The following is a 57,671-nucleotide window of genomic DNA, read 5'->3' as shown; positions in this document are numbered from 1 at the left end:
TTCAATTAAAGTCCCTTGGAAAGATGGCTCTGTGTTTGTTGTTGCTTTTTCGTCAAGGAAAGTATCTTTGTCGTAATCATAGACGACAACGGCGTAGTTGATTGCCTTATTGCCAAGAGCATTTTTTCCTCGAAATTCTTCTTGGAGTATGATTTGTCCAAGGTCTGTTTTTTCTTACCCTTTTTGAATTTACAGGTTAATGAAACGTGCTCAAATGAGGCTGGATCGTGAAGGGTAGGTTTAATGAGGGATTCCAGGAGAGGGAAACCTGTAAGTTCCTTCTCCAGACACGATGTTCAGAAACCTTTTTTTAAAAACAAAGAATGCTTGCTCTCTTTGCGAGAACGCGGCAAGGCAACTTTTCTCTGAGCAGGGCTTGTTCTTCTTCAGCCTCAGCTCTTGTTTTGTAGTACAAGTCGGTTTTTTCCCCTGATGCTGCAAATCTGGTCGGTATTCTGATCCTGTAGAGAATTTTGCCCCAACGTTGCATTTTGAAGATGGTAAATCTGAGAGGTTTGCTCATGTGATTTTGTGTCCTTGATACTCTTTATGGATTCAAAATCAATCAGTATGGCACCATTTATTAAACTTAGTGGGCTATATTCACCTTAGTGTAAAATAACAGGAAAATAGGGTTTCTAAGGTGTGAAATTGTTTGAAAAGCAGTATTCAAACAACAAAAAAACCGCCCGAAGGCGGCTTTTAAAAAGTGGTCGAGCTGACAGGATTCGAACCTGCGACCTCTTCGTCCCGAACGAAGCGCGCTACCAGCCTGCGCTACAGCTCGTTGTTTGTGGTGCGGCGAAGTCTACGGTTGAAAGGAGGGTTTGTCCAGTTTTTTTTATTCGCCGCGGCACTTGGTTGTGATACGGTGCCGGGGTTATGATGGATATGCTGGTACGGCTGTATGATTTGCCCGATATTGAAGAAGAGCTGCGGAAGCTGGAGAAGGACGGCATTTTGATCCGGCGGCCGGGGGCTTATGAACGCCATTTGGTGGCTGGATGGGTAGGCCGGAATTTTTCTCCCAAGTGGGTGAGTGAAACGAAGACTGCATTCAGCCGCCAGCCCATTTCCTGTTATATTGCCACACGGGAGAAGAAGATTCTCGGCTTTGCCTGCTATGACGTGACGGCGCGCGGTTTTCTTGGCCCCATGGGGGTTGCGGAGGAGGCGCGCAAGAGCGGCGTGGGCAAGGTTTTGCTGGTTTCCGCATTGAACGCACTCCGTGAGATGGGGCATGCCTACGGCATCATCGGCGGGGTAGGGCCGGCCGATTTTTATGCCCGGACGGTAGGCGCGATGCCCATTGAAGGGAGCTCTCCCGGCATTTACGTGGATATTCTGCCGGAGCCCTGATTCCGCCTGTTGCGGAATTCATTTCCGGTTCCGGATGGCCCCTTTTCCGGCCCATCCAAAGGATGGAACCGGAAGTTGTTATTTTTTATACCCTACCGGATGGCAGAGCATGGGCGTTTGGGGAGAGGCCAGTTTCAGGGCTTTTGCCAGGGCCTCCTTGTTCATGCTGGCCCGTGGGTAGGTAGCCAGTCCCGTTCCGGAGCAGAACAGGGAGATGTTCTGGGAGACGATGCCGGCGTCCATGGCTGCCCAGGGTTCCGCCGTGTCCGTCACAAGAACCAGGCAAACGGGCGCGTCCGCCGGGCGCGCGTCCCCGTCGCTTACGGGGACCATGGCGTGGGCCTTGTGGTCATAGAGGTAGGAGGCGTCTTTCGTGCATACGTAAATTTTGACGTCCTGCCGGTTCATGGCGGACGGGGCGGTACGCTTGCCGGATTCCTGGCGGTTGATTCCGTTGGCGGCCCAGAGCAGGTCTGACAGATCTTTTTGGGAGAGCGTTTTTTCAGAAAAGCTCCGGATGGATTGGCGGTCGGACAGGGCTTTCATAATTGGCGCCCCCCGTTCCAGGTCCGGCTGGTCCAGTTTGACGGGTTCCGCGGCGTGAAGGAGGGCTGTTCCGGACAGCCCCGCAGCGAGGAGGGACAGGATGATTTTTTTCATGGCTTTGCGGCGGGAGTGGTTGATGGATGCGGATGTTCCGCATTTTCCCATTAGCCGGAATTTAACATGGGGAGGGAGGGCTACAAGGTTTTTGTGCGCTTGTTTTTGCCGCCATCCGTCAGGGCGCCGCAGGGCCGGAAAAAAATCGGAAGGAGTTTTTCAAGAAAAGCCTTGAGTTCTTGCGTGAAACTGGTATTGAAGGCAACCGATTTTTCGCCCGGCGGGGGAAGGCGCCCCGATTGCCCGCCGGCCAATAAGGGGCCATGAGAAAAATCGGCAATACTAACTCATCAACCATTTAAATGAGCACAACTGAACTGGCGGAACTTATTGACAGCAAGTTCCGCGAATTGCGTGAAGGTTCCATCGTTACCGGAACCATCCAGGAAATCCGTCCCCAAGTCGTTTTGGTGGACATCGGCTACAAGTCCGAAGGCGCTATTTCCATTTCCGAGTTTGAAGACGAGGAAATCGAAGTGGGGGACCAGATCGAGGTCCTTCTGGAACGCCTCGAAAACGACGAAGGCATCGTCGTCCTTTCCAAGGAAAAGGCCGCCCATAAGCAGAACTGGGATAAGATCGTGGGCGTGTACCGCGATGGCGGCCTGGTCAAGGGTAAAGTGAAGAGCGTCGTCAAGGGTGGCCTCATGGTCAACGTTGGCGTGGAAGCCTTCCTTCCCGGTTCCCAGGTGGATATCATTCCCCCGCGCGACCTGAACGAATACGTGGGCAAGGTTTACGAATTCAAGATCGTCAAGGTGAACGACGACCGCAAGAACATCGTCCTTTCCCGCCGCGAAGTGATCGAAGCCGAACGCGCCGACCAGCGCCAGCGCTTCCTTGAAACCGTCAAGGAAGGCGACAAGGTGGAAGGCCTCGTGAAGAACATCACGGACTTCGGCGCCTTTGTCGACCTCCGCGGCATGGACGGCCTGCTTCATATCACGGATATGAGCTGGGGCCGCGTGAACCACCCGAGCGAAATGCTCCACATCGGCCAGTCCCTGGAAGTCGTGATTCTGGAAGTGGACCGCGAAAAGGAACGCGTTTCCCTGGGCCTGAAGCAGATGACGGACAATCCCTGGGCGGACATCGAACGCAAGTACCCGATCAATTCCCATGTCAAGGGCCGCGTGACCAAGCTTCTGCCTTACGGCGCCTTCGTGGAGCTGGAAAAGGGCGTGGAAGGCCTGGTGCACGTTTCCGAACTGTCCTGGGTCAAGAGAATCACCCGTCCGAGCGACGTGCTGAAGCTGGACCAGGAAATCGAAGCCGTGGTGCTTTCCATTTCCGTGAAGGAACAGAAAATCTCCCTCGGCGTTCGCCAGCTGGAAGACAATCCCTGGGCGGATATCGAATCCCGCTTCCCGATCGGCACCGTTATCAAGGGCCAGGTCCGCAACCTTACTCCCTACGGTGCCTTTGTGGGCCTGGAAGAAGGCATCGACGGCATGATCCACGTGTCCGACATGAGCTGGACCCGCAAAATCAACCACCCCTCCGAAGTCCTCAAGAAGGGCGACGAAGTGGAAGCCATCGTTCTGGAAATCAAGAAGGAAGACCAGCGTGTCTCCCTTGGCATCAAGCAGCTTGAGTCTGATCCGTGGGAATCCATCAACGACCGCTTCAAGGTGGGCGACATGGTGACCGGCCAAGTGGCCAAGATCGCCAGCTTCGGCGCCTTTGTGAACCTGAACGGGGACATCGACGGCCTGATTCACATCTCCCAGCTTAGCGAAGACCACGTGGAACGCGTGAAGGACGTGATCAAGGTGGGTGATGAAATCACCGCCCGCGTGATCAAGGTGGACAGCATCGAACGCCGCATCGGCCTTTCCATCAAGGCCGTCAATTACGACACCGAACAGCTCCGCCGTGAAACCGCCTCCTTTGAAGCTCTCCGCCCGAGCAGCGACATGGTGGGCCTGGAACACGCCTTCAACCTGGCTACCCGTGAAAACGAAGAATGGAGCCCTTCTGAAGAGAAGTAAGCTTATCTACGTAATTCACTGATTGATTTAACCGCCGCGAATAGTGATATTCGCGGTGGTTTTTTTTCTCATTCCAAATAAGGATGGAAAAAGTCTTGAGTTAGTTTCACCTAAGGGATTAACTGTTCTCTTATACCATGTTGGAGCTGACCAAGAGCAATGAGGATTATCTGGAGGCCATCGGGCTGCTGTCTGAAAAGAGCGGAACGGCCCAGGTGCGGGATATTGCAGAGATGCTTAAGGTGAAGATGCCTTCCGTCACGTCTGCCGTCAAGCAGCTGGCGGACATGGGGCTGGTGGAGTACACGCAGTATGCTCCCGTCAAGCTGACGCCCCAGGGCCGCAGAATCGCGGGAAAAATCATTGTCAGCCACGGTATTTTGTTTGATTTCCTGAGGGAGGAACTGGCTCTTCCGGAAGAACGCGCCAATGAGGTTGCCTGCCAGATTGAGCATATCATGACTTTTGAGGAGATTGAAAAGCTCAAGTCCTGCCGGATACGGCCTTTTGAGGGGGCCGGGGAAGATTCTGCCGGATAGGTTTTAGTTCCGGTGGCGGGCGGGATTTGGACCAAGCCTCCATTGCGCTTTGGGTGCCGGCTATCCGGGAAGGACGGGATACCTCCATACACGGCCCTGTGATTCGTTCAGGCTGTGGGATATGTCCTTTCCCCTGCTTTTTCCGATAGCCGCACTGCCGGGAACAAGGATCTTCCGTTCCTTGCCAGAATCTTATGGAGTATCTCCATGAGAAATTTTCCTTGAAAAAAGAATGACCGGGAGAATCGGTATTTTGCCCTTTTCCGTTCAGGTGATTCGTGATAGGTTCCCGCGCATGGATCCCCATATCGCTGCAGATCTCTCGGCGCTCGACACGGCTGTTTTGCACAGCCGTCTTTCCGAGCTCGGGAGCTATCTTTGACCTGGACGGCATTCAACAACGAGTGGCCGAATTGGACGAACGCATGAGCGCTCCGGATTTCTGGGATGACCAGAATGCCGCGCGGGCGCTGATGGCGGAAGTGAATCCCCTGAAACACAGGATGGAGGCGTTTTCCGCATTGAAATCCCGTCTGGAGGATATTGACGCTACCATTGAATTGGCCCAGGAGGCGGATGACGACGACCTGGGCCGGGAGGCCGTGGAGGAGTTTGCCAAATGGCAGAAGTCCCTGGCGGATTTTGAGCTGCTGACCTTGTTGAACGGCCCGCAGGACCAGGCTTCCTGTTATGTGACCATTCACGCCGGGGCAGGCGGCACGGAAGCCTGTGACTGGGCGTCCATGCTGATGCGCATGTATATCCGCTGGTGTGAGCGCCGCGGCTTTTCCGTGACTTATCTGGAAAGCACGGATGGCGATGACGCCGGCATCCGTTCCGTAACCTTGAAGGTGGATGGAGAGTATGCTTACGGTTATTTGAAGAATGAACGCGGCATCCACCGCCTGGTGCGCATTTCTCCCTTTGATTCCGCCGGTAAGCGGCACACTTCCTTCGCCTCCCTGGACGCTACGCCGGAGGTTTCCGATTCCATCAGTATTGAGATTCTGGACAAGGATTTGAAGGTGGATACCTACCGTTCCGGCGGCAAGGGCGGCCAGAACGTGAACAAGGTGGAAACCGCCGTGCGCATCACGCACATTCCCTCCGGAGTGATCGTAGCCTGCCAGAACGAACGCAGCCAGCTTCGCAACAAGGAGGAGGCCATGAACATGCTGCGCGCCAAGCTGTACCAGATTGAGGAAGACAAGAAGCAGGCGGAAGCCGACCGCCAGTACAGTGAAAAGGGGGACATCGGCTGGGGCAACCAGATCCGTTCCTACGTCTTCCAGCCTTACCAGATGGTGAAGGATTTGCGCACGGGCGTGGAATCCGGCAACATTCAGGACGTGATGGACGGCAACCTGGACCCCTTCATTGAGGCCATGCTGCGCGGCCACAAGCGCGAACGCTGACGTTTTCCTTCCCTTCTTATGGCCGCTGGACTGATTATTGACGTTCTCTCCCTGTTCCCGGAGATGGTGGAAGCCCCCCTGGGCGGCAGCATCCTGGGGAAGGCCCGTGAAAAGGGGCTGGTGGAGGTGCGCTGCCATAACATCCGTGACTGGACGGTGGACAAGCACCGCAAGACGGACGACTACCTCTGCGGGGGCGGGCAGGGCATGCTGTTGAAACCGGAACCCATTTTTGCCGCCGTGGAGGAACTCCGCAGGCCGGAAACGCGCGTGGTGCTGATGACCCCGCAGGGCCGCACCTTCAATCAGTCCCTGGCCGGGGAGCTGGCCGCATCCGGCGGCCACCTCATCATTCTCTGCGGGCATTATGAGGGGGTGGACCACCGCGTGGTGGAAGAGCTGGTGGATGTGGAGCTGTCCATCGGGGATTATATTCTCACGAACGGGGCGATTGCCGCCGTGGTGGTGATTGATGCCGTAGCGCGCCTGATTCCCGGTGTGCTGGGGGATGAACGCTCTTCCGTGGAGGAATCTTTTTCCAACGGCCTTCTGGAGGCGCCCGCCTATACCAAGCCGAACGTGTTCCGCGGGATGGCCGTTCCGGACATCCTGCTGGGCGGCAACCATCCCGCCATTGAAAAGTGGAAGCACGGGAAATCTCTGGAGCGTACGCGGCTGAACCGTCCGGATTTATGGAGGGCGTGGCTGAAGGCGCATCCGGAGGATGCCGTGGAATGAGATATTTGAGCGCCGCGTCAAATTTCTCTTGCCAAGACCGGGGCCTTCCGTTATAAGACCTCGCCTGCCACCGTGAGGGTGGTGTGAAGCACCTTTCTGAACCTTTTACAAAACACAAGATCATGTCCAAGCATTCCAGCCTCAAAGCAACCGGTACCGTAGGCGGCAAGCGTTCCGTCCTGAAGCGTTTTGAACGCGTCAAGCTTCTCAAGGAACGCGGCGAATGGAAGAAGGGTCAAAGCCCTCTCGGCCTGCCGAAGACCAAGCATGAAGCTTAAGCCTGCTTTTACCCCCTCCGGAGAGTTTCCCGGCGGAGTCATGCACGGCAAGTCATTTTCCTAATACAGGAAGCCTCTCGGATGTCTATGAACCGAGAGGCTTTTTTCTTCCGGCAAAGAAGGCCATCCCTCTTTTTGGGGCGCGCGAATTGCCGTAATACAAACAATACAAAACCATCCGCTGAGATAGCGGACATTATACCAATATGAGTGAAGAACAACATGGCTCCGAAGAAAACGGAGGTATCCGCATTAATAAATTCCTTGCATCCTGCGGCATTGATTCCCGCCGGGTGGCTGACAGACTGATTGAGGAAGGACGCGTGGAAGTGAACGGGAAGGTTATTGATACGCCCGGAATGAGGGTGACGGAGAAGGATTTCGTGAAAGTGGACGGCCGCCACATGACTCCCATGGAGGAAGTCGTGGTGCTGTTGAACAAGCCGCGCGGGTACGTATGCAGCCGTGAAGCCCAGGGGGCCATAGGCACTGTTTACGACCTGCTGCCGCCGCGCCTGCGCCATCTGAATTACGTGGGACGGCTGGATGCCGATTCCGAAGGCCTCCTGATCATGACGAACAAGGGGGAATTGACCCAAACCCTTTCCCACCCCACCGGCGGGATTGAAAAGGAATACTGGGTGACGGTAGATCAGAATTTTGACAATTCCGTGCTGATGCAGTTCCTGCGCGGAGTCCGCATTCCGGAAGGCAATGCCAAGGCCAAGTACGTCTGCCGCGCTTCCGCGCGCCGCGCCTGTGTTGTTCTGGAACAGGGGCTGAAGCGCCAGGTGCGCCAGATGTTCCAGTGCCTGGGCCTCCGCGTCCGCAAGCTGGTACGCGTGCGCATCGGTTCCCTGTGGGGGGGCGATCTGGAACCCGGAAGCTGGAGATTCCTGGATGATGCGGATGTAGCCCTGCTGCTGAAGAATCCTCCCCGCCAGCGCAAATACCTGGGTGCTTCCCAGCTTGTCGCCGGGACTTCCGCCAAGGGCGAACAGAGCGGGAAGAACGCTGATTCTGATGAAGGTTATGTATTTAATCCGGAAGATTTTGAAGCCGGGGATTCTTATGAACCTACTCCGGAAATGAAAACCCGCTTTGCGGATACAGAGGACGAGGATGAAATCAAGGAGGGTGAAGACCTTCGGGATGATTCCGGATTCCGTTCCCGTGAACGCCGGGAAGATGGTTTCCGTGGACGCCGCGAAGGCGGTTTCCAGCGCCGGGAAGGCGGCTTCGGTGGCAATCGCCGCGAGGGAGGCTTCCAGCGTCGTGAAGGGGGTTTCAGAGGAGACCGCCGCGAAGGAGGCTTCCAGCGCCGTGAAGGCGGATTTGGAGGAGACCGTCGCGAGGGAGGTTTCAGACGCCGCGAAGGTGGCTTCGGTGGAGACCGCCGCGAGGGAGGCTTCCAGCGCCGTGAAGGTGGCTTCGGTGGAGACCGCCGCGAGGGAGGCTTCCAGCGCCGTGAAGGTGGCTTCGGCGGAGACCGCCGCGAGGGAGGCTTCCAGCGCCGTGAAGGTGGCTTCGGCGGAGACCGCCGCGAGGGAGGCTTCCAGCGCCGTGAAGGTGGATTTGGCGGAGATCGCCGTGAAGGAGGTTTCCAGCGCCGTGAAGGTGGATTTGGAGGAGACCGCCGCGAAGGAGGCTTTAAACGCCGCGAAGGCGGTTTCGGAGGAGACCGCCGCGAGGGAGGCTTCCAGCGTCGTGAAGGCGGTTTTCGCAAACCGGGCTTTGGCGGCAGATCTTCCGGCGGTTTCTCCCGCGGAAACAGGGGCCGTTAATGATTGACTTGTTCCGGTATGAAGAAGCAGTGCAAATGGTGGCTCCTTGCCGGATTGTGTGGGCTGTGCCTCGTTCAGCCTCCGCTTCATGCGTCTCAGGATGCTCCCTCCCCGGCTCCTGCCGGTGAGGGGGATTTTGGGACGTACCTGTCCAGTCTTCAGGAGAAAGCCCATAACGGGGATAAAGCTGCCGCCCGGGAGCTGGCAGTGCATTATGATGTGGAGGGGAATGCCCCGGAGACGTCCAAATGGATGTCTGAATACGTTTCCCTGGCGGAGAAGGAGGCCAATGGCGGGGACGTGGATTCCATGCTGGATTTGGGCAAGCTGTTTTATACAGGCAGCCGCCTGTACCCCAGGAATCTTGAAAAGGCCCGGTACTGGTTTGCCCGCGCCGCTGACGGCGGCAATGCCGCGGCACAGTACCAGGTGGCTGTAATGGCTTCCAAGGGAACAGGCGGTCCGAAGAATGAGGAAATGGCGGCCCGCTATTATGAAAAAGCCCTCCAAACATGGAGGAAAGAGGCTGACGCCGGCGATTCCAAGGCGGCGTTGTGGGCGGCCCTTGTTTATGAACGGAAGCTGGTTCCGGACAGCTCTCCGGAAAAGTCGGTTCCGTACCTCCTTCATGCTGCGGAAAGCGGCAACCTGACGGCGCAGGGGCTTCTGGCGTTCAAGTACCGGGATGGTCTGGGCGTCCCGCAGGATGCGGCCAAGGCCGTGGAATGGTTTGAAAAGGCGGCTGGCCGGAAGGATCTGGGCGCCGTAATGGAACTGGGCATGATGTACCGGGACGGTAAGTATATGCCCCCTGACCGGGAAAAAGCCCTCAACTGGTTTGAAAAAGGCGCGGAATGGAAGGATCCGTACAGCATGGCTGCCCTGGCGGACATGCTGATGGAAGGCTCTCCTTCCGGAGAACAGGCAGCGCGTGCGCTGGCCCTGTACCGTGAAGCCGCTGCCATCGGTTACCCCCCTGCCGCCCTGAAGGCCGCGGAATTGCTCCAGAACGGGAAGGGCGGGGAACTGGATGCGGATGAAGCCTACAGGCTGCTGCGGCGCGCGGCAGACGCAACGGGGGACCCCAAGGCCATGTATATGCTGGCCCAGGTGTATTATACGCGGGGCGATGATGCGCAGGGGGATTCCCTGATGAAAGCATCCGCCCAGGCGGCTTATCTGCCGGCCATGAACCGCATGGCGCGCCTCCATCTTCTGCCGGGCAGTTCCATGTCCTGGAATCCGGTGCTGTCCTATTATTATTGGAACCAGGCCGGAGAACTGGGGGACGAAGGGGCGGCTTCCGCCGCGTTCTGGCTGCTGTGGGGCAGCATGGCGGCGCTTTCCCTGGTGATCTTCCTGGTCGTTTGGCGTTTCCACCGTTTTGCCGTCAGAAGGCTTGCGGAGCAGCAAAAACAGGAACAGCAATCCTCTGATGACGCATGAAGCGTATTATGAGGTATCCGGCATGAAAAAAATCTGTTAAAAAGACCGTAGCACTCCATGATGAACACGTTAGCTATTTTTGGACTGGGAACGCCGGAGATTATCGCCATTCTGGTGATTGTCTTCCTGCTGTTCGGCGCTAAGAAACTCCCCGAATTCGCCCGCGGTCTGGGCAAGAGCCTGGGAGAGTTCAAGAAGGCCAAGTCCGAGTTTGAAGAGGAGCTGTTGAAGACGGAGAAGGAAACCATGAGCGATACTCCCGCTTCCAAGCCGGAGTCCCGCCCCTCTCCCGAGCTTTCCCAGCCCATTGACGTGGAAGCGGAGAAGCCGGCGGAAACCAAAAAGGAGAGTAAGTAGGTTTTCATCTGATAAAAAACTTGAGCAGGCGGGGATTTCCCCGCCTTTTTTGTTAACTTTTTCCTGTTACCTTCAATTGGTAGCAGACAGCCTTCTTTTCCGATATTCCGTGGTTGATTCCATGGAATATTCTTTGTCGTAGATTCCACTTGATCAAATTCTTGATGAATCATACGCGGGATTTATTTATTTTACTGATATGCGAAAGAGAAGGGGGATGGATTTTTCTGCTGGAACGTGAACCATGAAGCGGAATAAGAAAAGAATTCCTCTTATAAAATGAGATTGCGAAAATAACGCAATGCGAATTTTATTCTCCTGCCATTGCAGGCATGAATTACCCGGCAACTCTTTCCGTTGATTCTTGAAAAAGAAGTATGCTACAGAGAATACTTATTGAGAATACGCATACTATCGTGATGCAAGTCTCAATATTTTGTTTATCAATATCTAACAAAACAACATCGATGAACGAACAAACATTCGATAACAGCAGGGATAATGGAAATTCCCTATCCCGATCCGATTCCTCCAACATGATTCTTGCTGAGGAATGTCCTGGTTTTAAATATTACATTCCCGCTACCCGTACGCGCACTGGTGAACCTCAAAATATTCATGAATCCATTAAAGAGGGCCCTCCTTCTGAAGGTTTCCACAAGGATTTTTACTGGATAGTTAAAGTTGGTGATCCATCAGGGGAGACCAGGGAACCCATTCAAGTTACAGCAGACTTGAGCGTCGACGATTTAGGCGAATTTTCCATGGGTCCTTTGAAAATCAGCTTGCCTGAGCAGGGGCCGAATGGGGGGAGCTCCGGACAGAGTGATTCTGCTTCCGGGAAACTTCCTCCCGGTTTTTATTGCGCTACGTTAAGTTATGATAATATTGACTATAAAAAGAACGCTAACAAAGCCTTCCTGGAATTTAGCCTGAATGCCAGTCCGGGCAAAGCTGTTCCGGAAGACAATGAAGACAATGCCGGAGATTGTGAGCGAGATGACTGCGATTGCCAGAAAGGAGCTCAGAACGAAAATACAACGCAGCCGGGCGGAGAGGAAGGGGCCCCTGCTTCTCGGAAAATCCGCTCGGCAGAATGGGCCAGTTCTTCCGGCGGTAAAAATATCACAGCTACCATTAGCAAGAACAACATGCTTTGGCAGGCGAATTTCGGTACCTTCCGAGGCATGGGAGGCGTACCGGGAGGCATGCTTGAAATTACGGCCAAAAATTTTTCAGAAACGGCTTGGTCAATCCACTCTCTTGCCTACAATCATCCGATGGCAAGTCGTCTGGAGAAACCATCCGGCTCCAGCTATATCGGCCAGCCCAACACCATGGTGAAAGTTGTCTCCGGAACAAGCAAACATCATTACCTCATCGGAGGAGACGGCAATTCCATCTTCGGCGCCGGAGTTTCTACCGGTACAACCACCTCCGCCCGGGTTCAATACGGAAGTTCGGGAGAAACCTCCCACATAGAATTTAAAACACATACCAAAAGTTCCACTATTTATTCAACTGTTTCAGGAATGCCTTCCAGTTATAACACTTGGTCCGGTAAACAGATTTCTTCTTCCGAATTTGCCCGTTACCTTGATATTGTAAAAGCTGAAGACGGGAGTCTGCGTCAGATATGGAACTTGTGGGATGGGGTGGCAAATATCGAAAATATTAGTGAAAATGGTTACTCCATCGCCCTGTATCTTCCAAACCAGGTAGGAGTTAAAGACAATTCCACCGGTTTGTATCAGCTCACAGGGGAACCTTTCAAATCCTTTGATATTGGCCCCAACGAAGAACGTGACCGCATCATTGTTACAGAGCGGGCGGCTGGTCGTCCCCCTTATGTGGTATCTTGGTGGCAGGCTGGTGGCGCCTGGAGCATGTCAAAAGGCACCGGAGAAGACGAGATTGTCACACTGGTAGAGCGAGAAGAACTTGGAGGCAACCGCTATAGGCTTACTGCAAAAGTCAAGAGAGGAATGGAGGGAGAGGTAGTTTCATGCACTTCAGAAACTTTCTCTAAGACGGATGAAGGAACGCAGAGAAATGACAAAACCATGGCTTACGGCAGTCCCATCTCCCGGAAGACTACCTATTCCTATGACGATGCCGGGCGCGGCAATGTAGTGGATAAGAACGCCTCCACAAAAGACAATATCTGGTCTAGCGGTTATGATACGCACAGCCGCCCCACTGTCTCGTATGAGCCATGGGCCGGAGGCACTCGCAAGGCTATCTATACGTATTATAAGGATGGGGATTTCTATGATTCGGACATTGACCATCAACGCATCGCCCTTGTTAAAGAAGGAAATGCTACCCAGTACCGGCGTATCAATTACAAATACTCCACAGTCAATCATGTGCGCCGCGTAGAAAAACGGACCACGGCTCTTGGGTCTGGTAAAACACAGTTTGAGGCGACAGAAACCTGGCTGGGCACCGCTCCCAATCCCCATGCCCAAGGACGAATTAAATTCCACCGGGATATCAATGGAGTACAGACAGCTTATACCTATGAGCCCAATAACTCTTACGGATCTCTTTACAAAGTTACGAAAGAAACGCAAGTATCGGGGAAAGCTGTTCATGGTCAAAGCACGCGTCAAATTCGTTATGTCTCTGCTCAGGGAAATGACATGCGGATAGAAGATTACGTTCTGCTTTCTAACGGTACTTGGAAGCTGGTTGAAGCCATGGATTACGAATACGACTGTGAAAACCGCTGGATTAAACGCACGCGCGCCAATGGCCGTATTACAGAACGTGAAATGATGTGCTGCGGTCCTCTGTGGGAACGGGATGAAGACGGTATTCTCACTACCTATTCCTACAATACGGCCCGGCAGCTTGTAGAAGTTATCCGCTCCGCAACAGAAACTACTCCGGAAATGATCACCTCCTATACCAGGGATGCGATGGACCGTATTCTTGAAACTCGTGTAGACATCGGTCCAATGACAACCATCACCAGGACGAGCTATGATTTGCTGGGACGTCGTGTTTCCTACACGGATAAACTGGGGCGCGTAACAACCTACTCTTATAGTGAAGACGGATTGACCACAACTGAAACAACTCCCACAGGAGCTACTCTTATCACACGGAAGCACGCGGACGGCACTCTTCTGGAGCAATCAGGAACAGGACAGCGGCACTTGATTTATATGGTGGAGGCTCTCAAGAACGGAGTCCGCACCACCATTTCAACCCCTTCCCCGGAAGGTAGCGCTGGCATCGTACTCTCCCGGGAAACCGTGGACGGATTCGGGCAGACGGTGAAGAAAGAACTTCCCAATACGGAAGGAGGATGGATTGTTACCGACTATGTCTACAATGAAAAGGGGCAAAAAACACAGGAGCAGACGGTTGGTTTGGCCCCCATTCTTTATGACTATGATACGATGGGAAACCTCATCAGAGAAACTGTCAAGCTGGATGATTCCCCTACAAAACTCAACTCCCGCATTACGGAATGGGCTGTCTCTTTTGAGGATGGATCAGATGGAGTCTATCTGAAAGAGACCTCTACCATTTATACGCCGGAAGGGGCCCCTGTCAGGACTTCGGAAATCAGTCTCATTTCATCAACTCATGCCACCCTGGCCGGAAAAACCGTGATTAGGGATACACGGGGTAATGAAGGCGTTACATGGACGGAATATTCAACATCCGCCAAACGAATTATCAAACGGCAAACTCCAGCTTCCAATACCATGGCGGAGGATGTTTTGATAGATGGTTTCCTGATTTCAGGAACAGATCTGGCAGGCGTCGCGACCACCCACGCCCGCATTTATACGGAACATGGTTTAACACTGATTAATACGGATGTCCGCGGCAATGCTACCATCTTGGAGCAGGATGTCGCCGGGCGCTCCGTCAAGGTAACGAACGCCATGGGTGGTGTTACCACGACATCCTATGATCCAGCCACAGGAAAACCCTCGTTTGTGACGGATGCCTTGGGAAATACGGTCTGCTTCTCCTATGACTGCCGGGGACGTAAAATTGCTGAATACGGTACAGGTGTCCAGCCAGCCCTTTATGCCTATGATGACGCGGACAACGTGGTTTCCCTGACCACTTTCCGGGCTGGGGAAGAGGCCATTGTTTCAGATCCCACGGAACGTACGGATGGCGATACGACTACTTGGCGTTATGACGCGTCCACCGGTTTGCTTCTTAGCAAGACCTATGCTGATGGAACTTCCGCCAACTATGAGTATGACTCCATGAACCGGCTGGAGAGGAGTATCAATCCCCGTTCCCTCGCAGCAATAAGGACTTATGCTCCGCTCACCGGGGAACTTCTCTCTGTCATCTGTGACGATTCCTCTACTACGCAAACGCCTCCGGTCACTTATTCTTACAACTACCTCGGCATGCCTGTTTCGGTTTCGGACGGCTCCGGGACACGGGAATTTATATACAACCAGTACAATGAACTGGAGGCGGAAAAGATGCAAGGACTTGTTTCCTGTGTCCTCTCTAATACTCGCGACTCTCTGGGGCGTGCTGCAGGCTACAGCCTTCTTTGCGGGGAGGAAACCGTACAGGCCGTTTCCTATGGATATGATACCAAGGGAAGGCTGGGGAATGTCTCCATGGATGGTTTGGAAGCTCCCTTTAATTACGGTTACAATGTTAACCATGGGCTATTGGAGACGCTTTCCTACCCTAATACCCTCAAAAGATGGTATACGCGGGAAGAAAAGAGGAATTTGCTCATTAAAGTAGATTATCTTCGGCCCGGAGGGCAGAATTATCCCGCAAAGGTTGATTATACCTATGATATCCTGGGACGTCCCATGACAAAAATGGATTACTTCAACACTCCCAATCCCGATTTGACACATAATTATACGTATAATGAACGGGGAGAGCTTGTTGCCGACGCAATGAGCCGGGGTGGAACATACAGCTATGTCTATGACAACATGGGCAACCGGATAACTGGCCGGGAAGGAACCGCAGATTCTTCTGTGTATGCCAGCAACGAACTTAATCAGTATGTATCTATTATTGAAGGAACGCAAACTCCTTTCCTGCCGGAATATGATTTGGAAGGTAACCAGACAAAGGTGAAAACGGCTACCGGGGAATGGAGCGTTACTTACAACGCGTTCAACCAGGCCATTGAATTTGTACAGGGTGAGATGCGCATTGAATGTTTATACGACTACCTGCACCGGCGTGTGGAAAAATCTGTATACAACGGAGAAAATCTCGTTTCCCGGAAACGTTTCATTTACAAGGACTATCTGCAAATCGCAGAACTGGATGCCGCAAACGCGGATGAAACGGTTTTACCCATTTTGAAAAAAACCTACCTGTGGGATCCTGTAGAGACCACAGCTACGCGTATTCTCGCCATGCGGAACTATGATGGAATGGGCAGTAATCCGGAAAACCTGTACTTCACGCACGACCGGATGAAGAATGCGATTGCTCTCTTCGGTTCCAAGGCCGGGCGCCGTGCCTTGTATGAATACGCTCCCTACGGAGCCGTTATCAAAGCTGAAGGAGACATGGCCCTGGTCAATCCCTTCCGTTTCTCGTCGGAATATCATGACGATGAACTGGGGATGGTTTATTACAACTACCGCTATCTCAACCCTCTGGATGGTCGATGGATTAATCGGGATTTTGTTTCAGTATCAGGTGTTATCAACGAATATGTGTTTAATGATAATTTTGTTTCAGGGTATACTGACATTTTGGGGTTGTCTCCGGACTATAAACCATATTTGTGTAATGGCTCTACATTACCTCCCTCTGCATTAGGATCTTCGCAAACGCCTTCTCAGCCATCATATCCTAAGGCAGATGATATTTTACAGAATATTGATAGAAAATATGATAAAAATGGTGATGGTGAGGTCGATGAGTGTTTTTGTGAAAAATTTGCGAAAGCACTTGAACAATTGGCAAATGATCCATCAGTGAACAATTACAACGATTTCCTTCAAGCTTTGTCAGATGGAAGTGAGAAAGGAGATTTTGTCAATCAAGTTTCAGAAAAATTGGCTAAAGATTTGAATAAAGAAATGAAAACAGGAAGTAAATTATTTAATAATGTTGACAATTTATTTAATGGAGATAAAGATGCTACTCTCAAAAGGTTAATGCATGGGAATACGCCGAGAAATCAAAAAAATGTTGGATTTAAGCCGGAAATGGCCGCGAATGGTGCCAATAATGCTCGTCATTTTGCATGGGCGCTTCACGAAGGACAATTAGGTGCAAGAGCTGCCCAATTAATGGATTTTGCAGAATCGTTAATTCGTTCTGGTGCGAGACAGCAGGAATGTGAAGCAGAGGTGGAATCTGATAGAGCTGCTGCTGGGGCCGCAAAGGATTTGTCTAAAGTTTTTAAATCACATTATTTTGACAAAGATACATGGAATAAAAATAAAAGTAAAATAGCTGATACATGGAGAAAAAGATTTTGCCAAGAAAAATAATCAATATTACAAAGATAATTATTTTTGTTTATATTTTGCAACTTTTGTTATCCTTGATATTGTACTATAGGTCAATTGAAAAGTATGAAATTGATGAAATTAAAATATCTATTGAGAAGGAAACGCCTTGGTATTTGAGCATAATACCAGGATTGGGCATTTTTCTTGATATAGGTGATATTTTTTTAGATAATCACGTCAATATAAGATTTTATTATCAGGGTTGGACGTATGTAGCATACTCGGATTCCCAGGAATATATAAACTGGAAAAACGGTCTTGAAGTTAAAACGACAAATGATTTTATTTTTTTATATGAGAAAGGGGAATGCGATCAGCCTATCATAGGAATGCCTCGTAGAGGAATGAGAATATTGCCTCTCTGATTTTTTCGTTTGATCTTTTTTGAAAAGCAAACAACATTGTTGACAGTCTGTTCTCTCATTTTGAGAGAACAGACTTTTTGCTTTTCCTTAGTCTGGTGTTCACCCTCGGCATTGTGAGATTTTTAGGGAGAACACGTGACATGTATCAGGAGAGGCGTGAGGCGATCTAGTGCATCAACAAGGTTGGGATTATGAGTGATATGTTATATACAAAGAGAGATGGGTGTTTTAATATTTATGTAACCACGGTGCCAAGATATGCTAGCCAGAATTCTTTGCAGAATAGCAGGTATGTTCTGGAGTGCGTCGAGCCATACAACCAGGAGACGTGAAGCAACGAATTTTGACAGATGAAGGAGCTATAGAATTTTCAGCTATCATCTTGAGTCATGTCATAGATGATTTGACCTATGCGGAAAATGGTGTAGTTTTTCCACGTAATGAAGATAAATCTTTAGAAAATTACAGCGCGATCAGATTCATGCAAACGCTTTTCGTCAAGGAGTTGATGATTATCTAAAAAAGGTAAGAGCACAAAAGCAGAAGGATCCAGATTATGTCACAGATCCTGGGGTGAATGACGAAGATTTAAGAGAAAGAGGCAACCAGATCAAAAATGCCCTTTGTGATTGTTTAAAAGCATCCTATTAAAAATGAAGATAAAATCATACTATCCTGTACTAGCATCATGGATCATTACATTGCTTTTGTGCGGAACGAGCGTGGGAGTCCGTTTTTATGGTTTTCCAAAATGGATGGATTTGAGCAACTTGACTGAATTGGCCATGATGTTTTTTGGGTTGATAATGGTTGGAGGTCCTATTCTTAGCTTGTTGTGGGGGGTATGTGGACTTATTGAAGATAAAAAGAAGATGGATTTTATTATAGCTGTGGCTTTATCTATTTTATGGTTTCTTCCATTTTTGATTGTCTTTGCTCTTGGACTTTCATGAGGAGCCAATAGCATTGTTGACAGGCTGTTCTCTCAGAATTGAGAGAACAGCTTTTTGCTTTTCCCAGTCTGGGGTTCCCCTGTGCGGTGTAAGAATGTTTTAGGAAAACGTGCAGCGTGGGCATGAAGAATTGTGATGGGTGAGAGCCAATGCCGGGAACTTGAAATTGTGAGCACGGACACATGAAATTCATCATCCCGGAAGGCACTGATTTCTTGCGTTGGCCGGGGGCTTGTTGTACACATGTATTAATGAAAATTCATTTTTGCGGCGCGGCGGGTACGACGACGGGGTCCCAGCATTTGCTGGAGGTGAACGGGAGCAGGATTCTTCTGGATTGCGGCATGTACCAGGGGCGGCGTGAGGAAGCCTGGCACATCAACAAGGATTTTCCCTATTTTTCTCCGGCGGAGGTGGACGCGGCGGTTCTTTCCCACGCGCACATAGACCATTCCGGCAATCTTCCCAATCTGGTGAAGCAGGGGTTTCAGGGGAATATTTACAGTACGTTTGCAACCCGGGATCTCTGCCAGCTCATGCTGGCGGACGCCGCCCGCATCCAGGAGCACGATTGCGCGTTCATTAATAAGATGAACAAGCGCCGGGGCATTCAGCAGCCGGAGATTTATCCCACTTATTCCGAACAGGATGCGGAACGGTGCATGCGCCAGTTCGTGAATATCGGGTATGAACGCTCCATCCCCGTCGTTCCGGGCGTGACGCTCACGTTTTATGATGCGGGCCATATTCTGGGCGCCGCGCAGGTGTGCCTGGATATTGAGGACCGGGAAGACGGGCGGAAGAAGCGCTTCCTGTTTTCCGGAGACGTGGGCAGGGGGGATAATGAACTCCTGCGTGATCCCGTGCCCGTTCCGGATGTGGACATTCTGCTGATGGAGAGCACCTACGGCGGCCGTTTCCATGAGGCCCCCTCCCGTGATGACGAAGCCTTCTGCAGGGTGATCAGGGAGGCCCTGGACCTGGGCGGCCGCGTTTACATTCCCGCCTTTGCGGTAGAGCGCACCCAGCAGCTTCTTTACCTGCTGAACAGGGCTTATCATGAAGGTTCGCTGCCTTTGCTGCCCGTGTATGTGGACAGCCCCATGGCCGTGGGCGCCACGGAGATTTTCCGCATTCATCCGGAGTGCTTCAACAAGGAGGTGTATGATTTTCTGTTCCGGGAAAAGGATCCGTTCTGTTTTGAACAGCTGCGGCTTATCCGTTCCGTGGGGGAATCCCAGGATCTGAACAAGATGAACGGGCAGGCCATCATCATCTCCGCCTCCGGCATGTGTGAGGCCGGGCGCATCCTTCACCATCTGGCGAACAACATCGGCAACCCGAAGAATACGGTCCTTTTTGTGGGCTATTGCGCGGAGCATACGCTGGGCCGCAAGATCATGGACGGGTGGAAGGAGGTTCCCATCCTGGGCAAGCAGTACACTGTCCGGGCCAGGATACGGGAGATGGACTCCTTTTCCGGCCATGCGGACCATGGAGAGCTGCTGGAATATTTTGACAAGACCGGGGGGCCCAAGAGAAATATCATTCTGGCGCACGGGGAGGAGAAGGCCTCCCGCGCCCTGGCGGAGGCGCTCAGGGAGCGGCAGCCCAATCCCGTTTCCATCGCGCAACTGGGAAGCGCCATGGTGCTTTGACGTTCCGGAGCGCCGGGGCCTTCCTGTTGCGGTTTCTTTCAGGGTTTGCCGCCTTTCATGGCGGAGGCGCCCGGCGTGTTCCAATCAAGTCATGACGGCAGGATGGCTGTGCTGGCCGCTTGACCCGGTGTGTTTACGGGGCTAGCGTGCAGGTATGTCTTCCTTGTTTATTGAATATCCCAAGTGCACGACTTGCCAGAAAGCCAAAAAATGGCTTGATGAACAGGGCGTTTCCTATGAGGACCGCCACATTGTGGAGCAAAACCCCACGGCGGAGGAGCTCCGGACCTGGATTGAAGAGAGCGGCCTGCCGTCCAAGAGGTTTTTCAATACCAGCGGCCTGCTGTACAAGAGCATGAATTTGAAAGACAGGCTTCCCGGCATGAGCCTGGAGGAGCAGGTGGCTCTGCTGGCTACCAACGGTATGCTGGTCAAACGCCCCATTCTAATCACCAACGGGAGGATTTGCGTCGGCTTCAAGGCTGACGAGTGGAAAGCCGCCCTTCATTCCTGATTCCCGCCATGCCCCTGATTACCCGCACCAAGCAAGGCGCAGCCAATTTCGGCCCCTGGGAGAACGTCGTCAGGGTGCTGATTCTGGTATGGTTCATGCTGTACACGCTGAATGCCATTCCGGACGTTCATCCGCTGGTAGGCCGGATTGCGGCCAAGGTGAATTACTGGATCAGCTATTTCTTTGTGTTTGAGTATATCCTGCGGGTGCTGTGCGCCAAGCCGCGGAAGGCTTATATCTTCAGCGGCATGGGCATTCTGGATTTCATTGTCTGCGTGCCGTTCCTGGGCATGTTTTTCGGGGCGGACTGGCAGATTCTTTATTCCCTGCGGATTGTCCGTGTGCTGGCCATTTTCAAGCTGGCCCGGTTTAATCAAACCGCAGCCAGCTTTAAAAAGGCCTTTTACCTGATCCGGGATGAGTTCTTCCTGTTCTTTTCCGTGATCCTGTTTATGCTGTACGTCACGTCCCTGGGCATTTACATTGCGGAGCACGATGCCCAGCCGGAGAAGTTCCGCTCCTTTTTTGACGCCCTGTGGTTTGCCGTGGAGACCCTGAGCACGGTGGGGTACGGCGATCTGGTGCCTATTACGCCCATGGGACGCATTTTTACCGGGGTGATCATGTTCATTGCCGTGTCCATCATCGCCATTTCCACGGGGCTCATCACGTCCGCCTTTTCCCGCGTGTGGCAGCAGGAGAACGTTTTCGCGCACCGCCGCAAGCGCCCTGCGGACAAGACCGCGGCTGAATCCGGCGGTGAAGAGGAGGAACCCAAATAGTCTGCACCTTCCTAAGGGGCGTTCAGCTCCGTTCCACGGATTTTTGAAACAGGCTTGAACAGGAACGGCCGCCTTTCCACAGGGAAGGGCGGCCGTTGCATGAAAGCGGGAAAGAAGTTTTTCCTAGCTGTTGTACATCTCCGTGTAGTACTGGTCCGCCATGCGGTCGGAGTCAAACTCGGGGTAGATATCCGTCATCGCATTGAAGACAATGTCCATCCACTTGTCGTTGTGATCGTAGTAAAGCGGCAGAATCTTGTCGTCCAGGATGTTGTAGAAGTTGTCGCGGTCGGAGCGGTCGCGGGCTTCCGGGGAGAGGTGGGGAGCCGCTTCCGGAATGACGAAGCAGTTTTCCCCGTCCTTGGCGAATTCACAGATCCAGCCGTCATTGGTGGAGACGGAGATGGAGCCGTTCATGGCGGCGGACATGCCGGAGGTGCCGGAGGCCTCCCGGGTGACTACGGGGTTGTTCAGCCACACGTCGGAGCCGTTCTTCAGGTAGCGGCTCAGGCCCAGTTCATAGCCGGAGAGCACGGCGGAACGGGGATACTTGGCCGTCATGTCGTTCAGGCGGTTGAAGATTTCAATGGCGCCGTGGTCCATCGGGTAGGGTTTGCCTGCCCAGATGAACTGCACCGGATAGTTGGTGCGCTGGAGCATGCGTTCAAACATGGTGGGATTGCCAGTGACCAGGTCCGGACGCTTGTAGGCCGCAAAGCGGCGCGCCCAGACGATGGTGAGGCAGTTCGGGTCAAAGACGCGGCCCGTCTGTTCCCCCACCATGCGGAAGAGGGCTTTCTTCAGGGCGCGCTTGCGGCGGATGAAGGCCTCCTTGTTGCGGGCCTGGAAGGCTTCCGCCAGTTCCGGGTCCTGCCAGTATTTCTGGTTCTGGGCGTTCGTGATGTGGATGATGGGGCACACGCCTTCATAGTCCTTCCACATCTGGCGGGAAACTTCGCCGTGGAGCTTGGAAACGCCGTTGGCGATGTGGGAAAGGCGCAGGGCGGCCAGCGTGTAGTTGAACGTGTTGTCCGTCAGGCCTACGGCGGCGCGCACCTGTTCCATGGAAAGCCCGTCGAAGAAGGAGAACGTGTTCATGGTGTTCACGTCCATCTTTTCATTGCCGGCTTCCTCCGGGGTGTGCGTAGTGAAGACGAAGCGCTTGCGCACTTCCTCCACGCTGCCGGTCTTGGCAAGCACATGGAAGGCGGCGGCCAGGCCGTGGGCTTCATTCAGGTGGTAGATTTCCGGTTCAATGCCCAGCTCGTCAAAGAGACGGGCGCCGCCCTTGCCGAGCAGCACGTACTGGGCGATGCGGGTGAAGCCGTTGGCGTCGTACAGGCGGCGGGAGATGTTGCGGCTTTCCTCGTCGTTTTCCTCCAGGTCCGTGGAAAGGAAGAACATGGGGGCGGTGCCGAAAGTTTCCGGATTCAGGAAGTAGGCTTTCACCCAGACGGGCGCGCCGCAGACGTGGATGAGGAATTTGATGTTGTGGTCTTCCAGGAACGGGTAGTTCTTGCGCATGTACTGCGTGGCCATGGAGCCGTCTTCCGCCCGGATCTGGTTGTAGTAGCCGTAGCTCCACAGGATGCCGACGCCTACGAGGTTCTGGCGCAGGTCATGGGCGCTGCGCATGTGGGAGCCGGACAGGTAGCCCAGGCCGCCGGAATAGATTTTGAATGAATTGTCAATGGCGTATTCCATGGAGAAGTACGCTACGCTTTTTCCGTATTTGGGGTCGATTTCATACGGATGTTCAAAAATGGTGGGTAAGAATGATTTCGCCATGATTCTGTAAATGGAGTAAGCGTTCAACGGGTGAACCTGTATGTCTTGGTATCATGGTTCGGCAATATTGGAAAGGGCAAAATGCGTGTGTGTCTGAATTGTTGATTGAACAGGAATGCCTTTCCGGAGAATCCTTTCCGTGGTTTTTCCGTGCCGGAGCGGCACGGGCGGGGAAGGGCGTGCCGCCCTGTTCCGGCCCCTGTTTTCCAGTGCTCCGGAAATGAATTTTGAGCTTGCCGCCGCAGGGGAAAAAGAGCATGAATGAGGGGCATGAAAGCTCTTGTAAAAACGCAGGCAGGCCCCGGTTTGGAACTGATGGATGTTCCCATGCCGGAAGTCGGCCCGAACGATGTCCTGATTAAAATTCATAAAACAGCCATTTGCGGCACGGACCTTCATATCTGGAACTGGGACAAGTGGGCCCAGCAGACCATTCCCGTGGGGATGCACGTGGGCCATGAGTTCTGCGGCGTGATTGAAGCCGTAGGCTCTTCCGTGACGGAATACAAGCCCGGGGAGATCGTTTCCGGAGAAGGCCACATCGTCTGCGGCCACTGCCGGAGCTGCCGTTCCGGCCAGAAGCACCTGTGCCCGAACACGAAGGGCGTGGGCGTGAACAGGCCCGGCTGCTTTGCGGAGTACCTCTCCATTCCCCAGGACAACGTGGTGCGCATCCACAAGAGCATTCCGATGGAGATCGCCTCCATCTTCGACCCCCTGGGCAACGCCGTCCATACGGCCTTGTCCTGGGACATGGTGGGGGAAGACGTCCTGATTACGGGCGCGGGAGTCATCGGCTGCATGGCCGCCGCCGTCTGCAAGAAGGCCGGAGCCAAGACGGTGGTTATCACGGACATCAATGATTTCCGCCTGAGCCTGGCCAAGACGCTGGGCGCGGACCGTACCGTGAACGTGACCCGTGAAAAACTGGAGGACGTAATGAAGGAGCTGGAAATGACGGAAGGGTTTGACGTGTGCCTGGAAATGAGCGGCGCCCCGTCCTGCCTGAAAGACATCATCGACAATTCCCGGAACGGAGCCAACATTTCCCTGCTGGGCATCCAGCCGGACGGCTCCAGCATCGAATGGAACAAGTTTATCTGGAAGGGGCTGAAAATGAAGGGCATTTACGGGCGTGAAATTTTTGAAACCTGGCACAAGATGGATTCCATGATCCGCAGCGGCCTGAATATAGCGCCCATCATTACGCACCGCCTGCCCTACACGGAATTCCGGGAAGGCTTTGAGGCCATGAATTCCGGCAAGTCCGGCAAGGTGGTTCTGGACTGGATTGTCTGATTTATCCGCTTTTTTACCGTATAACGAATGCCCCGGCTTCCAGATGGAACGCCGGGGCATTTTTTAAGAAGGCACAGGATAGGCGGGAGCGGATTTGCTCCCGGAGCGTCAAGCGGTTTTTCTGGGCGTGGGTGGCGTTTGGGCATCTCGGGCCCGGGCGCGGCGTTCCTCCTTCATGCGGCGGGCGTAGCTGTCGTCGTCTTCCTCAAAGGCGTCCGGATGGGTCAGCCGGAGCCTCCGCACCACCTTGTCATGGTCCTCCGGGGAAACCAGGTCCGTGAACAGGCCTCCCTGAAGATGGTCCACCTCGTGCTGCAGGCAGCGCGCCAGGAGCCCGTTGCATTTGATGGTCACGGTGCGTCCGTCCATCAGGGTCAGGATGGCCTTCACGCAGGAGCGGCGCAGGACGTTCGCATACACCTTGGTGATGCTCAGGCAGCCTTCCCGGTACGGCACATTCCTGCCGAAGGGGTGGAGGACGGGATTGATGAAATTCAAGGGCATGATTTGCGCCAGCGTGGCCGGGCGTCCGTCCACTTCCAGCCATGTAGTAGTGGCGTCCGTGGGCGGAATATTGATGGTGACCATCTGAATGGCCCTTCCCACCTGCGGAGCGGCCAGGCCTATGCCCCCCTGGGCCAGGGTTTCCTGCATGTCGTCCAGGAAGGAAAGAAGGTCTTTGTTGATATGAACCACGGGGCTGCATTCCTCCCTCAAAAGGGGGTGTCCGTATTGAAGAATGTCAAGAATCACGGCGGATAGGATGGAGTTGGTAATAAGGTGTGACCTCCGGGTTCGGGAGAGTGTTCATGATATTTAAAAGAATATTTCCGCACATCAAGAATGCGGGAATGTTTTTTCCGGATGAAATGAAAAGGCCTTGAACTTTGGGGACGCTTTCTTACGGTAACCATGTTGCCACGATGCGGGCCGGGCTCCAGAGCCTCCCTCATCAACGCCGCTTTCTCATGAAACTCAGTTCCCGTTTTTCCCTGTTCCTGAATTTGCCGCTGTTGGGAGGCGCGTGTTTGCTGGCGCTGTGTTCCTGCGGGGACAAGGAGGAAGGGGAAAGGGCTGCGGAGGAAAAGGAGGCTGAAAAGCTTTCCCCGGTGGAATCCTATGAAGAACTGCTTTCCCTGCGCCTGAAGGACGTGGAGCAGATGACGGATCTGGTCGCTTCCATCCAGGACCGGGCTGCGGGAGAGGCCGTGATGGTGGAACTGGGGCGGTTGACGGACAGGCTGAAGCTTTACAACATGAACTGCGGGCGGCTGATGATTCTGAATCCGCGCGTGCATGAAGAGTCCCGGGAGGTTCACCCCTCCTTCCATTCCATTCTCCGGGAGCGCGTGGACAAGGCCCGCGACCGGATGATGCAGGCGATGCTGAAGCTTCATGAACTCAAGTATTACGATTCCGCCGTCATCAGGGATGATCTGGAAAAGTACGGTCTCAGCCTGACGGACGAACGGATGGCCCAGTATTTGAACGACAGGATACTGCCGTTCCTGAAAGCGTATCTGGAGCAGTACGCCACCATGGTGGACATGCTGGAGGGGATTGACAACAAGGTGGCTGCGGAGGCTTATGCCATGTCCGTAGCCCTTCAGGGGCGCATGGTCAGGGAACAGATGGACAATATCACCCGGCTGGAGCAGGAGTACGGAGAATGGCTCCCCGGTTTTGAACGGCATTGCCACGACGGGTTGGAGAAGATGAGGAGAAGGGCGGACGAGAACCGCAAACGCGCTTTCCGGGCGCTCCTGAAGCTGGTGACGGCCAGAATGTATGATTCCCCGTCCATGCAGAAAGCAGTGGTGGGGCTTGAGATGGAACAGCCCAGGCTGGTGGATTTTCAGGAATTCTGGGCTGATCCCATCATGACCATGGAGGAGTTCTGCCTGTGTTTGGAAAGAATCCAGCATCTCCTGCGCGGCATTAAGGATACCGGAACGGCGGACCAGCGCGCCATGGAGTTGGTGGAAGTGGTGGCCAGGCTGAAAAGGCTGCGCTACGTCGTGGATGATTTTCAGAAATCCGGCCGCATGAACCAGGTAAAAACCAGGGATCTGGAACGCATCAGCCGCCGTGCGGAGGAAGCGGAAATGGCCGTTTCCAGTACCATGGCCCATCTTATCGTGGAGACGGATGTTGTGACCCGTTCCCCTCTTCTTTCCCGCGCCATGGGCTTTTACCGCTATGTGATGTACACGCACTGAGGGCTGCATGCCGGAAAGCGCCTATTGACATCCGGCGTCGGCACGGGACAATCTGCCCATGATGGATGTTGATTTTTCCGGAAGTGCCGTGGTCGTGACGGGCGGAGCCGGCGGCATTGGCCGCGCCATTGCGAAGGCTTGCGCCGCAGCAGGCGCACGCGTGGCGGTGCTGGATGTGAAGCATGAGGAAACGGCCTCCCTGCTGGAAGAATTGCCGGGAGAAGGCCATCTCTGCGTGACGGGTGATGCGGGGGTGGAAGAGGACGTGCGTTTTTTTGCGGAAAAAGTGTTGGAGCACTTCGGCCGGGTGGATGTCCTGGTAAACAATGCATGCATCACCCGCCACGGTATTCTTTCCGGCTGCTCTTATGAGGACTTTAATGAAGTTCTGCGCGAGGGCGTTGCTGCCCCCTACCTGCTCAGCCTTTTGTTCCGTGATCATTTTTCCCGCGGGGCTTCCATCGTGAACATCGCCTCCACCCGCGCTTCCATGTCCCAGAAGGATACGGAAAGCTACAGCGCGGCCAAGGGAGCCCTCATCTCCCTGACCCACGCTCTTGCCATGAGCCTCGCGCCCCTCGGCGTCCGGGTGAACAGCATCAGCCCCGGCTGGATTGACACGGGGGCCTTTGGAGCCTTGTCCCCGGAGGACGGCCTCCAGCATCCTTCCGGGCGCGTTGGAACGCCGGAGGATATCGTTCAGGCTGTGTTCTTCCTCTGCCGCTCCGGCTTCGTCAATGCGGAAAACCTGGTCATTGACGGCGGCATGACTCGGATGATGGTGTATCACGGGGATGAAGGCTGGACGTTCCGTCCGGAGCCGCCGGACACGGTCCCCTCATGACGGCAGCCGGCGGCTGCGGCAGGTATCCGGAGTTTCCCGGGTCATGGAATACGTACACGTGCGGGAAAAACATTGCCCGCATGCGGATGAAGCAAGGGCGGGCACGAACGCGGAGGCGAGTTTTTGTTTGGAACGGCCTGGTTCGTCATTCCCCGGAGCACAGGTTATACATGCCCAGGCAGGGGGTAACGACAATGCCGACCGGAATAAGAAGGATATTGGCAATCACGGTACCGGGGGCGTCAATCACGCAGCTCTGTGCTCCCGCCAGAATTCTCCGGCCTGTGGAGGGAGCGCTGATGATCTTTACGGCTGCTACGGTAGGAGAAGCGTTTTCTTTCCTGCTCAAGTTCAGGTAGGGAAGGGTAATTTGATGCGCTCCATACAGGGAAAACCGGGGAGGAACGGTGAAATTCTCTTCAAGTACCATGCTCAGGAGGTCTTTGTATTCTATGGGATCGGGAAGGTCTTTCTTGTTAAGCTGCAAAAAGACGGTCTTTTCCGTTCCCGGAATATCCTCCATTTGTGAAATGAAGTCTGACTGGGCCATGGGCGGTCCGATGACCGGAGTTTCCTTGCGCTGATCGCATTGAACGGCTTTGATGTAAACGAAGCCGTTTTTCACATAGGCGCGGTCATCCAGTTCCCAGTTGCGGTAAACGGTTCCGGCGTTCAGCGTCTGGGCGGCCGTATTGACGGAAATGCAGGCGCACGGCAGCAGGAATGCCGTCGGCAGCAGGAGGAAACGTTTCATGGGGTACTGCCGTGGATAGCAGTATACTGACTGACAGTCAATATAAAATAAGAAGAGCCGCTCTTTTCCGGAGCGGCTCCAATATTCCCTTCACGGGAGCAGAATGATAAAAGTCAGCGAATGGTGACGCGGGGGTCGTTCGCCAGGACCTCGGCCAGTTCGTCCCAGCCGTCTTCCGTCTGGAGCTGGAACATCTGGAGGTAAACGGACGCTACGCCGGCAGGGTATTTTTCAAACAATTCGTCCACGGCCTTGGCGAGTTTTTCCTTGTCCAGCGTTTCCGGCAGTTCGTTCACAATGCCGTTGCCGTCATGGGGGATGTCCAGCGTATTCAGGAAAGTAATCAGCATGTCCTGATGCTTGCGCAGAAGCCAGACCTGGAGCAGGTGGTCCCCGATTTCATTGCTGGGTTTCCACGCCAGCATTTTCTGGATGAAGGAGAATTGCTCCTGAAGGGGCTTGCGCTGGATGAATTCCGGGCGCAATTTTTTCAGGGCGCCGAGTTCACGCACGGCGGCGCGGTAAATGGCGCGTTCCTGGTTGCGCATCCAGTCCAGAATGTTGCTGATCGTTTCTTCGTCCGCCTGCTGGAAAATGTAATATGCCTTCATGATAAGTAGGGAAAGAAAAGCTCTTTGAGGACATGAACTCCACCATGTTTCCCCCTCCTATGCAAGCTCTTCTACTGTCACCTGCCGTACTTGGCTTCTATTCCGGATTCAAGGCGTAAAAAAACGGTCTTATTGCAAAAAAGACTTGCTAAAAGGGGGCTCTTATGGTTACTTGCTTCCGCGCTTCTCGCGATGCCACTGTAGCTCAGGGGTAGAGCAACGCATTCGTAATGCGTGGGTCGTCGGTTCAATTCCGACCAGTGGCTCCATCTTCAGAGTTGGAGCTTGTCGCGGGGAACTGCCGGATACATGCCTCGTTAGCTCAGTTGGTAGAGCAGCTGACTCTTAATCAGTTTGTCCACGGTTCGAGCCCGTGACGGGGTACCATCCGGTCGTTCCTGCAAGGAACGCCGCCATTCCAGTGCCTCGTTAGCTCAGTTGGTAGAGCAGCTGACTCTTAATCAGTTTGTCCACGGTTCGAGCCCGTGACGGGGTACCATCTCTTTTTAAGTCCGGCTTGCTGATGGCAAAGCCGGACTTTTGTTTGATAGGGAACGTTGAAAAAACGATTTGTTCTTTCCGATTCTCATTTGCCCTGCCAAGCCTCTTTTCGGGCGGTGCAAGCATGCACGATAATATGGACAGGCAGTTATTTAAAATCAGGTGTTGAAATCTCTTGGAAATTACATTTAGTGTTTTAATAACGGCAACATAAAAAATTCCATGCGAATGCCGTTCTTATTGATTTTCTCCGTACATGGGGAAAGGATCGTTTTCATTCACGCATGACATTTCAAGAAAATATTGTTTGGAATACGGTTCTTTGAAAACATGTCCATTGTAATAAGTGGAGACGGCAAACATGTCCGTCAATACGGTGCCGTTTTTAATGAATCTTCCGGGAAGTCCCCATTGCTTGGAATCGTTCAAAGACCGCAGATATCCCTTATATCCCCGGTAAATGACATGATCGTTATTATAAATGATTATGTTGTCCGTATCTCCAATATCATTTTTTCCTAGAAAATCCCGGATGTTGTCGGAATCAAAATTCAAAAAATACGGATTTTGATTAAATGATACATCATCGGAAAAAACAATATCTCCGGATTCTGATTTTATTTGAATATGGGCACAATTGCTTTTTGTAAATAAAATAGTCGCCGGAATGATTAAAATAACCAATGTAATCAGAAAATATATTTTTAGTAGATTCTTTTTCACTTAATATGATGATATTTTATGAGTAATTTTCTTCCAATGTTGTATATGGTAAATTTGCTGTCAGAAATTTCATTTTATATTTAGTTTTAAAAATTTACTTGATTGGCGGTTGAGGCATTTTTGATTTATAAATTTCCATTACAAAAAATTTAAATAACTTCCTTTATTTATATAGATTCCTACTATAATTAATAATGAAAAAAATTTCATGCAAGACATTATGAAAATGATGCTATATGCGCAACTATAGATTAATATGAAAATGATATAATTTATTATAGATTCTTTTCTTCGTGAATATAATGACGTGATGATGCTTTCTATAATATTTTTAAAAAATAAAATAACAGATTGTTTGAAGAACCAAATGACAAACCATATTAACCACCATAAAAGGATGTAATAAATCAAATGTAAATCGAAAGTTCTAGCAAGACCGTACCCGAAGTAGACAAGACTCCCTATAGGAAACCAGAACGTAAAAAAATTATTACTGGCAGACATCAATATCTTTTTTATTCTATCATGCGCATATTTTTTATTTAAATACGAAATAACATGTATTTTTTTTATAAATAATGAAATGAGTATTACAGCAATCCAAAATACTATCCAATAAAAAATTACTTCAATATAATGCAAGGTGAACGTGTGAGTAAATACATAAAGGATAAAATAAATCCACCATAATATTGAATACAATAGAAGAAATTCGCTGGAACTGTTTCCGGATGATTTGCAATTAATGCAATATTTAAGGGAAAAAGGTCCCAAAATGGCACTTAAAATAGCAAATGCTGTTTTTTTATGATTAATGAACTTCATTATTTGTTTAAATTTCTTAAATAATTATATAATCCTTCAATTCCACGGAGACCTGTAATATTCAATAACGAATCCAATGCTTGCCATTGAAATGCTTTTAACGGAAAGATTTTTGGACACCCCTCAATAGTGCCTTCTAATGTGATAGTGTATCTAGAGTGATCATGGCCTAATGCTCGATGTATTGTAGATATGGGACCGCCAACTGGATTTTTAAAATATGGATATGCTGATTCAGGTATGGGGATTTGAACAAAATCATCCGGATGACCATGGCCTCCTACTCTTCCGAGGGTTTTACGCGTTATAGGTAACGCAGGGTCGCGATTAACTGCATATGCAGGTCCCCTTAATTTCCCGGAACTTATAATTAACTCTTTCGATTCTTTTGTGGTAATATGTTGGAGATTAACTTTAGCGGTGTTTTTAGCGGCAGCTCCACCTGGAGACGAAATGAGCCGATTGGCATCATAGGATACTGCTTCTTCCGGTTCCCGGGCGGTCTTGCGGTTGCCGATGTTGTCGTAGGAATAGATAAAGCTTCCTCCCCGGCTGATCCGGTCTTCGACCAGCCCGCTGCGGCTGTTGTGGGTGAAGTTTCTGGTGGTTGCAGGTGTGGTTCCATCCCAGGAGTCCCGCCGTTGGACAGGACGCATCAGCGCGTCGTAGCCGTATTCGTGGCCGGCTGCCAATTCGCCATCCGCTCCCTTTCTGTAACTGATGGCGGTTACGAGGTCGAGCCTGGGATGATAGGTATTGCAGCGGACCATGCCGTTGGGGTAGGTGAGATAGTTGAGGAAGCCGCTGGGTTGGTCATACTGCCAGGTAAATGGAGACTCCAGTCCTTCCAGATTCATCCCGATGATGGCACCTTTGGAATCGTAGTCAAGATGGGAGTGCTGCACGGTACGGGTTCCAAGAATCAGGCGATATCCGTTGGAACGACCCAAGGCATCGTATTGTTCCTGGGCGCAGTTTTCCACGGTTCCAAAGGAAGTGTCCTGGATCATGTGGCCATAGGCATCGTAGGAGCATTCCCTGATGCCGGAGGCGTCCCGGACGGAGGTCATTTGTCCAATGCGGTTGTAGGTAAACTCCCATCCGGGAGTGTTGTCGTTGTGGGAGACGGAGACGAGTTCTCCGGTGAGAGGAGCATAGGCATAAGTGGAGACGGAATTTTTCAACACCATGAAGGACGTAAAGCTCAGGAATGCGAAGCTGGCCGCCTTCGGCAGCACGCGCCATCCTGAGCTTGCTGCCTTCCGAAACTGCCTGTAGTAGTCCCCGGGACTTGGACCAGATGCTCTCAATAGCTCCCGTGGAAGGATGGCGGTTCACCTTCATCTGACGGGAATAAGCTTCCGCCGTGGTTTCCACGCCGGAGGCGGAGACCAGGGAGACGACCTTTCCGGTGGCTGCCGAGAAGCGCAGGGTGCGCCCATTGCTCTGCACCATGTCCAGGTAGGCGGGAGAGCCGCCGGTGCAGGGAGACTTGTCGGCATTCAGCTTCTGAACCTTGTAGTTCAACTTGCGCGAACTTCCGGAGACGGAGGCTTCGGAACCGCCGTTTGAACTTTGGAAGGAGATGGAACTGCCCGTGGGTCGTTTGACGGAGATCTGTCCGGTTTCGGGATTGCAGGAGGCGGTCCATTCGAGGGGATGCTTGTAGCGCAGGGTGATGGAAGAGAGGGCGGAAGGTTCGGCAAGGGTGCGGAGAAGCGGGGGATTGCCTCCTCCACTTCCTCCTTCGGAATCGCCCTCACCCATTTCCAGTAAGCCTTCGCAGTCGTCGGCCCCGTCCGGATAGCCGCCGAAGAAATGGGAGGTGTTCTTGCTGCAATCGGACTGTTCGATGTCTTCGTCGCAATCACAGGAACAGGGGCATGGACAACCCCCTTCCTCCGGCTCCGCTGGAGGAAAAGGAGAGGGAACTGGAACTGCTGCTGGAAGAGGAGCTGGATGACGAAAAGCTGCTGCTGGAACTCGAAGAACTTGATGAGTTAGACGAAGAAGGACTGGAGCTGCTCGAGGAGGAAGAGCTCGAACTGCTGCTTGGCTTGGGATCAAACTCAAACGAATCTCCTCCCCCTGCCGAACTGCTCGACGAGTCCCCTTCTTCCGCCTCCTGGTACAGGTTGACCAGGGTCAGGACGGTTTCTCCCTCCTTGCCGGCGGGAGTGTTTTCCGCCAGCAGGTAATAATCCAGGTCGGGCTCGCCTTCCTTGTCGCTAACCAGGGCAATGCAGAACTCGGCTTCCGCCCCCCGGTCGGGCTGGTGTTGATGGACGATGTGGCACCAGTAGTATCCCTGGTCGAACTGGATCTGGCGGCGGAGAGGGGTGAAAGAGCCCGGCTCCGTGGAGAGTTCCAGATCCTTGGCGGGAATGGAAAGGGAGATGGAAGAGTGGGCGCGGAGGTGGAGAAAACAGGTGGCGGGAGCCATGACCTTGAGGTATCCGAACCATTCGTGCCGGGTGGGGGAGGAAGCAGCGCGTTTGGGGATAAGGACGGGAGCGGAGAGGCCGTTGACCAGGAAGTTGCCCTGGGGCTGCCCGTTGGGGTACATGGGAATGAAGGGGTAGACGGTGTCCATGGCGCCGATGTTGAAAGTGTTGTTCATGGCAATGAAGGTAGAATTATGAAATGGTTGCGGCTACCATGAATCAAAACCAGCAACGTAAACACGCCGGAGACGTTAAGAAAAAGCGTCCCGTACAGAAATGTAGTGAGGGAGGTATCCGGGGCAATTCCTGCTTTTGATTGCGTGGTCCGGTCTGGTAGTGTACGAATACGGCAGTGAAGGAGCGGAGCGTTCAGGATTGTTTCATGGCCCGGTGTTTCGTCCCGGAGAAGGGAAAGGGGAGCCGTCCCGAAGCCTGGAGGCGGTTGAAAGAGGCTTTGGTGAACAATTTGCTGGAACGGCAGGCGGACCATGAATTCCGTCTTCCGGAAGGATTCTCTTTTTCCCTGCGGGAAGAGGATGCTCACCGGGCTGTTACTCCTTCCGTGCTGGAGGGATTGCTGGAACGCTCCCTGACGGATGGCCGCCGTTCCGGAACCGTGTATACTCCCGGCTTCCTGGTCCGCTGGATGGCCCGGGAGGCGGTATCCTCCTGGCTGGCATCCAGATTGCCTGCTCCCCGGAATGGTAATGAGGAAGCCGGGTTGCTGAGAAATATCCGGGTGCTGGATTTATCCGCCGGGGCGGGGGCATTCACCATGGGAATGCTTCGGGAGCTTGCCGCGCGCAGAAAGCGTCTGGAGCCGGAATATGCGGAGGCCGATTTATTCCGTGCCATTCTGGAAGAGAATATTTACGGGGTGGATGTTTGTGCGGAGGCTCTGGAGGTGGCCCGTTTCCGTTTTCACTGTGCATGGCTAGCTGCCGGAGGAAAGGGGGATTTCCGGGACCACCTGCTGTGCGGGGACAGCCTGGACATGTCTGCGGATGGCGTCTGGCGGCAGGGCCTTTCAGCAGTGATGGCGGACGGAGGCTTTGACCTGGTAATCGGGAATCCCCCTTTTGTCGGGGAAAAAGGGAACAAGGAGCTGTTTGACCGTCTGAAGTCTTCTCCGTTGGCTTCCTATTGTTCTTCACGCATGGATTACTGGTACGTGTTCGCCTGTGTGGGTCTGGATGCCCTGAAACAGGGGGGCGTGATGCATTTGGTTGTTCCCAACAGGTGGATGGCGAATGCCGGAGCGGTTCCCCTTCGCCGCAAGCTGCTGGAAGATTGCGGATTGCTGCGTTTGTCGGATTTCGGGGCTTGCCGGGTGTTTGAAGCCGCACGGGTTCATACCATGACCGTTCTGGCGGAAAGGAAGGGGGATGGGGGAGGACTCCCGGTTCCGGAATACCGCCGTTTTTGCGGTCCTATGGAAGAGGTGGAATCCTTTCTGGAACATGAACCGTACTGCCGGTTTTCTTTGCCGGAAGATACAGGGGCATGCGCCAAGGAAGGATTGTTTTTCTGCTCCGCAGCCGAATGGAACGTTCTGGAGAAGATGGAGAGATGCCGGAATTTCAGGCTGGATGCCGCAAAGGAAATGACGCAGGGGATTGTTCCGAACCCCGATGTCGTTTCCGCCCGTGCGCTGGAGAGCCTGGTGCCGGAGGCAGTGCAGCGGTCCGGCGTCCGGAGGGGGGAAGGGGTGTTTGTAGTGCCGCAGGGGTATTTCAACCGGCTGCCGGCAGTGGAACGGCGTTTTCTCAAGCCTCTGTATGAACCCGCCCTGGCAGGAAGATACGCGTTGAAAGCTCCGGAGAAGGTGTTGCTCTATCTGACTCCGTCCAACGGGTCGGAACAGGCCGTCACGCTTCTCCGGCATCTGGAAAAGTTCCGCCCCCTGATGGAAGCCCGGCGGGAAACCCGCATGGGCCGCATGAAGTACTATCATGTGCACTGGCCCCGGAAGGAACGGTTCTTCCTTCCCGGTCCCAAGATTCTGGCTGTCCGGAAGTGTGCACGGCCCACCTTCTCCTACACGGAGGATGAGGCTTATGTAATGATGGCGTTCAACGTGATACGCACGGAACGCGTAAGCATGAAGTACCTGGCCGCCCTGTTCAATTCACGTCTCATGCAGTTCTGGTTTCTCCGCAGGGGGAAGATGCAGGGGGACTTTTTCCAGATGGATACGGCACCCATCCTCCGCGTTCCCATCCGGGTGCCCGGCCTTTCCGTGCTGCGGGAGGTGGAAGAGCTGGCGGATACCCTCACGGCCCGCTATTGCCCGGAAGGGGATGAACGGATGAATGAGCTGATGGAAGGCGTTTACGGCCTCTCCCGGCAGGAACGGGAAGTGCTTATTCAGGCGTGCTCTCCACCGCGGGCCGGGTGGGGAAGCATGCCAGAATGAGGAGGAGCAGCCCGTAGGCGGTAGAAATGATACCCAGGAATTGCGTCGCGGTTCCCCCTGGATACTGGAAGCGCTCCAGGATGGCCCAGTTAAGGAAAATAATGACGCCCAGGCCCAGGTAACCGTAACCCCACGCCGTGTTGAAGCCGGCGTCCCGAAGCCTTCTGATAGTGACGCCCAGGGTAGGAAGATAAAGGACCAGCAAGACGATTTGGGTAATGAAGAAGAAGGAGGCTATTCGGGTAAAAAGGATAGCCTGCATTTGTTCCGGGTCCTGCATGGCCGCCAGTTCTCCCCACGGAAGAGTGACCGCGACGATGACTCCGCCGACAAGACTGAAGATGAAGGAGAAGAGGTTCATGAAAAGGAAAAAGCCCCAGAACTCTCGCCGGGGAGCCGTTCCGGAGAAGGCGCAGTACTTTTTCGTCAGGCACAGGATGAAGTATTTCCAGAGAGAGGGTCGTGTTGTAGTGTCCATAGCTGCCGCTTTTCATAACATGGCTTTTTGAAAAACAGCAACGCCAAAAGAAACATCCGGGCTTGATTTTCGGAGGGCCCCCCTTAAGGTGTGCGTCCTGCAACCTGTTTGTTGAGCCTATGATGAAGCCTGTTTTTCTGGGGAAATACCTGCTTGCCGCCTGCTGGTACGCCGCTTTTCCCGCGGCGGAGGCCGGCGCGGGAACGGCGCAGCTTCACCCGGCTTCCGGGGATTCTCTGCCGTCCCTGTGCCGTGTGCTGGACCGCGGGCCCGTTCTGTACCGGGATGATTCCTCATGGATCAGGAGGGTGAAGCTGACCCTGATTGGCCAGTACCAGACGGCAGCCGTCAGCCCCAATGGAGCCAACAAGTTCTGCCCTTCTTCCGGCGGCCATAACAGCGAGTGGCGGCGCGCCTACCTGGGCGGGGACGTTGTGATGGGGGACGGCTCCTGGCGCCTGTCCAACCTGACGAACGTGGGGGATCTGGAAGGCCGCCACCGCGAAGTGCGCGGAGAATGGACCGGCAGCCGCACGGAGTGGTCCCTGTATGAGCTTTATCTGGAAAAGACCATGCCCGGCGTCAAGTTCAGGGCCGGGAAGCTGACGCCGCACCTGACGTCGGAATACTGCCTGGCTTCCTCCCGGATTAAAACGGTGGAGAGGTCCGCCCTGTGCAATGAATTGATTCCCATCTCCAACTGGGGGCTGGAGGCCAATTTCCAGAAGGACGCCAGGAGCCTGTACCATTCCTACGGCGTTTACCTGAACGCGAATGGTACGGATTTGAAGGATGAAATCCAGTTTCATTCCGCGGATAACCTGTTTGCCCTGAATGCCATGAAATGGAAGGTGGCTTCCCCCATGTGGGACAGCCAGACTCTGGGGTACCAGTACGCCCATAATTTTACGGAGTGGCGGGGAAGGAAGGTTCCCTCCTCTTCCGATTACTGTGGAACGGGCGCGCAGGACGTGCTTTCCCTGAGCTGGGACGCCAGCCGCGGCGCCTTTTCCGTGATGGGGAACCTGCTGGCGGGCGTGGGGATCGTGGGCCAGCCGGGCGCAAAGAACGTGTACGGTCTGGTTCTCCAGCCCGTTTACCGGATTTCCCCCCACTTGGAAGGCGTCTTTCAGTACCAGTGTTCCTTCGGAAACCGCTCCGTGAAGCTGAATACGCGGTATGTGCCCAGCGTCACCCATTACCCCGCGTGGGTGGACAGCATGCATTCCTTTTACCTGGGGCTGAACTGCTACCTGTGCCCGGAAGCGGTCAACGCGGTGAAGCTGATGCTGGCGGTGGAATATGTCACCAGCCGGGTGGACTCAACAACGGCCAGGGCCTTCAACGGATGGTCTGTTTTCGGGGCCGTCCGGTTCAAGTTTTGATCCCCTCCTGCCGCTATTGCAGTTTCCTCAGCACAGTGGGCTGGTAAGCGGGAAGCGCCGGAATGGGAACGTATCCGGGGGGGAGCTGGTCCCACACGGGATGCATGGGCTGGGTGTCCGCTTCAAAAATGGCTCCATTGAAGGATTTAATGATGGTGCGGATGGCTCCGGACGGCGCCGGCTGAATCACAAAGGGGCGCGGCTCCGATTCCGGAAGGTTCATGTGCAGGTTGACTTCCGCTTCGTTCCAGGCGGGCCAGACGTCGGAAGGCGTGGAGATTTCACGGATTTCCGTATTGGTGGCGGAGCGGGGAGTGTGGAAAAAGGGGCTGTCCGGGTCTCCATCGTTCAGCCAGACTTCCTCGTCCGGCGTCTCCGTCGTGATGATGAGCCCTTCCTGGTTGTCCGGATGGTAGAATTCATAGCCTGACCGGGCATTGCCGTCCGTTTCCGTCCTGTCGTCATTCATGTGGATGCTGATGGCAGGCTTGCTCCGGGAAGCGGCCTGCCCTAGTTGGGACTGGAAGAGGGCCGCCTGCCGCTTCAGGGCTTCCGGAGAAGTGCCTCGCGCGTATTTGGGGAAGAAAACGCTCTTGGTGTCTATTTTTCCAGGGCGCACTTTCACCGGTTCATCCGACAGTTCAAAGATGTATTTTACAGGAAGTTCCGTTGCGGAACCCCGGTAGCAGAAACTTCCCAGGGACGCCAGGCCCAGGCACGTCAGGAGATACAGGCGCGGTACGGATTTCATCAGAGGTTGAACTGGTTCCAGTAGAACAAAAATAGGGAAATATTCAATGCTAAAAGAGAAAATCCCGCTTCCGCGGCGGCAGGAGGCATGTTGTGCGTCCCCATGCGGGGACGGCTGCGGCATTTCCGTCATTTCTCTTCTTGGCAGCTCCGTGCGGCTGTCCTATGGTAATGCGCATGATGAAAAAAATTGCCGTCTTGTGCGTGGCCGCCTCTGCCTCCCTCCTGTGGTGCGGGTGTGACCGCAAGCCCGCTGCCGGGGAAAAGCAGGCCGCCCCTTCCGGGAAACGGGAAGAGCCTGCCGAAGAAAAGGGGGAGGCCGCAGCCTGGCGGGAACGCCTGGACGCCGCCTCCGCCAAAGCCGCCCGTGAGAAAGGGAATGACAGGGAGCACGTGAAGACGCTCAATGACGTGGCCGCCCTGTATGCGGAGGGATTGCAGAACGGCTGGGCCCATCCGCTGGATGTGCGCTCCTGGTGTGACTCCGTGGCGGAAACGGGTTCCGGATATTCCGGGGAGACGGTTATCGGCGCCATGTTCCTGTACGGAACCGGCGTCAAGCGTGATGCCGGAGCGGCCAGGGAGTGGTTTGAATACGGGCTGGCGCGTCCAGGAACCCAGCGGGGGAATGCCCTGTACATGCTGGGCATGATGTATTTCAAGGGGGACGGCGCGGACCAGGACCGGAACAAGGCCCTGGAGCTGTGGCGCAAGGCGGCGGATGAAGAGCATCCGGCGGCCATGGGCCTGCTGGGCCGGGCCTACATGGAGGGGAAGCTGGGCTTTGACAAGGATCCTGCTTCCGGGCGCGTATTGCTAGAAAAGGCCGCCAACGGGGGGAATACGCCTTCCTCCGTCTATCTGGGGAATATTTATGCGAAGGGGGAGGGCGTGGAGCAGGACATGGAGCGCGCGATGAAATGGTATGAGCAGGCGGCCTCCGCCGGGGACGCCCGTGCCCAGTACATCGTGGGACTGGCGTATCTGGAAGGCTCCGGCGTACCCGTGGATGAAGGCAAGGCGTTCAACTGGCTCCGGCTGGCCGCCGGGCAGGACCACGTCAACGCCATGCTGATGCTTTCCGTCTGCTACAGCACCGGAAAGGGAACCCCGCAGGATGCGGACATGGCGGAAGTCTGGAAAAAGAAGGCGCTCCAACTGAATGCGGAGCGGGAGGGCAGCCGTGTCCCGCAGACGGAGGAACGCTAGTCTTCCCGGATTTCCCGGTTCAGGAATTCCAGGGCCTGCCGCCGTTCCAGAATGATGTTGCCCCGGTCGTCCGGGATGACCAGCAGGCCGTCCCGGTGTTCCAGAATGGCGTGAAGCATGGCGAACACATGGCCCAGCGCGCATTCGTCCTCCAGGATGAAACGCAGCATTTTGGTGCGTTCCCCTATTTGCCGAAGGGCGGAGCGGTCCCTTTTGAAGGCCTGGCGGGCATCGTCCGTTTCCATGATCCAGAACACGTCAAGCTGGGATTCTCCCTCTTCGTCCAGGTATTCCCCTTCCAGCACATGGTCCGGCGCGTTTTCCGGCGCGCCGGAAAGGTTCAGCCGGAAGCAGGCGTCCAGGCGGAACATGTTCTTCTGCAATTCCTCCGCCGCCGGCAGGGGGGCGTCCTGAATGAAAAGCCAGAATTCCTGTTCGTCCGGGGCAGGGGCGGCGTGCGTCATGGGCGGATTGTGGCATTCCCGCGGCGTTTTCCCACCCGGATTTGTGACATTGAGGCGGTGCGTGCGGATTTTTGGATGTTCAAGGGCTTCCCTCCCGATTAAAAACAGGGGCATGAGTATTCCCGTAATGATGACGGTTGCCGGTTCCGACTGCTCCGCAGGGGCCGGACTTCAGGCGGATATGAAGGCGGCCCATGCCATGGGGGCGTTTGCGCTCACGGCCGTCACCTGCGTCGTGTCCGAGGCGCCGGGACTGGTGCGCGGCATCCAGGAGGTGGACCCTGAGCTGGTGGCGGACCAGGTGCGCATCAATCTGGAGCATTTTCCGGTAAGCGCCGTGAAGACGGGCATGCTGTACTCCCCGGCCATCGTCCGTGCGGTGCATGAGGTGCTGGCAGGTACGGGTATTCCCGTTGTGGTGGATCCCGTCATGATCGCTACGGCAGGAGACCGGCTGATGAGGGAGGAGGCTGTAGCCGTTTATGAAGAACTTCTGCTCCCGGGCGCGGCCCTGCTGACCCCCAATCTGGATGAAGCCGCCGTGCTGTTGCGCTCTTCCGTCAACCCTGAAAGGGATGAACTGCCGGAGGCTGCCGCGCGCCTTGCCATCAGGTACGGGTGCCCCGTCCTGCTGAAGGGCGGCCATCTGGAAGGAGACTGCCGGGACGTGCTGGCCGGCCCGGACGGCCGCATGCTGGGGGAATGGAACCGCCTGCGCGTGCGGGATGTGAGCACGCATGGAACGGGCTGTTCCCTGTCCGCCGCCATCGCGGCGCGGCTGGCCGCCGGGGACGGACTGGCCACGGCGGTGGAGCGCGGCCTGGAATTCATTGCCGCCGCCATCCGGGACCACCTGCGCTGGGAGCATCCGGTCCGGGTGGATGCGTTGAAATTGTGGTAGGGAGCCCTTTCGTTCCGCCCCGCCTGCCGCCGTTCCCTTTTTCCGGCCCGGTTGGAAAAAGCGGGGACTGCCGCCGTCTTTCTGTGCCTTAATAATGCTTTGTGCTTGCGTATGGGAGGCGGGGTTGGTAGTTGTATCCACGCCCATGTGCCACATGGAGCTCTTAAGAATTAGTAAATATCATAGCAATTATCACTATGGGACAGCAAATCCGCAAAGTCACCAAGCGCCGCAGACGTGTTGAATACATCAAGCGTAAGAAGGAACAGTCCAAGTTGAATTCCAATACGCCTATCCGTCTGGCCGTTCCCGTTGCCAAGGACGCCAAGCCTGCCGCCAAGGAAGCTCCCGCCAAAAAGACCGCGGCCAAGGCCCCAGCCAAGAAGACTGAAACCAAGGCTGCCGCCGCCAAGAAGGCTCCCGCCAAAAAGCCGGCTGCCAAGAAGGCCGCTGAATAATTGCCCGGGCGGAGGTTACTGCCTCCGCGCGTCAATCAAACAGTTTTTACAAGCCGTCGTGCAATTGCATGGCGGCTTTTTGCATGGCATGGCCTTCTTGTGTACAAAGGAACCGTGGGCGGCCTGATTTTTCCTGGGGCGCCCCTGCGGATTTCTTCGCTGTGGGCCATGGCCCGTTCCTGCCCATGCTTCCGCGGCATGGGGGCTTCTCCCGGACTTTTCCGGAATGATATTGACTCTATTCCCCGGAGGCGTACAAAAGGAAATAACACCATTTTGTTTTTCCAGCCATGCGCCACCGTACCACCGACACCGCCAAAGGACACCGCAATTACATCATCATTGCGTGTGACGTGCTTCTTTTCCTGGCCATGCTCAAGTGGCTTCCCGTGGAGCCGGATGTAGCCAGGGGGCTGGCCGTTCTCACCTTCATCGGCATTCTGTGGCTGACGGAAGCACTGCATGTGACCGTGACCGCCCTGCTGGTGCCGGTGCTCGCCATGTTCATGGGGATTCTTCCGGGGGCGAAGGCATTGGCCGGCTTTGCGGATCCCACCATTTTCCTGTTCTTCGGCGGCTTTGCGCTGGCCGGGGCTCTCCACGAACAGAAAATTGATACCTGGCTGGCTGGAAAAATCCTCCGGATGGCCCGCGGAAGCCTGGGGATGGCCCTGATCCTGATTTTCCTGGCTACGGCGTTCCTCTCCATGTGGATGTCCAATACGGCCACGGCGGCCATGATGCTCCCGCTGGTCATCGGCCTGCTGGACCGCATTCCGGCGGAAAAGCTCAAGACGACGGCACCCTTTGCCGTGCTGGGGGTGGCGTACAGCGCCTCCATCGGCGGCATGGGAACGCTGGTGGTTTCCCCTCCCAACGCCATTGCGGCGCATGAGCTCGGCATGGGATTTGCGGAATGGTTCCGGATTGCCATGCCCATTGTCCTGGTATTCGGAGTGATTGTCTTCTGCCTGATGTACCTGTTCTTCCGCCCGCGGCTGGGGCTGCATGTGGACATGGCCCCGGCGGAAGGGGAGGTTGCGGAGGCCCGGCTGAATGCCAGGCAGGTGCGCGTGCTGCTTCTCTTCGTGCTGGTGGCCGGGAGCTGGATGTGCAGCAGCTTCCTTTCCTCCGCTCTGGGCGGCATTCCGTCCATGGACACGCTCATTGCGCTGTGTGCCGCGGTTCTGCTGCCCCTGTGCGGAGTCATCAACTGGGGCGGCATCGCCAAAAATACGGACTGGGGCGTCCTGCTGCTGTTCGGCGGCGGCATCACGCTCAGCAGCATCCTCGTCCAGACGGGGGCGGCGGGATTTCTGGCGGACCAGGTATCTTCCCTGGCCATGGGGCAGAGTCCCATTATCATCCTGCTCATCATCAGCCTCTTCATCACGTCGCTGACGGAATTCTGCTCCAATACGGCCAGCGCAGCCCTGGTGGCTCCGTTGATGGTGACGGTGGCCTCCGCCATGGGCATGTCCGCCACGCCGCTGGTGCTTCTGGTGGGCATCGGGGCCTCTTGTGCCTTCATGCTTCCCGTCTCCACGCCTCCCAACGCCCTGGCCTTCGCCACAGGGAAATTCCCTCAGATGACCATGGTGAAGGTAGGGCTGCTGATCAATGTGGTGCTCGTCTTCGTGAAGGCTTTCTGGGCCTGGATATTCTGGATGTAGCGGAAAGGGCTCCCGTGCAGGCGCGGGCTTTGCCGTTCCGGGCGTGCGGCGTGGCCTACTTGGCCGGGACGGCTGTTCCCTGGGCCTTTTCCTGGAGTTCCCGCGCTGCTTTCTTGTCCAGTTTGGCCAGCTTGGCAATCAGGTAGAAGAAGGAGGGGATGAAGAACACCCCGATGAAGACGGCCGTAATCATGCCGCCGATGACTCCCACGCCCACCACCTGCCGCGCTGCCGCTCCCGCTCCCGTGGCTACGGCCAGGGGAAGGCAGCCCATGATGAAGGCAAAGCAGGTCATCAGGATGGGGCGCAGGCGGATTCTGGCCGCGTCCAGCGTGGCCGTGAGCAGGTCCGTGCCCTGCCTCAGTTCCAGCACGGCGAATTCCACGATGAGGATGGCATTCTTGGCCGCCAGCGCAATCAGCACGATGAGGCCGATTTCCGAATAAATGTTCAGGTTCAGCCCGAACATCCACAGGGCCAGGAATGCGCCCAGGATGGCGATGGGGGCGGTCATGAAGACGGCCACGGGCAGGGACCAGCTCTCATACAGGGAGGCCAGGATCAGGAAAACGAACACGGCGGACGCCGCAAAGATCATGCCGATGGTGATGCCTTTCTGCGCCTGTTTTTCCTGGTAGCTCATGCCGGAGTAGTCATACCCCATGCCGGACGGCATGGTCTGGGCGAAGACTTCCTCCAGGGCATTCATGACCTGCCCAGAGGAATAGCCCGGAGCCGGGGTGACGTTGAGCTGGGAGCTGTTGAACATGTTCTGGCGGATCAGGAATTCCGGCGCCCAGCCGTGAGTGACGTTAATGACGGAATCCAGCGGGACCGGGTCGCCGTCATTGTTGCGCACGTAAAACATGGAAAGCTTGTCGATGCTGTTCCGGTACGGGGCGTCCGCCTGCATGTACACCTGCCATTCCTGACCGTAAATGTTGAAATTGTTCAGGAAGGTGCTGCCCATATACGCCTGGATGGTGGCGTAAATCTCATCCACGTTCATGTTCTGGAGGGTGGCTTGCTCCGTATTCACGTTCAGATTGTACTGAAGGTTGGAGGGAGACATGAAATTGCTGATGCCCGCGATTTCCGGCCTCTTTTCCGCAGCCTCGATGAATTTGGACGTATTGGCGGCCAGGAATTTCTCCCCGATGCCCTGGCGGTCCTCCAGCAGGAAGGTGACGTCTCCGGATGTGCCCACGCCCGGCAGGGGCGGCGGCGGGACCACGTACGCCATGCCGGAGGAAATCTCCGCGTTCAGCTTGCTTTTCAGCCGGGCGGCGATGCCGTCCGCCGTCATGCCCGGGGCGGTGCGTTCGGACCATGGTTTCAGGGAAATGAAGAAGAAGGAATTGGAGGAGCTCTGGACGGAGCTGATGAGGTTGAACCCGTTTACAGTGGTGACCACTTCCACGCCGGGATCTTCCCGGATGATCTGTTCAATCCGCGCGGCGGTGGCCGCCGTGACGTTCAGGGAGGTATTATCCGGCAGTTCCACGCCGCCGAACAGGTAACCCTGGTCCTCATTGGGAAGGAAGCCGGTGGGAATGAGCTTGGCGAGAGGGAAGAGGAGGGCGGTCATGGCGGCCAGCAGCAGGATGGAAAGCCACATGTGCCGGATGAGCTTGGCACAAATTTCCACGTACCAGTCGCGCGCCTTGTTGAAGCCCTTGTTGAATAACTTGAAGAAGGGCCCCAGCAGGGGGATGGAATCCGCTTTCCCTCCTTTCAGCAGCCCGGCGGACAGGGTGGGGCTGAGGGACAGGGCGCAGAAGGCGGAAATGATGATGGACATGCCGATAGTCACGGCGAACTGCTCGAACAGCTTGCCCGTGACGCCGGGCAGCAGCAGGGTGGGCACGAACACGCAGGAAATCACCAGGGCCGTGCTCACGATGGGGCCGGATACCTCCTTCATGGCCGCGATGGTGGCCTGGAGCGGCTTTTCTCCGTTGGAAATATGGTTCTTCACCGCCTCCACCACCACGATGGCGTCGTCCACCACCAGGCCGATGGCCAGCACAAGGCCCATCAGGCAGATGGTATTGATGGAAAAGCCGAAAAACGGAAAGGCGATGAAGGCGCCTACGATGGACACCGGCACGGCAAAAGCCGGAATCAGCGTGCCGCGCCAACCCTGGAGGAAGATGAAGACCACCAGCACAACCAGGCCCAGGGCGATCACCAGCGTGCTGACGATGTCTTCAATCCCGGCGCGGACGGCCAGCGTGGAGTCCAGGGAAACGAGGTAATCCATGCCGGGGGGCATGTCCGTATCGTTCAGCAGGGCCTTGATATTGTCCACCAGCTGGATGGCGTTCCCTCCGGGCGCTTCGTAAATGCCGATGGAGGCGGCGGGCATGCCGTTTACGGAAGAGCTGAGGCTGTAAGTCTCCGAACCCAGCTCCACGCGGGCGACGTCGCCCACCCGCACGATGGAACTGCCCTGTCCGCGCACCACGATGTTTTCAAACTCCTTCACGCTGGTCAGGCGTCCGGGCGCCTTCACGGTGAAGGAAAGCTGCTGGTCCGGCGGAGCGGGCTGCGCGCCTATCTTGCCCGCCGGGTTCACGGCGTTCTGGGCCTGCACCGCCAGCATCACGTCACGGGCCGTGATGTTCAGGGCGGCCATCTTTTCCGGATTCAGCCAGATGCGCATGGCATAGCGGCCGGAGCCGAACACCTGCACGTCGCCCACGCCGGGCACGCGCTTGATGGCGTCCACCATGTTGATATACGCGTAATTGGCCAGCCAGAGGCCGTCGTAGGTTCCCTGGGGGGAATAAAGGCTGACGACCAGGGCGGGCAGCCCGCTAGTCTTGCGCAGGGAGACGCCCAGTTCGCTGACTTCCGGCGGAAGCTGGGAGGTGGCCTGCCCGTAGCGCAGGTAGGAAAGCACCTGGTCCATGTTCGCCTCCGTGCCGATCTCAAAGAGGATCATCATGCTCATCTGCCCGTTGTTGGTATTGACGGAAGTCATGTAGGACATGCCGTCCACGCCGGACATCTGCTGCTCAATGGGGGAGGCGATGGATTTGACCACCGTCTCGCAGTCCGCTCCGGGATAGGTGGCCGTCACCTGGATGGAAGGGGGGATGATGTCTGGATACTCGGAAATGGGCAGGCGCAGAATGGAGAAGGTCCCCAGCAGGACGATGATGATGGAGAGGCAGATGGAGAGGATGGGGCGCTTGATGAAGAAATCGGCCATGGCGGGAGGGGCTTATTGGTTGCTGGCGGGTACCGCTTTCAGGCGTGCGTCCGGGTTTCTGGAGGCCATTTCCGCCTGGAGAAGGCCGTCCACGACCACTTTGCTCTGCGGGGTGAGGGAACCCGGTTTCAGCGGAATGACCTGCTGCCGGTCGCCGAGCTGCGTTCCGGCCTGCACGGGGATGATGGAAGGGTGGTTGTTCTCATCCAGCGCAATGACGAAAAAGCGCCCCTGCGTGGAAAGAAGAGCCTTTGCCGGAACGGTCAGCGCGTTTTTGACGGTAGCCAGCCGGGCCGTAGCCATGATGAACATGCCGGGACGCAGCAGGTAATCGGCATTGGGGAGGTTGGCCTGCACGCGGATGGTGCCCGTCTGGGGGTTGAACGCCCGGTCAATGGCTACCACCGTAGCCTGTTCCGGGTATTTGGTACCGTCTTTCAGCGTGATATCCAGCTTGCTGCCCGACTGGACGCCTTCATTCCCGTTCTTGCCGGCCTGCTGGATCCATTCCTGCTGGGTGACGGCAAAGTTGACGCGGATGGGATTGACGGAGGATACGACGGCGAGGGGGCCGCTTTCCGGGCTGACCAGGTCGCCTATATTCGTCTTGGAAATGCCGGCGATTCCGTCAAAGGGGGCATACAGCACCGTATAGGAAAGATTCTTTTCAGCCAGGGCCAGGGCCGCCGTGGCCTGCTGCACCTGCGCTTCCGCGGCAATGGCGGAGAGGCGCGTATCCTCGTACTTCTGCTTGGAAATGGCGTTCTCCGCGGCCAGGGGCTTGTAAATCTCCGCGTCATAATTCAACTGCTGGAGCTGGGCCTGCGCCTGTTCCAGCGTGGCTTTGGCCCTGGAGACCTGGTCCTTGAAGGTGGAATCGTCAATGCGGAAAAGCACCTCCCCCTTCTTCACAATGGCGCCGTTGGCGTAATTCTGCGTTTGCAGGTAGCCCGTGATTTGGGGAACGATGGAGGCGTTGTCCACGCCGTCCAGATGGCCCACCCAGCTTCCCGTCACCGGGATGTCCATGGCAACAGGCTGTTCGTAAATAAGCGTGGGCGTTTCATGCGGCACCTGTTCCGTCTTTTTACACCCGGAAAAAAGGAGGGAGAACAAGAAGAGGAGAACGGCGGAACCGGAAATAGAGCCCGTCAGGCGTGTCAAGTCCATGCTGTGAATGACACGCCGGCGGCCTCCTTTGTTGAAAGAAGGCTTTCCGGGCGGCAGCGCCGTCCGTGTCATGCAGGTGGATTTTCACCCGGATGACGCGGCGGGACGTCTTACGGGCGGGCGGAGGATTTGTCCGGCGTGAAGGCGCGCACCAGCTCTCCGATCCACAGGACGAGGGAGGTGCCGGCAAAGATGATGCCCCAGTCCGTCCAGCTCAGGGGCACCACGTTGAACATCTTGCCGCCAAAGGTGACGATGAGGTATTGCCCGGCCAGGATGAGCAGAGCCACCACTCCGAAGCCCCCGATGCTGGCGCCCATGCGGGCAAAGGCGCTCTGGTGCGTGTTGAAAGCCTTGGCGTTGAACATGTTCCAGAACTGGAGAAGGACGAAGATGGTGAAAAACAGGGACAGTTCATAGCCGGTCAGTTCATGCTCCGGTGAGGAGAAGTCCAGGTAGCTGCCGAAGTAGCCGCTGAGGCTGAACTGCGTGAGGCTGGTGACGTCCGCATGCTTGAAGTATTGCAGCAGGCCGAACAGGAAGGCCACGAACAGGATGCCCACGCCCAGAATGTTCCTGCCCATGGGGCGGGTGATGATGTGGTCCGTCGTCTTGCGCGGCGGATCCTGCATCACGCGTTCGTCCGGCGGCAGGGAGGCCAGGGCCAGCGCGGCGAAGGTATCCATGATGAGGTTGACCCAGAGCATCTGCGTGACCGTGAGGGGGGATTCCGTGCCTAGGAACGCGCCGATGAGCACAATGAGGCAGGCCGCCACGTTGATGGTCATCTGGAAGACGATGAAGCGCTGGATATTCCGGTACAGGGAGCGTCCCCACATGACGGCGCGGGAAATGCTCATGAAGGAATTGTCCAGGATGGTGATGGCGCTGGCCTCCTTGGCTACGGTAGTGCCGTCCCCCATGGAGAGGCCCACCTGCGCGGCGTTCAGGGCGGGGGCGTCGTTGGTGCCGTCCCCGGTGACGGCCACCACCTGGTCCTTCTTCTGGAGCAGCTTCACCAAGCGTTCCTTGTCCATGGGCCTGGCGCGGCACATGATTTTCAGGTCCATCACGCGGTCCAGCAGTTCCGCATCCGGCGTCTGTTCAAACTCCACGCCCGTCATCAGGCGGTCCGGCGTGTCCGCCTCCGTCCACAGGCCGATCTGGCGGCCGATTTCCCGTGCGGTTCCGGGGGTGTCTCCCGTGACGATCTTGATATTGATGCCCGCGTCCATGCAGTCCTTCACAGCCTGGGGCACGTCGTCCCGGACGGGGTCGGAAATGGCGGCGATGCCCAGGTAAACCAGGTCTTTGCGGATGACGCGGCCGTCCTCAAACACCGGGGCGTCATCATCCAGGATTCGGTACGCGAAGCCCAGCGTGCGCATGGCCTGGTTCTGGTAGGCCAGGAGCTGTTCCTCAATGGCGGGGCGCATGTCCGCGGCAGGAACCTGGCCTTCCGGAGTCAGGACGGTGGAGCAGAGGCCCAGCACGATTTCCGGCGCGCCCTTCACGTAAAGGACTTTTTTGACCAGCAGGGGGGATTCCACCACGGTAGCCATGTACTTGCGTTCCGTGGAAAAAGTGAGCTGTTCCTGCACGCGGGCGTTTTCCCGCAGGTCCAGGTAATTCACGCCCAGCCCGTGCAGCCACAGGAGGAGCGCCCCTTCCGTGGGATTGCCCAGGGCCTTGATGTGTTCCGGGTCCGCATAGTCCAGGAAGGCGGTGGAGTTGACGGCGATGCCTTCCCGGATCAGGTTGTCCAGCTCGCCGTCCGCCGGGGCGGCGTTCCCCAGGCCGTAAAAGTCCGCCTTGTATACGTTCATCTGGTTGCGCGTCAGGGTGCCCGTCTTGTCCGTGCAGATGACGGTGGCGGCCCCCATGGTTTCGCAGGCGTGCATCTTGCGCACCAGGTTGTTGTTGGCGAGCATGCTCTTCATGCTCAGGGCCAGGCTCAGGGTGACGCTCATGGGCAGCCCTTCCGGCACCGTAACCACGATGACGGTCACGGCGATCATGACGGTGTTCAGAATGTAGGTTCCCGCGCTCAGCCATTCCACGGGGCCGGGCAGGTGGGAGAAATACAGGGTAAGCCGCCCGATGATGATAAGGGCGGCAATGGCGTAGCTGGCCCAGGTGATGAGGTCGCCCAGCCTGGAAAGCTGGCGGTTGAGGGGCGTCTGCACCTTGTTGTCGATCTGGGAGCCTTCATAGACCTTGCCGTATTCCGTCCTGTCCCCTACGGACGTCACTTCCATGATGCCGTGGCCGTCCGCCACGGTGGTTCCTTTCAGAACGTGGTTGGAGGGGTAGGTGGCGTCCTTCTTGAATTCCGCCTCATTCGTGGTTTTGCCGATGAGGGGTTCCCCCGTCAGCGTGGATTCGTTGACCTGGAGGGAAACGGCTTCCAGCAGGACGCCGTCCGCCGGAACCTCCTCCCCAGTGTTCAGGATGACGATGTCTCCCACCACCACGTCCCGGCGGGGAAGTTCGCAGATATTGCCGCCGCGGATCACCTGGACCATGGTCTCGTCGTTGACCTGGTTCAGGATTTCAAACTTCTTGTTGGCGCTTACCTCGAAGGCGAAGCCCACGCAGGTGGCCAGCAGGATGGCTACCAGGATGCCCACGGGCTCCAGGAAGACGCTGGCCGGTTCCGCTCCGGTGAAGAACTGGTAGCAGGCCACGCCTACGGACAGGAGCAGGGCCACCAGCAGAATCTTGATGATGGGGTCTGAAAATTTCTCCAGGAACTGCTTCCACAGGGGTTCCTTTACCGGGGGCGTCAGGATATTGACCCCGTATTTGGTCCGGTTTTCCAGAACCTGCTGTTCCGAAAGTCCCTGGTGATGTGCTGCACTCTTCATGGTTGAGATGTTTCTTTACCTGATTGGAGTCCGTGAGAAAAGTGCGGAGGAGGATTTTCAGGGATGATGACGGGAGTTTTTGGGAAAGGAGCGGCGCGGCTTGCCTCCCGTGCCGTAAAAGGCGGCATTGTTGCCTTGACTTTGACGGAGTTCCGGCGATTCTGAAGCACCTATGTGGAATGATCTTTCTCATGGCCTTTCCGTACTGGCGGACGCCCTTGCCTTCCTCTCCCGCTCCTGGGGGTTCTGGATCTGCGTGGGCAGCGTGGCGGGACTGGCCGCCGTGTATGCGTGGTGGAGAAAGCGGCTGGCCCTGTGGGCGTTTGCCCTGGCGTTCCTTTCCCTGCTGGCCGTGGTGGGCCTGGCGTGCCGCCAGGTGATGCATCAAAAGACTTTCCTGTGGATCCAGGAGCCGGAGCTCCAGGCCCTGTCCGGAAAGTACGAGGTGGAATCCTCCCCCAGGGAGCGGTGGTTTTTCCGGCCGCCGGAGCTGAAGCGCTTTTTCCAGGTCAGCTCCTCCACGCTTCTCCTGAATGAAGACGGAACGTGCGAGATTTCCTCCTTCCCGCGCCCGGAGGCGTGGGGCAGGTGGATTTCCCGCCCGGAAGACCGGGATGACCTTTCCGTGCTGGAGGAGGACCTCGTTTCCTCCTGCCGCGGAACCTGGTCCCTGGTGAAGAAAGGGGGATATTACGGCGTCTCCATCGTTTATTCCCCCGGCAGCAGTTTGACGCTGTACCTGGGCGGGGAGAATGCGGAATGCCTGGTGATGCCGGTCAACCCCTCCGACCCGCTGGAAGCGGTGACGTTTGAGAAAACGTTCTGACCCGGGCGCAGGGACGGGTGGAAAAAATGGAGGGAGGCTGCTTTTCCAGCCTCCCCCCCAATGTAGCTTTTCAAGTGCCGCTTCTGCTTGAGCGGGAGCGTGGCTCCGGGACTCCGGAAGCTTTTATTTGACCTTTCCTCCTTCGTACACCAGCACTTCAAAGGGCTTCAGCGTGAAGGTGAGCTCCTTGTCAATGTTTACGGTCTTGCCGGAGAAGCCGTCCAGCTCCCGCTGGTCGTCATAGGAATCCTTGAAGGTGATGGCCCCCTTGACGTCCGCGGGAATGTCCAGGATGCCGCGCAGGGTGCCGGTCAGGCTCTTTTCCTGGTCGGAGGAATTGCGGAGGGCCAGGGTGGCCTTGTTTTTATTCCATGCGGCCCAGCCGTACACGGCCCCTTCATTGGCCTCCTTGTTCCACGGGTTGCCGCCCACCCAGTGCACGTCGTCCAGAACGTCCGCGTTGCGGCGTATCCATTTAATGCCCTTGGCCAGCTCGTCCCACAGCATGCCGTCCTTGGCGTTCATCAGGTCCCTGTCCACGTAAAGCTCCTGCAGGGAGGTGCCGCAGGCCGTGGCGCAGCGGAGTTCCTTCTTCACGTTTTCAGGGTCGCGGGGCATGCACGCGGGCGGCCCGAACTTGGTGACCATCAGGCCGTGGGTCATCATGGAATTGATGGGCATCAGCGGGGAACCCTGCACAAAGACCTCATGCACCAGGCGGTCGCGGTAGGTAATCCACTTGTCGCGGTTGTCGCCCACGCCAATCGTTCCGAAGTCGTTTTCCTGCCTCCATACGGAATCCGCATAACGGAACCAGAACGGGGAGGCCCAGGTGCCCACGGTGCAATTGATGTAAAGGTCCCCCTTCTTCTTGCGCAGGGCGTTCAGCACGCGGATGATGCCTTCCGCATCCTCCTCGTTGCCGGGGCCCTTGGCGTGGAAATGGGTGCTGATGCCGTCGAATTTGAAGTACTTCATGTTGTAGTCCTTCACCATCTGGGAGCAGCGGCCCACAAAGGCGTCAAAGTATTCCTTGTTGGAAAGCTGGAAGTTGCCGATCTTGTTGTCCGGGTGCTTCACATTCCAGTGGGCCAGGCGCTTGCCCTTGGAGGCACCGTAGCCGCCCACCGGGCCCAGCCAGGTGCCGATGCCGGCCTTTTGTTTACCCGCGGCGGCGTCAATGCGCCTGAAGCCCTGCGGGAACATCTTGTGGAAATCCCACAGGCTGTTGAACTCGTCCCAGCCGTCGTCCCAGACGAAGGCGTCAATGGACATGCCGCGCTTCTGGAAAAACTGTTCCTGCCAATCCTTCAGGACGGCCAGGCACTGTTCTTCCGTCATGCGCTTGGCGGGGTCTGAATCATTGTTCCGGTTGATGTTCAGTTCATACCAGGAATTGTAATGGATGAAGGGGCGGTAGGGCATCACGCGCTCCCGCTCCATATAGGCCAGGAAGGAACGGCGTTGCTGGCCGGGGGCGAAGATGCCGAGGACGGAGGACACCTCCCACACCTCCCTGGGCTGCATGGTGGTTTTGCGGCTCCAGACGCCCTGGGCGAGCTGGGAATCGTCCGCCTGGGCGTCTTCCTTTTCCTCCAGCGTGCGCACGGGCAGGGAGAAAGTGATTTCCCCCTTGCTGGCAATCGGTTCGCTCCTGGTCTGGACCCAGTAGCGCAGCAGGTAATTCCCCTTGGCGGGAACTTTTACGGTGTAGGAATTGTTGGCATTGGCGTCTCCGGTACTCCCGGCGTGGAAGTCGGAGTCAAGGACGGCCCCCTTGGCGGAAAGGAGCTGCACGCCGGCGGTGTTCAGCTTGTTGTTTCCCTTGTCGCCTCCCTTGTACTGGAAAGTAATGGTGCAGGAGCCCTTGCCGTCAATGGTGACGGGGCCTTCCGCGCAGGCTACCTGTTCCCCGTACTGCTTTTTCAGCTCCTGCGGAATGTTGAAATTGCCCGTCCATGAAGCCGTGGACCATTTGTCCGCGTTCCAGGCTGTGGACTCCCCGCCTGCCGCGTTTCCGGAGCCTCCCACGGTGTTGATGCCCATGGGCGTTTCCAGGGCGGTGAACGCCAGGTCGTTCACGATGAGCGCGCCCCTGGCATTGCCGGAAACGGAGGGGGAACCCGCCTTCCCTTCCACCAGGTCATACTGCATGGCCACGATGCTTTTCATCTGAATGGGCTTTGTGCTCACCAGGCGGAGTTCCTGCCGCAGGTAGTGGGAATTGTCCCTGAGTACGGCGCGCCAGGAAATGTGCAGGGAGCCGTTCAGCGCCTGGAAGGAGGCCGTGACGGCTTTTCCGGGGAAGCGGTCCGCCAGTTTGAACGCCTTGGGATTGGGCTGGAGGGTGACGAGTTTGACGTCCCCCGCCTTCAGGCCGGAGGACTTGATGCTCTGGCCGTCCTGAAGGTTGATGATGAACAATTCGTCCCCGGCCTTGGCTACAGGGCCCAGTTTGGACGTCATTCCTCCGAAGGAAAGCTTCCCGCCCCGGTTGATGAATTTGGCCGTCAGGATGTTGTTGGAAAGGGTATAGCCGGAGGGCGCCTGCTCCGCATTGGCCGCGCCGGGGGTGGGGCCCGGGAAGACGACTGCTGCGGGAACGGTGGCAACGCTTCCCAGAACGGTGGCCATCAGGAGAGCTTTAGTGAGGAATTTCATGGTTTGGTATCAAGGAAAATGGAACTACCTTGCCAAGATAGACTCCAACGCGGTTTCTTCAAGGAAAAAGCCTCCCGGCAGGAGAGGCGGCTGTTTGAAAATCCGTCATGGTTTTCCGCGCGGAAGGAACTTCCGGTATCTATGACACACAAGCACTGATTTTTTTCAACCGGTCTTGGTCTAATCTGCATGTATACGGTAGCTGATCAGCTTGTTGAAATCTTGGAAAAAGCGGGAGTAAAGCGCATTTACGGCATTGTGGGAGACAGTTTGAACCCCATTACGGACGCCCTCCGCAGAAAAAAAACCATCGAATGGATCCACATGAGGCATGAGGAGGTGGGCGCCTTTGCCGCCAGTGCGGAAGCCCAGCTGACCGGTAACCTGGCCGTGTGCTGCGGCAGCAGCGGCCCCGGCAATCTTCACTTGATCAATGGCCTTTATGATGCCCACCGGAGCAGGGCCCGCGTGCTGGCGATCGCCTCCCACATCCCCCAGAGCCAGGTGGGGGTGGACTATTTCCAGGTGACCCATCCGGAACAACTGTTCAAGGAATGCAGCTCTTATGCGGAACTGGCTTCCACGGCGGAGCAGGCTCCCCGCGTGCTGATGTCCGCCATCCAGCATGCCTATTCCCTGCATGACGTGGGCGTCATCGTGCTGCCGGGCGACGTGGCGGACGCGCCGGCGGAGGCCAAAGACCTGGTGCATCCACCCGCCTTCGCCCGGGAAACAGTGGTTCCGGACCATGAATCCGTGGCGCGGCTGGCGCAGATGCTCGCTTCACACGACCGCATTACTTTCTTCTGCGGGGGCGGCTGCGCCGGAGCGGAACGCAAGGTGGTGCAGCTCGCCGCCCGCGTGAAGGCCCCGATTGCCTATACCTGGCGCGGCAAGGACTATTTTGAGCATGACAACCCCGTGGGCGTAGGCATGACCGGACTGCTGGGCTGGGGTGACGCGTACAAGGCCATGCATGAGAGCGACCTGATCGTGATGTGGGGGACGGATTTCCCCTATTTCAACTTCCTTCCTACCAAGCCCGCCATCGTCCAGATCGACCGTCGCGGGGAAGTGCTGGGCCGCCGCTGCCGCCTGGACCTGGGAATCTGCGGGGACGTGGGCGCCACGGTGGACGCCCTGCTGGGAATGGTGGAGGAGAAAAAGGATTCCGACCACCTGGACGCCTCCCTGAAGCGTCACGCCAAGGATGTGAAGGACATGAATGCCTACATGGACGGGAACGACAAGGAATCGCCCATCCGCCCCGAACAGGTGACCACCGCCGTGAACAAGTACGCGGCTCCGGACGCCGTGTTTACCGTGGACACGGGCACCCCCTGCATCTGGAGCGCGCGTTTCCTGTGCTCCACGCTGGGCAGAAAAACGCTGGCTTCCTTCAATCACGGCTCCATGGCGAATGCCATGCCGATGGCGATCGGGGCCCAGAAGGCGTACCCGAACCGCCAGGTAGTCGCCCTGTGCGGAGACGGCGGCCTGTCCATGCTGCTGGGGGACCTCATTACCATAGCGCAGTACAAGCTGCCGGTGAAGCTGATGGTGTACAATAACGACTGCCTGGACTTCATCCAGTTGGAAATGCAGGCCGCGGGCCTGATTCCGTGGGGCATCAACCTGGACAACCCCTCCTTTGCCGCCGTGGCGGACGCCGTGGGCATCAAGGGCTTTGTGCTGGACAAGTCAAGCCAGGTGGACGAAATGGTGCAGGCCTTCCTGAAATATCCGGGAGCGGCTCTGCTGGATGCCCGTGTGGACCGGGATGCCATCGCGCTGCCCCCCTACATCAGCCTGGGGCAGGCCGCGGACTTCTCCCTGGCGATGGTCAAGCAGACGCTGACCGGGGAAGTGAAGCAGGTGTGGAACACCCTGGCCGGGAACCGAAAGCTGTTCAAGCCCTGAGGGCTTGAACAAAAATACTAAATAGGAAAGACCAAATACTAAAGCTCGTGCCGGAAAATATTTGGTCTTTCATCTTTAGTATTTGGTCACTGTTCTGAAAGAGCCTTTTTCAGCGCTTCCGTCACGATCTTCGGGTTGGCTTTGCCTTTGGCGGCTTTCATCACCTGGCCGGTGAGCCAGTTCAGGAGCTTGTCGTTGCCGCCCCGGATTTCCGCCACCTTGTCCGGATTGGCGGAAATGACCTCCTGCACGATGCCGTCCAGGAAGGAGGAATCCGCCTTTTCAAAGCCCAGCAGCTTGGCGGCCTGCGCCGCGGTGAGGGACGGTTCCTCCCACATCCTGGTGAAAACGTCCTTGGCCTGGTTGTTGGAAACGGTGCCGTCGTCAATAATGGCGATCAGGTCCCGGATGGCGCCGGGCTTCACCGGGCATTCGGACGGGCGCATGCCTTTTTCATTCAGCACGGCGGAAATGTTGTTGATGACCCAGTTGGCGATCTTCTTGCCGCTGGCGGTTCCCTGCGCCGCCTCTTCAAAGAAGCGGGCCAGTTCCAGGTCTCCCACCAGCACGTTGGCGTCATATTCGCTCAGGCCGTACTCCTCCATGAACCTTTTCTGGCGTTCCTGGGGCAGTTCCGGAATCTGGCTGCGCACCCTCTCCACCAGCGGGGCGGTGTGTATGGGCACCAGGTCCGGGCAGGGGAAATAGCGGTAATCGTGCGCGTCTTCCTTGGTGCGCATGATGGAGCTTTCCCCGCGTTCGTCGTCCCAGCGGCGGGTGGACTGGATCTGTGCGATGCCCATGTCCAGTTCTTCCGCCTGTCGCTGGATTTCATAATGAAGGGCGCGGCGTACGGCGGACATGGAATTGAGATTCTTCATCTCCACCTTTGCCCCCAGTTCCTTCTGGCCGTGGGGACGCAGGGAAATGTTCACGTCGCAGCGCATCTGGCCCTTCTCCATGTCCGCGTCGGAAATGTCCCCGTAATTCAGAATCTGCTGGAGGGACTTGAGGTAGGCGTAGGCTTCCTCCGGGGTATCGATGTCCGGGTCGGAGACGATCTCCATCAGGGCGGACCCCGCGCGGTTGTAGTCAATCAGGGAATAATTGGCGTGGTGGGTGATCTTCGCCGCGTCTTCCTCCAAATGGATGCGGGTCAGCTTCACGGTGCGGAAGGGGGGCACGCCGGCCTTGATCACGTCGTTCGGGTAGGACCAGGGATACAGGGGCACCTCCCCGCCCAGGCACAGCGGCAGGTCCAGCTGGGAAGTCTGGTAATTCTTCGCCATGTCCGGGTAGAAGTAATTCTTGCGGTCCCACTGGGAAACCTCCGGGCTGGAGCATCCCAGCATCAGCCCGGTCAGCAGGGTGCGTTCAATGGCGAACTCATTCAGGACGGGCAGGGCGCCCGGCAGCCCCAGGCAGGTGGGGCACACGCGCGTATTGGGTTCAAAGCCAAAGCCGGTCTCGCAGGAGCAGAACATTTTGCTCTTCGTCTTGATCTGGCAGTGGACTTCCAGGCCAATGGTCACGATGTAATCTGAAATTGCCATAAATTCGGAACGCTTGAATATCGCGCAAACTGTACGGAACCCTCTTCTCCCTGTCCAGTAAAAAGGCCTGAGGCGGGAGAGTGGAGAGTGGAGAGTGGAGAGTGGAGAGTGGAGAGTGGAGAGTGGAGAGTGGAGAGTGGAGAGTGGAGAGTGGAGAGTGGAGAGTGGAGAGTGGAGAGTGGAGAGTGGAGAGTGGAGAGTGGAGAGTGGAGAGTGGAGAGTGGAGAGTGGAGAGTGGAGAGTGGAGAGTGGAGAGTGGAGAGTGGAGAGTGGAGAGTGGAGAGTGGAGAGTGGAGAGTGGTGAGTGGAGAGTGGAGAGTGGAGAGTGGAGAGTGGAGAGTGATTGGAGTCTAGCAACATCTACAGGACGACGATAATACAA

Annotated in this window: 44 protein-coding genes and 4 tRNA genes; 30 read left to right on the top strand and 18 right to left on the bottom strand. The window is 55.9% G+C overall.

Features of this window, described 5'->3' with window-relative positions:
- Positions 1-310: 310 nt before the first annotated feature.
- Together M8N44_RS13265 and M8N44_RS13260 are read right to left on the bottom strand one after the other, a co-directional pair.
- A complete protein-coding gene (locus M8N44_RS13265; RefSeq protein ID WP_102722900.1) occupies positions 311-523 on the bottom strand; it encodes a hypothetical protein in 213 nt (70 codons plus the stop codon).
- Between the two features lie 187 nt (positions 524-710).
- A tRNA-Pro gene (locus M8N44_RS13260) sits at positions 711-787 on the bottom strand.
- Positions 788-882: 95 nt separating this feature from the next.
- Between M8N44_RS13260 and M8N44_RS13255 the strand changes: the two genes are divergently transcribed.
- On the top strand, positions 883-1,359 hold the full coding sequence (locus tag M8N44_RS13255) for a GNAT family N-acetyltransferase (protein ID WP_102722899.1): 477 nt from the start codon (positions 883-885) through the stop codon (positions 1,357-1,359).
- Between the two features lie 78 nt (positions 1,360-1,437).
- Here M8N44_RS13255 and M8N44_RS13250 read toward each other — a convergent pair whose 3' ends face one another.
- Positions 1,438-2,019, bottom strand: coding sequence for a nitroreductase family protein (locus tag M8N44_RS13250; protein WP_102729120.1), 582 nt, complete (start codon positions 2,017-2,019; stop codon positions 1,438-1,440).
- A gap of 302 nt (positions 2,020-2,321) precedes the next feature.
- Here M8N44_RS13250 and M8N44_RS13245 point away from each other — a divergent pair, with 302 nt between their 5' ends.
- The 15 genes from M8N44_RS13245 (at position 2,322) to M8N44_RS13175 (ending at position 21,333) form a co-directional block, all read left to right on the top strand.
- Positions 2,322-4,010: a 30S ribosomal protein S1 gene (locus M8N44_RS13245; protein WP_102712389.1), complete on the top strand. Its 1,689-nt coding sequence runs from the start codon at positions 2,322-2,324 to the stop codon at positions 4,008-4,010.
- Positions 4,011-4,147: 137 nt separating this feature from the next.
- Entirely contained in the window at positions 4,148-4,549 is a 402-nt protein-coding gene (locus tag M8N44_RS13240; RefSeq protein WP_022396955.1) for a metal-dependent transcriptional regulator, read from the top strand.
- 295 nt (positions 4,550-4,844) lie between these two features.
- Positions 4,845-5,964, top strand: a protein-coding gene (gene prfB, locus M8N44_RS13235) for a peptide chain release factor 2 (protein WP_215443679.1) whose coding sequence is annotated in 2 segments (ribosomal slippage) — positions 4,845-4,928 and positions 4,930-5,964 — 1,119 coding nt in all. Because the reading frame shifts where the segments join, the coding sequence is not laid out codon by codon here.
- Between the two features lie 18 nt (positions 5,965-5,982).
- Positions 5,983-6,702, top strand: coding sequence for a tRNA (guanosine(37)-N1)-methyltransferase TrmD (gene trmD, locus M8N44_RS13230; RefSeq protein ID WP_102712393.1), 720 nt, complete (start codon positions 5,983-5,985; stop codon positions 6,700-6,702).
- 122 nt (positions 6,703-6,824) lie between these two features.
- Positions 6,825-6,980 (top strand): small basic protein, encoded by a 156-nt coding sequence (locus M8N44_RS13225; RefSeq protein ID WP_012419301.1) that lies wholly within the window; start codon positions 6,825-6,827, stop codon positions 6,978-6,980.
- A gap of 206 nt (positions 6,981-7,186) precedes the next feature.
- Positions 7,187-8,764: a pseudouridine synthase gene (locus tag M8N44_RS13220; protein ID WP_249853126.1), complete on the top strand. Its 1,578-nt coding sequence runs from the start codon at positions 7,187-7,189 to the stop codon at positions 8,762-8,764.
- 18 nt (positions 8,765-8,782) lie between these two features.
- Entirely contained in the window at positions 8,783-10,210 is a 1,428-nt protein-coding gene (locus M8N44_RS13215) for a tetratricopeptide repeat protein (RefSeq protein ID WP_102729106.1), read from the top strand.
- Between the two features lie 57 nt (positions 10,211-10,267).
- A complete protein-coding gene (tatA, locus tag M8N44_RS13995) occupies positions 10,268-10,567 on the top strand; it encodes a Sec-independent protein translocase subunit TatA/TatB (RefSeq protein ID WP_102729105.1) in 300 nt (99 codons plus the stop codon).
- Between the two features lie 467 nt (positions 10,568-11,034).
- Positions 11,035-17,040: an RHS repeat domain-containing protein gene (locus M8N44_RS13205; RefSeq protein WP_180976199.1), complete on the top strand. Its 6,006-nt coding sequence runs from the start codon at positions 11,035-11,037 to the stop codon at positions 17,038-17,040.
- A complete protein-coding gene (locus tag M8N44_RS13200) occupies positions 17,010-17,426 on the top strand; it encodes a hypothetical protein (RefSeq protein ID WP_102729103.1) in 417 nt (138 codons plus the stop codon). Before M8N44_RS13205 ends, M8N44_RS13200 begins: the two co-directional genes overlap by 31 nt.
- Before the next feature lie 328 nt (positions 17,427-17,754).
- The gene (locus M8N44_RS13195) at positions 17,755-17,946 is read left to right on the top strand and encodes a hypothetical protein (protein ID WP_146021201.1); all 192 of its coding nucleotides are present in this window, start codon (positions 17,755-17,757) and stop codon (positions 17,944-17,946) included.
- Positions 17,947-18,079: 133 nt separating this feature from the next.
- The gene (locus tag M8N44_RS13190) at positions 18,080-18,379 is read left to right on the top strand and encodes a hypothetical protein (protein WP_146021200.1); all 300 of its coding nucleotides are present in this window, start codon (positions 18,080-18,082) and stop codon (positions 18,377-18,379) included.
- Between the two features lie 251 nt (positions 18,380-18,630).
- A complete protein-coding gene (locus tag M8N44_RS13185; protein WP_102729101.1) occupies positions 18,631-20,037 on the top strand; it encodes an MBL fold metallo-hydrolase RNA specificity domain-containing protein in 1,407 nt (468 codons plus the stop codon).
- Between the two features lie 154 nt (positions 20,038-20,191).
- Positions 20,192-20,551, top strand: coding sequence for an arsenate reductase family protein (locus tag M8N44_RS13180; RefSeq protein ID WP_102729100.1), 360 nt, complete (start codon positions 20,192-20,194; stop codon positions 20,549-20,551).
- An 8-nt stretch (positions 20,552-20,559) separates the two neighbouring features.
- The gene (locus M8N44_RS13175) at positions 20,560-21,333 is read left to right on the top strand and encodes an ion transporter (protein ID WP_102729099.1); all 774 of its coding nucleotides are present in this window, start codon (positions 20,560-20,562) and stop codon (positions 21,331-21,333) included.
- 123 nt (positions 21,334-21,456) lie between these two features.
- On the opposite strand, the gene glgP is transcribed toward M8N44_RS13175, so the two are convergent.
- Positions 21,457-23,121 (bottom strand): alpha-glucan family phosphorylase, encoded by a 1,665-nt coding sequence (gene glgP / locus M8N44_RS13170; RefSeq protein ID WP_249853125.1) that lies wholly within the window; start codon positions 23,119-23,121, stop codon positions 21,457-21,459.
- A gap of 261 nt (positions 23,122-23,382) precedes the next feature.
- Here glgP and tdh point away from each other — a divergent pair, with 261 nt between their 5' ends.
- Positions 23,383-24,420 carry an L-threonine 3-dehydrogenase gene (gene tdh / locus M8N44_RS13165; protein WP_102729098.1) on the top strand — a complete coding sequence of 346 codons (1,038 nt, stop codon included), beginning with the start codon at positions 23,383-23,385 and terminating at the stop codon, positions 24,418-24,420.
- Between the two features lie 108 nt (positions 24,421-24,528).
- On the opposite strand, the gene def is transcribed toward tdh, so the two are convergent.
- Positions 24,529-25,173 (bottom strand): peptide deformylase, encoded by a 645-nt coding sequence (gene def, locus M8N44_RS13160; RefSeq protein WP_102729097.1) that lies wholly within the window; start codon positions 25,171-25,173, stop codon positions 24,529-24,531.
- Positions 25,174-25,388: 215 nt separating this feature from the next.
- Here def and M8N44_RS13155 point away from each other — a divergent pair, with 215 nt between their 5' ends.
- On the top strand, positions 25,389-26,639 hold the full coding sequence (locus M8N44_RS13155; RefSeq protein ID WP_102749391.1) for a hypothetical protein: 1,251 nt from the start codon (positions 25,389-25,391) through the stop codon (positions 26,637-26,639).
- A gap of 58 nt (positions 26,640-26,697) precedes the next feature.
- On the top strand, positions 26,698-27,483 hold the full coding sequence (locus M8N44_RS13150) for an SDR family oxidoreductase (RefSeq protein ID WP_180975276.1): 786 nt from the start codon (positions 26,698-26,700) through the stop codon (positions 27,481-27,483).
- Positions 27,484-27,628: 145 nt separating this feature from the next.
- Here M8N44_RS13150 and M8N44_RS13145 read toward each other — a convergent pair whose 3' ends face one another.
- Entirely contained in the window at positions 27,629-28,237 is a 609-nt protein-coding gene (locus M8N44_RS13145) for a hypothetical protein (protein WP_102729095.1), read from the bottom strand.
- Positions 28,238-28,350: 113 nt separating this feature from the next.
- Positions 28,351-28,848, bottom strand: a complete 498-nt coding sequence (locus tag M8N44_RS13140) for a hypothetical protein (protein ID WP_022396083.1) — start codon at positions 28,846-28,848, stop codon at positions 28,351-28,353.
- A gap of 194 nt (positions 28,849-29,042) precedes the next feature.
- Here M8N44_RS13140 and M8N44_RS13135 point away from each other — a divergent pair.
- The 3 genes from M8N44_RS13135 to M8N44_RS13125 all read left to right on the top strand — a co-directional run bounded on the left by M8N44_RS13135 (position 29,043) and on the right by M8N44_RS13125 (position 29,347).
- A tRNA-Thr gene (locus tag M8N44_RS13135) sits at positions 29,043-29,117 on the top strand.
- A 42-nt stretch (positions 29,118-29,159) separates the two neighbouring features.
- Positions 29,160-29,235, top strand: a tRNA-Lys gene (locus M8N44_RS13130).
- Between the two features lie 36 nt (positions 29,236-29,271).
- A tRNA-Lys gene (locus M8N44_RS13125) sits at positions 29,272-29,347 on the top strand.
- A 239-nt stretch (positions 29,348-29,586) separates the two neighbouring features.
- Here the strand turns inward: M8N44_RS13125 and M8N44_RS13120 are convergent.
- The 3 genes from M8N44_RS13120 to M8N44_RS13110 all read right to left on the bottom strand — a co-directional run bounded on the left by M8N44_RS13120 (position 29,587) and on the right by M8N44_RS13110 (position 33,517).
- Positions 29,587-30,072, bottom strand: coding sequence for a hypothetical protein (locus M8N44_RS13120; RefSeq protein WP_146019585.1), 486 nt, complete (start codon positions 30,070-30,072; stop codon positions 29,587-29,589).
- Positions 30,073-30,896: 824 nt separating this feature from the next.
- Positions 30,897-32,135 (bottom strand): hypothetical protein, encoded by a 1,239-nt coding sequence (locus tag M8N44_RS13115; RefSeq protein ID WP_215709483.1) that lies wholly within the window; start codon positions 32,133-32,135, stop codon positions 30,897-30,899.
- Between the two features lie 629 nt (positions 32,136-32,764).
- Complete coding sequence (locus tag M8N44_RS13110) at positions 32,765-33,517, bottom strand: hypothetical protein (protein WP_180975275.1); 753 nt, start codon at positions 33,515-33,517, stop codon at positions 32,765-32,767.
- A 281-nt stretch (positions 33,518-33,798) separates the two neighbouring features.
- Between M8N44_RS13110 and M8N44_RS13105 the strand changes: the two genes are divergently transcribed.
- Entirely contained in the window at positions 33,799-35,757 is a 1,959-nt protein-coding gene (locus tag M8N44_RS13105) for an Eco57I restriction-modification methylase domain-containing protein (RefSeq protein ID WP_215458512.1), read from the top strand.
- Here M8N44_RS13105 and M8N44_RS13100 read toward each other — a convergent pair.
- Positions 35,705-36,235, bottom strand: a complete 531-nt coding sequence (locus tag M8N44_RS13100; protein ID WP_102729089.1) for a DUF805 domain-containing protein — start codon at positions 36,233-36,235, stop codon at positions 35,705-35,707. The two genes, M8N44_RS13105 and M8N44_RS13100, sit on opposite strands and share 53 nt — an antisense overlap.
- 119 nt (positions 36,236-36,354) lie before the next feature.
- Between M8N44_RS13100 and M8N44_RS13095 the strand changes: the two genes are divergently transcribed.
- Positions 36,355-37,620, top strand: coding sequence for a hypothetical protein (locus M8N44_RS13095; RefSeq protein WP_102729088.1), 1,266 nt, complete (start codon positions 36,355-36,357; stop codon positions 37,618-37,620).
- 13 nt (positions 37,621-37,633) lie between these two features.
- Here the strand turns inward: M8N44_RS13095 and M8N44_RS13090 are convergent, their stop codons facing one another.
- Complete coding sequence (locus tag M8N44_RS13090; RefSeq protein WP_022397441.1) at positions 37,634-38,371, bottom strand: hypothetical protein; 738 nt, start codon at positions 38,369-38,371, stop codon at positions 37,634-37,636.
- A gap of 176 nt (positions 38,372-38,547) precedes the next feature.
- Between M8N44_RS13090 and M8N44_RS13085 the strand changes: the two genes are divergently transcribed.
- A complete protein-coding gene (locus M8N44_RS13085) occupies positions 38,548-39,579 on the top strand; it encodes a tetratricopeptide repeat protein (RefSeq protein WP_180975274.1) in 1,032 nt (343 codons plus the stop codon).
- Here M8N44_RS13085 and M8N44_RS13080 read toward each other — a convergent pair.
- The gene (locus tag M8N44_RS13080) at positions 39,576-40,157 is read right to left on the bottom strand and encodes a hypothetical protein (protein ID WP_180975273.1); all 582 of its coding nucleotides are present in this window, start codon (positions 40,155-40,157) and stop codon (positions 39,576-39,578) included. The two genes, M8N44_RS13085 and M8N44_RS13080, sit on opposite strands and share 4 nt — an antisense overlap.
- Here M8N44_RS13080 and thiD point away from each other — a divergent pair.
- From thiD to M8N44_RS13065, 3 genes are all read left to right on the top strand, one after another.
- Positions 40,156-40,944: a bifunctional hydroxymethylpyrimidine kinase/phosphomethylpyrimidine kinase gene (gene thiD, locus M8N44_RS13075; RefSeq protein WP_180975272.1), complete on the top strand. Its 789-nt coding sequence runs from the start codon at positions 40,156-40,158 to the stop codon at positions 40,942-40,944. The two genes, M8N44_RS13080 and thiD, sit on opposite strands and share 2 nt — an antisense overlap.
- A gap of 197 nt (positions 40,945-41,141) precedes the next feature.
- Positions 41,142-41,402 carry a hypothetical protein gene (locus M8N44_RS13070; RefSeq protein WP_102729084.1) on the top strand — a complete coding sequence of 87 codons (261 nt, stop codon included), beginning with the start codon at positions 41,142-41,144 and terminating at the stop codon, positions 41,400-41,402.
- A 290-nt stretch (positions 41,403-41,692) separates the two neighbouring features.
- Entirely contained in the window at positions 41,693-43,075 is a 1,383-nt protein-coding gene (locus M8N44_RS13065; RefSeq protein WP_102729083.1) for an SLC13 family permease, read from the top strand.
- Between the two features lie 55 nt (positions 43,076-43,130).
- On the opposite strand, the gene M8N44_RS13060 is transcribed toward M8N44_RS13065, so the two are convergent.
- From M8N44_RS13060 to M8N44_RS13050, 3 genes are all read right to left on the bottom strand, one after another.
- Positions 43,131-46,292 (bottom strand): efflux RND transporter permease subunit, encoded by a 3,162-nt coding sequence (locus M8N44_RS13060; protein WP_102729082.1) that lies wholly within the window; start codon positions 46,290-46,292, stop codon positions 43,131-43,133.
- 12 nt (positions 46,293-46,304) lie between these two features.
- Complete coding sequence (locus M8N44_RS13055; protein WP_180975271.1) at positions 46,305-47,462, bottom strand: efflux RND transporter periplasmic adaptor subunit; 1,158 nt, start codon at positions 47,460-47,462, stop codon at positions 46,305-46,307.
- 110 nt (positions 47,463-47,572) lie between these two features.
- Positions 47,573-50,329, bottom strand: a complete 2,757-nt coding sequence (locus M8N44_RS13050; protein WP_102729080.1) for a calcium-translocating P-type ATPase, PMCA-type — start codon at positions 50,327-50,329, stop codon at positions 47,573-47,575.
- A 172-nt stretch (positions 50,330-50,501) separates the two neighbouring features.
- Here M8N44_RS13050 and M8N44_RS13045 point away from each other — a divergent pair, with 172 nt between their 5' ends.
- Positions 50,502-51,155: a hypothetical protein gene (locus M8N44_RS13045; RefSeq protein WP_022397432.1), complete on the top strand. Its 654-nt coding sequence runs from the start codon at positions 50,502-50,504 to the stop codon at positions 51,153-51,155.
- 123 nt (positions 51,156-51,278) lie between these two features.
- Here M8N44_RS13045 and M8N44_RS13040 read toward each other — a convergent pair whose 3' ends face one another.
- A complete protein-coding gene (locus M8N44_RS13040; protein ID WP_102749389.1) occupies positions 51,279-53,816 on the bottom strand; it encodes an alpha-amylase family protein in 2,538 nt (845 codons plus the stop codon).
- A gap of 189 nt (positions 53,817-54,005) precedes the next feature.
- On the opposite strand from M8N44_RS13040, the gene M8N44_RS13035 reads away from it, so the two are divergent.
- Positions 54,006-55,736, top strand: coding sequence for a thiamine pyrophosphate-dependent enzyme (locus M8N44_RS13035; RefSeq protein WP_102729078.1), 1,731 nt, complete (start codon positions 54,006-54,008; stop codon positions 55,734-55,736).
- An 86-nt stretch (positions 55,737-55,822) separates the two neighbouring features.
- Here M8N44_RS13035 and gatB read toward each other — a convergent pair whose 3' ends face one another.
- Positions 55,823-57,289 carry an Asp-tRNA(Asn)/Glu-tRNA(Gln) amidotransferase subunit GatB gene (gene gatB / locus M8N44_RS13030; RefSeq protein WP_102729077.1) on the bottom strand — a complete coding sequence of 489 codons (1,467 nt, stop codon included), beginning with the start codon at positions 57,287-57,289 and terminating at the stop codon, positions 55,823-55,825.
- Between the last annotated feature and the right edge of the window lie 382 nt (positions 57,290-57,671).

Source organism: Akkermansia massiliensis, from assembly GCF_023516715.1.
In the GTDB taxonomy this organism is placed as follows: Bacteria; Verrucomicrobiota; Verrucomicrobiia; order Verrucomicrobiales; family Akkermansiaceae; genus Akkermansia; species Akkermansia massiliensis.
Note: the sequence above shows the minus strand (reverse complement) of the source record. Positions and strands in the feature narration are given on the sequence as shown.

Coding starts and splice junctions, on each gene's coding strand:
- M8N44_RS13265 (WP_102722900.1), bottom strand. CDS start 523: ATGAGCAAACCTCTCAGATTTACCATCTTCAAAATGCAACGTTGGGGC.
- M8N44_RS13255 (WP_102722899.1), top strand. CDS start 883: ATGATGGATATGCTGGTACGGCTGTATGATTTGCCCGATATTGAAGAA.
- M8N44_RS13250 (WP_102729120.1), bottom strand. CDS start 2,019: ATGAAAAAAATCATCCTGTCCCTCCTCGCTGCGGGGCTGTCCGGAACA.
- M8N44_RS13245 (WP_102712389.1), top strand. CDS start 2,322: ATGAGCACAACTGAACTGGCGGAACTTATTGACAGCAAGTTCCGCGAA.
- M8N44_RS13240 (WP_022396955.1), top strand. CDS start 4,148: ATGTTGGAGCTGACCAAGAGCAATGAGGATTATCTGGAGGCCATCGGG.
- trmD (WP_102712393.1), top strand. CDS start 5,983: ATGGCCGCTGGACTGATTATTGACGTTCTCTCCCTGTTCCCGGAGATG.
- M8N44_RS13225 (WP_012419301.1), top strand. CDS start 6,825: ATGTCCAAGCATTCCAGCCTCAAAGCAACCGGTACCGTAGGCGGCAAG.
- M8N44_RS13220 (WP_249853126.1), top strand. CDS start 7,187: ATGAGTGAAGAACAACATGGCTCCGAAGAAAACGGAGGTATCCGCATT.
- M8N44_RS13215 (WP_102729106.1), top strand. CDS start 8,783: ATGAAGAAGCAGTGCAAATGGTGGCTCCTTGCCGGATTGTGTGGGCTG.
- tatA (WP_102729105.1), top strand. CDS start 10,268: ATGATGAACACGTTAGCTATTTTTGGACTGGGAACGCCGGAGATTATC.
- M8N44_RS13205 (WP_180976199.1), top strand. CDS start 11,035: ATGAACGAACAAACATTCGATAACAGCAGGGATAATGGAAATTCCCTA.
- M8N44_RS13200 (WP_102729103.1), top strand. CDS start 17,010: ATGGAGAAAAAGATTTTGCCAAGAAAAATAATCAATATTACAAAGATA.
- M8N44_RS13190 (WP_146021200.1), top strand. CDS start 18,080: ATGAAGATAAAATCATACTATCCTGTACTAGCATCATGGATCATTACA.
- M8N44_RS13185 (WP_102729101.1), top strand. CDS start 18,631: ATGAAAATTCATTTTTGCGGCGCGGCGGGTACGACGACGGGGTCCCAG.
- M8N44_RS13180 (WP_102729100.1), top strand. CDS start 20,192: ATGTCTTCCTTGTTTATTGAATATCCCAAGTGCACGACTTGCCAGAAA.
- M8N44_RS13175 (WP_102729099.1), top strand. CDS start 20,560: ATGCCCCTGATTACCCGCACCAAGCAAGGCGCAGCCAATTTCGGCCCC.
- glgP (WP_249853125.1), bottom strand. CDS start 23,121: ATGGCGAAATCATTCTTACCCACCATTTTTGAACATCCGTATGAAATC.
- tdh (WP_102729098.1), top strand. CDS start 23,383: ATGAGGGGCATGAAAGCTCTTGTAAAAACGCAGGCAGGCCCCGGTTTG.
- M8N44_RS13155 (WP_102749391.1), top strand. CDS start 25,389: ATGAAACTCAGTTCCCGTTTTTCCCTGTTCCTGAATTTGCCGCTGTTG.
- M8N44_RS13150 (WP_180975276.1), top strand. CDS start 26,698: ATGATGGATGTTGATTTTTCCGGAAGTGCCGTGGTCGTGACGGGCGGA.
- M8N44_RS13145 (WP_102729095.1), bottom strand. CDS start 28,237: ATGAAACGTTTCCTCCTGCTGCCGACGGCATTCCTGCTGCCGTGCGCC.
- M8N44_RS13140 (WP_022396083.1), bottom strand. CDS start 28,848: ATGAAGGCATATTACATTTTCCAGCAGGCGGACGAAGAAACGATCAGC.
- M8N44_RS13110 (WP_180975275.1), bottom strand. CDS start 33,517: ATGAACAACACTTTCAACATCGGCGCCATGGACACCGTCTACCCCTTC.
- M8N44_RS13100 (WP_102729089.1), bottom strand. CDS start 36,235: ATGGACACTACAACACGACCCTCTCTCTGGAAATACTTCATCCTGTGC.
- M8N44_RS13095 (WP_102729088.1), top strand. CDS start 36,355: ATGATGAAGCCTGTTTTTCTGGGGAAATACCTGCTTGCCGCCTGCTGG.
- M8N44_RS13090 (WP_022397441.1), bottom strand. CDS start 38,371: ATGAAATCCGTACCGCGCCTGTATCTCCTGACGTGCCTGGGCCTGGCG.
- M8N44_RS13085 (WP_180975274.1), top strand. CDS start 38,548: ATGATGAAAAAAATTGCCGTCTTGTGCGTGGCCGCCTCTGCCTCCCTC.
- thiD (WP_180975272.1), top strand. CDS start 40,156: ATGAGTATTCCCGTAATGATGACGGTTGCCGGTTCCGACTGCTCCGCA.
- M8N44_RS13080 (WP_180975273.1), bottom strand. CDS start 40,157: ATGCCCCTGTTTTTAATCGGGAGGGAAGCCCTTGAACATCCAAAAATC.
- M8N44_RS13070 (WP_102729084.1), top strand. CDS start 41,142: ATGGGACAGCAAATCCGCAAAGTCACCAAGCGCCGCAGACGTGTTGAA.
- M8N44_RS13065 (WP_102729083.1), top strand. CDS start 41,693: ATGCGCCACCGTACCACCGACACCGCCAAAGGACACCGCAATTACATC.
- M8N44_RS13060 (WP_102729082.1), bottom strand. CDS start 46,292: ATGGCCGATTTCTTCATCAAGCGCCCCATCCTCTCCATCTGCCTCTCC.
- M8N44_RS13055 (WP_180975271.1), bottom strand. CDS start 47,462: ATGGACTTGACACGCCTGACGGGCTCTATTTCCGGTTCCGCCGTTCTC.
- M8N44_RS13050 (WP_102729080.1), bottom strand. CDS start 50,329: ATGAAGAGTGCAGCACATCACCAGGGACTTTCGGAACAGCAGGTTCTG.
- M8N44_RS13045 (WP_022397432.1), top strand. CDS start 50,502: ATGTGGAATGATCTTTCTCATGGCCTTTCCGTACTGGCGGACGCCCTT.
- M8N44_RS13040 (WP_102749389.1), bottom strand. CDS start 53,816: ATGAAATTCCTCACTAAAGCTCTCCTGATGGCCACCGTTCTGGGAAGC.
- M8N44_RS13035 (WP_102729078.1), top strand. CDS start 54,006: ATGTATACGGTAGCTGATCAGCTTGTTGAAATCTTGGAAAAAGCGGGA.
- gatB (WP_102729077.1), bottom strand. CDS start 57,289: ATGGCAATTTCAGATTACATCGTGACCATTGGCCTGGAAGTCCACTGC.